The sequence below is a fragment of the Arthrobacter sp. E3 genome (assembly GCF_017353415.1).
Classification (GTDB): domain Bacteria; phylum Actinomycetota; class Actinomycetes; order Actinomycetales; family Micrococcaceae; genus Specibacter.
Window position 1 is genome coordinate 1 of sequence record NZ_JAFMPX010000029.1, and the last position, 46,777, is coordinate 46,777.

The following is a 46,777-nucleotide window of genomic DNA, read 5'->3' on the forward strand; positions in this document are numbered from 1 at the left end:
CGTGGGGGAAACGCCCGGTCCCATTCCGAACCCGGAAGCTAAGACCCACAGCGCCGATGGTACTGCATTCGAGAGGATGTGGGAGAGTAGGACACCGCCGGACAACACCAAAAACAGGTCGAGGCCCCACACCACACGGTGCGGGGCCTCCCTGCATTTAAACGTCGAGGCACAAACCACAATCACACCGATCCCCAAAACGCGACGCGTAACAGCAGTGCGGGCTAGCGAAGAACGATGTCCGTGGCCGTAGCAGGTGATTGACCGGTGGAGATGAATCCTGAGACATTGGCCTGCGGGTGTTTGATGATGTCAGTGACTGAACCCAGATGCCGCGAGAGATCCACCTTGTCTTCCGGTGCAGCGAGTAGGAGTTGGAAACCGAACTCTTGCAGTGCATTGATGCCAGCGCCAGCGTATTCGGAGTTCGCTTGGATGAACGCCTCATCGATCATTACGGTGCCATAGGTGCTGTAACCCTGGGTGTCGATGCCCAATTGGTAGGCCAAGGCGGCTCCCATAATGAACGAGGTAAAGCGTTGGCCTTCGCCACCAGACAGCGTCCCAGGCTCTAGGCCAATTTCAACCTCTCCGTTGGGTCTGTGCTCATTGCAGCTGATAGTGACGTGCTGGCGGACGTCTAGGACAGTGTCTGTCCAGTGCGCCATGCCAGGGTCGCGAAGAGCGGTCACGAGCCGTTCAAGCTGTTGGTAGCTTGAGGCCATCTTTTCCTCAGTAGATTTCGTGTACGCGTTTCCAAGAGCTTCCTTGAGTTCCTTCCTGAACGCACGGGCTTCATCGGGAATGCTTGTCTGAACTTCCAGCCGCAGCCGGCTGCCCTTTTCAAATGGGACATCGGAGAGTATCTGGTTGAGCGGAAGTATACGTTCCTCAATCACCCTGCGTTCTTCTTCCAATAATTGCAGGAGATCCGAGAAGCGTTCGTATGAACGGTTGTTGAAGTACTCGCGGAATTCATCCTGGCGCTGGGGCAGACCGTCGGAGATTATACGTTCATAAAGCTCTTCGTAGTGCGGTGTCGCGTCGGCCCCGGTGCCGTGGCTGGCACTCATGGTAGGTCCGAACTGGCGGCCAAAGGACTTGAAGATCTCGCTCAGGGCCCCCTCTGTCCTAAACTGTTGTTCATTCAGGACTGCACTGCGTTCGCCCAAGTCGACGGCCACACCGCTCAACAACACCTCCATCTCGTCCAAAGTGGTTGGTTCGCCTCCGCTGAGGTACGGTGCGAACGCGGCAACCGCCCAGTCCGGTGCAGTGGCCTTGAGGTCAGCCGTTTTCTTGAGTGCTGTTCGGATGGAAGCCAGGTCTTTGTCAATAGCGGCGGCATCATGGTGCAGCACTGCTACACGACCCACGGCGGCTTCAAGGTCTGCCTTGGCTGTTGCCAGTAATTCACGCAGCTGCGCCAACGTGGCGCTTCCTGCGATTGTTCTTTCCAGCGCAGCGTGAAGGGCCTCCAGCTGGCCAGCCAACTCTGCGGAAGCGAGTTCGGCAAAGTCCCTGTCATCAACGGCTATCCGTTGCAGAGCGGCCAGCCTGCGTGCCGACTGTTCCTTGGCAAGGCTGCGTTGTGTTGCTGTAGCTGCAGATGCTTCATGCTTGGTCGCCAGGGCTTGTGCTTGTTCCTGCAGCTGGGCAATTTTGGCGGCGTTGTTGAATCCGAGCAGGTAGTCACCGGGGTTGATGGTGCGGGTGTCGCGTTCATAAACGGCGGAACTCAGCTTTACGGTTCCCGCCTGTGAGATGGCCTTTGCGTGTTGGTGCAGCTCGGAATCATTGGTCACGCAATGAAAGGCAAAGTCAGCCGCAATTTTCGACTGGAGCCAAGCTCCGGCGTCGGAATCGTGGAAATCTAGTTTGCCAACAAGATCGTCATCGCCGGCCGTTGCATCACGAGGGCGCACGGAGATGTTGATCCAACGCAGTTTCCCGTGCCCATCAAGGGAGTTGATGGCCTGAGTAACCGCGGGAATGTTCTCCCCGGTAATTAGCAAAGTTGTAGCGAGGGATCGCAAAGCCTTTTCCACCGCGGAACGCCATGAGCCCTGCCCACCGGCAATGTCCACCAGTTCCCCGGCAAACGGCATGTCATCCAGGGACAAGCCCGAGGCAGCAGAAATGGCCCGGCGTGCGGCTGCACTGCGTGAGTCGATATTGCTGCCGCGGCGCTCAAACGACTCAATCTCCGCACGAAGCTGTTTCTCCTGGTCGCGGATGTTTACGCTGACGGCAACGGCTTGGTACTCAAGCGCCCGCGCATTCTCCGTCTCTGCCTGTTGAAGCTCGACGCCGGTCGCCGCGTTAGCGCGGGCAGCGGCCAGCCCCGTCTTGCTCCAGTCACACTCGAGCCCTGCTGCTTCCAGTTCACCCTGGACCGAGGCTTCCACGCGCAGGCGCTCAGCAAGCTCCCGCTTCCCGGAACGGATGTCCTTCTCGAGGCCTTCGATGGCCCGTCCGCCATGGTTTGCATGCTGGTCGGAGAGGGCTGAAACGGACTCGGCCAGGGCATCCTTGGACGCGACGGCAGTTTCGATGTGGTGCTGCTTCTCCCGTGCTGCGTCGGCCAGGGCCACGGCCTTTGCCGCAAGTAGGTCAGCTTGGAATTTTTGCCGCAACAACGGCAGTTGAATATTTTTTAGTTCAGCTGTGCGGGACTGGTTTGCCTTGATGTCCTGCAGTTTCTTGTGCAGTTCAGGCACGGGCGCCAACGCGTCGCGCTGGCCGCGGGCATCCTCGAGCTGGCGGTAAATGCCGCTTAGGTGGTTGAAGTCCTCCACGGCTGCTGCCGCAGCAGACAGCGTCGCCGGCTTGTCCAGCACCTCGTAGCGGAAGAAGCGGTTGACGCCCTTGTCCAAGCCCTTGCCGTTTTGCAGGGTCCGCAGGAGGGAGAAGGCTTTGTCATTGTGGATTCCCAGCTTGCGGCGGAATCGTTCGGCAAAGGTCTTGTGGACGTCGAAAGTTTCGGCCCCGGGCAGGGCTGCGTGCAGTGAAGACGAGGAAAAGCGCCGGCTGCCGTGGTTTTCGAGTGCCTGGATGTCCAGTTCGGCATTGTGAATGACATAGTGCTTGCCAACCTGGCCTTCAAGCCCGTTGGCGGGCAGGTCAAAGAGCGCGGCGATGGTAACAACCCGTCCCAGGCCGTCCTCGAACACGAGGGAGGCCGCTGACCAGGTGGCGCTGGGACGTTGGTACACCACGCCGTCGGCCGTCTTGATCTTGCGTCCGCGCATGTAGCTGAAGGTGGTTCGCCGGTCTCTGCGGTTCGAGGCCTCGTTGGCTGATTCGTTCAGGCGCGGGGCAGCATAGAAGATGTGCTGGATGCCGTCGAAAAGTGTTGACTTGCCCACGCCGGGGTGGCCTGTCAGCAGTGTGCCTGCCCTGTCCACGTACATGGAGTGGCGGCCGTGAAAGGTACCCCAGTTGATGATGTGGATCCGGCTCAGGCGGAACTGTCCGGGATTGATTTCTTCACCAAAGGGCAGGGTCGTGGCAATGCTCATCTAGAACGTCTCCTGCATCAGTGTGTCCTCGAACGGTTCGGCGACGGCACTCTTGTCCAAGGCGGCAAGATAGGCCGGAATTTGATCGATTGAGTCAAAGGGAAGGGCCAGGGCCAGGGCGTTACTGACCCTGTACTCGTCGGCTAGCTCCGTGGGCACAATCAGTTTTAACCCTGCCAGCCGGGCTAGGGCGGCATCCGTCTGCTCGTCGAGGCGCTTGTCATCAACGGCGCCGGGCTGCCGGTGCTCGGCTAGGATCTCCCGAGCGCCTGCACGGGAAATCCCCACGTCGGTGCCAGTGCCGGCGTGCCTGTCGAGGAGCACGCGTAGACGCAACGCCAGTAGTGTCTCTTCGCGGCGCAGCGGCTTGCGGGCCACAATCGGCTGCGTGTGCACGGCGTCAATTGAGGCGGGGGTCAAAAGTGCGATCTTGCGCTCCAAATCGACAGTCAACAGCAGGAATATTTCGCTCAGGTACTGCTGGAGCGAGGCGGTGTTGTTGAGGATGGTCGTCCACAGGGCCGGATCCGTGGTGCCGTCAATGTACGGCCCGCGTAGCAAACGCACCAACGCCTGACGCAACGCAAGGGGGAAGGACCCGGTGTCTCCGGCAAAAGGGTCCGTTCACGTCCACCCTGGGAACTCTCGCTGGAGAAACTGATGCCAGCAGGGGTCGGGCTGGTTTCGTTCGGGCTGCTCATGGGGCGGGGTCCTTCGTGAAGGTGAACAACGGGACTTCGGCGGTGCGGGTGGTGCCGTCGATCTGCGTGAAATTCACGGTCTGGGTGCGCAGTGGATCAAAGGAGCTTCCTGAGCTGCGCGCAGCCATGATCAGGCCGCGGATCGAATTCAGGTGCTGCAGTTCGCCCGGCAGGGAGGTGTAGACGTCAGCCAGCGTGGCGCTGCCGTTGCGGCTCTGCCGGGCAAGTTCGACGGCGGCGTGCAGCGTTTCCATGTCGGGTGCCGGTGTAGAGGGGGTGCGGTGGATGTCGGCATCGCTCAGTGCCGGAGGTGCCGCCAGCTTCGGCGGCGGCACATGGTCCTCGGGGTTGAAAATGCCCAGCCCTGCCAGAGTTTCAAAGTTGGGTGAATACAACAGCGGCGGGACCACTGCTGTGCGGGAGCCCAGTGATGCCTTGGCCACTGCCTGTTCGGCCGCGTGGATGGCTTTGCGGAGCAGCACCGATTCCCTGAACTCGGCCGATTGCACATACGCGTGAAGACTCTCCGACAGGCGCCCGTAAATAGTGTGGACATCGGCGGCCTGGCGGCGCATCTCGCGCACCAGTGATGCGAGGTTGCCACGCTCCTCGGAACTGAGCTGATCCGTGAAGTCGCGTTCAAGCACCTCATTGACGGACTGCCGGAATCTGGCCTGCTGCACGGGGTCGTTGAGGAATTCGGTGAATCCCTGGAATGTTTCGCCTTCGACCGTACCGCGCAAGGCTTTGTCCCCGGCCAACACCTGTCCCATGGCCACACCCTTTGTCACGGAGGATTCCATGATCTCCTGGCGAATGGTGTGCAACATGCGCTCCACGCCGTCGCGCATGCGCTTGAAATCTGCAGGCAGGCTTGCGGCCAGGTCCAAAATGCTGCGGGTGGCTGCCAGTGCGGAGTCATCGGACAGCACGGTGGGGGTGCCGCCGTTGCGCAAGGCGGTAATTTCATTTTCCCGTTCGGCAATTTCTGCTTCCAGGGCGGCGATGCGCGTGTCGGGGTCGGGGTCGCTTTGAAACGAGAGGGTCTCAATGCTCGTCAGCAAAGTGCTCAGCCGTGAGCTGTTCAAGTTGGTGCGTTGTCCCGTCAAGGTGTCCAGCAACGCCAGAACGCGTGCCGTGCCGGCCGTGGGCTCATACAAGAATTTGCCGTCCACCATGGGGCGGGCCAAAAACTGGCTGCGCACCCAGGAATCGGCATAGTGCGAGGCTTGCCATGCCTCGTTTAGGCTCAGGTTTTCCCCGCGCAGCTCCTTCATGAAGTCGGCCAGGTCGGCGTGGAAGATTTCCAGCGGCACCCGCTGCCTGGTGGCGGTGAATTCAGCCCGCAGGAACGCCACCGCCCACGATGCTCCCTGGAGTAATTTCCACGCTGGGCTGTGCCGCAACTGCTTTTGCGCGTGCCACTGCGCAACGGCGTTGTCGGTGGAGCGCATGAAGTGGAGCCTTTCGGCGAAAACGGGAACGGGGGTAATTCCATTTTAAGGCATGAGGGAGACCTCGACTGTCGACGCTGCATTTTGCCCATTCCCAGCCAAGGCATGTGGTGAGGGTTACCCACAGGGGTGACTATCCGGCGTCGTGCTTACGGTAAGATAGACAAGTCTGTGCTGGAACCGGGGCCACTCAATGAGTGGACTCAGGCGCCAGACAGGCACCGCAAATGAACCTCCTGTTACGGAAATGCCGTAACCGCCTAGACCAAAGGAGGTGGGTTCACATATGCGTCCTTACGAACTGATGGTAATCATCGACCCCGATGTTGATGAGCGTACCGTTGAGCCGTCGCTGCAGAAGTTCCTGAATGTCATCACCAACGATGGTGGAACCATCGAAAAGGTTGACATCTGGGGCCGTCGCCGCCTGGCTTACGACATCCAGAAGAAGTCTGAAGGTATCTACGCCGTGGTGAACTTCACTGCTGCTCCCGCTACCGCTCAGGAACTTGACCGCGTGCTTGGCCTCAATGAGACCATCCTGCGCACCAAGATCACCCGTCCGGAAGAGCAGAAAGTAGAAGCCGAGTAATTTCGGCCCTAACTTTTTAGTTTTTTCTATGTAGGAAAACACCAAGCAGGAAGCAGGAGCAGATGGCAGGCGAAACCACTATCACGGTCATTGGTAATCTCACCAGTGACCCCGAACTTCGGTTTACACCGAGCGGTTCAGCAGTAGCGAACTTCACCGTTGCGTCGACTCCGCGGACCTTTGACCGCCAGTCCAACGAGTGGAAGGACGGCGAAACGCTGTTCCTTCGCGCGTCGATCTGGCGTGAAGCGGCCGAAAACGTTGCCGAGTCCCTCACAAAGGGAACCCGCGTCATTGTTTCAGGCCGGCTGAAGTCACGGACCTACGACACCAAAGAAGGCGAAAAGCGCACCGTCATGGAGCTTGAGGTCGACGAGATCGGCCCCTCGCTGCGCTATGCCAACGCCAAGGTCAACCGCACCCAACGCTCCGGCGGCCAGGGTGGGAATAACTTTGGCGGTGGCCAAGGCGGCCAGGGCGGAAACTTCGGCGGCGGCAACGCCGGCGGGGGACAAGGCGGCTTCGGCGGCAATCCCGGTGGGGGAAATCCCCAGTGGGGCGGCGGCCAGCAGCAGCAGTCCGCACCGGCAGCCGACCCCTGGGCCACGCCCGGTGGCGGCTCCTCCGGTTGGGGTGCAGGCCCGGATAACTCCGAGCCTCCCTTCTAACGTGTGGTGCAGGCCCTTTCGCGTCGGCTCCGCCGCCACGCAGGGAACCCGCGCACCACACTTGTTTATCAATGTGCGGCAACCGCCGTACGCACACCATCCCGCGGATTAATATCCACGGGCTCCACTAACACTAAGGAGCTCCACGATGGCTAAGGCTGAACTCCGTAAGCCCAAACCAAAGTCCAATCCCTTGAAGGCTGCTGACATCACTGTCATCGACTACAAGGACGTAGCATTGCTGCGCAAATTCATTTCTGACCGTGGAAAGATCCGTGCGCGCCGCGTCACGGGTGTCACCGTTCAGGAGCAGCGCAAAATCGCTCAGGCAATCAAAAATGCCCGCGAAGTTGCATTGCTTCCCTACTCCGGCGCTGGCCGCGGTTAAGGGAGATAAATACACATGGCAAAGCTCATTTTGACCCACGAAGTAAGCGGCCTCGGTGCCGCTGGCGACATCGTTGAGGTGAAGAACGGTTACGCACGTAACTTCCTTCTGCCCCGCGGCTTCGCCCTCACCTGGTCCAAGGGTGGCGAGAAGCAGGTTGAAGCCATCAAGGCTGCACGCCTGGCACACGCCCACGCTTCCATTGAAGCAGCCCAGGAGCAGGCCGCTGCCCTTCAGGGACACACCGTTGTTCTGAAGGTCAAGGCCGGCGCCTCAGGCCGCCTGTTCGGTACCGTCAAGGCCGACGACGTTGCAAAGGCTGTTGCCGCTGCGGGTCTGGGCACTATTGACAAGCGCAAGGTTGAACTGCCCGCCCACATTAAGTTGGTTGGCAAGCACACGGCAAACGTTCGTCTCCACGACGACGTTTCCGCTGTCATCACCTTGAACGTTGTAGCAAGCTAGTCGCCTGCACATAGCGTTTCTTGAAGCCCGGCTCCTTTAATGGGGCCGGGCTTCTTGCTTTAATTCGGGGTAGTGGTGGTCAGGTGCTGGTAGCTCGACGCTATGAGTTGCGCCAGCACATCCATGTCTATATCAGCGAGCGTGTTGACGTATATGCAGGATTCCCCGGATTTGAAGCGACCCAACGTCGCCAACAGTTCCGCAGCGCCGGGTGGGTACATGAGCCCGTATATGGCCAAGTTGGCCTTTCGCGGAGAAAATCCTGCAGCAGGAGCGTCACCTTCACGCCCCGATGTGTACTTGTAATGGTATTCGCCGTAGCCGATGAGGCTCGGTCCCCATATTTGTGGCGGCTGCCCCGTGATGTCTTGCATGAGGGCTACCAGCGCGTGGGCGTCTACTCGTTGGGTCGCTGGGCACGGGATATCCACATGTGCGTATATATCTGTGGATATTGTGAGCTTCTTCCAGCGGGCTGGTGTGGGCAAGGCTGTGCGTAAGCCTTGAACTTTGTTTAAAAAAAGTATTCCTCCACAGGGGGTGGATAGTGTTCATGCAGGTCAGAGCCATGTTTTGCGAACAATCGTCATTTTATCCACATACTTATCCCCATCCTGTGCACAAGCTAGGGCAGTTAATGCACTAGTTATCCACAGTGGGGGTGGACAACGGGGTTGGTGGATGCCCTTTCAGCGTCTAACGTTGCAACTAGGCTCTCCGCAAAGACGACTTTGTCCGTACCAGCTGGCAGGAGCAGTCGCACTAAAAAACACACCGCCACAAGTGGTGAAAGACCCGGTCAGCAGGGCGGAAAGAGGGCACCACACATGTCGGCTACAGTCAGGGAAATCGGGACAACACCCCGTGAACCAGATTTCGCAAGGACACCCCCGCAGGACCTAGTGGCCGAGCAAAGTGTCCTGGGTGGCATGATGCTCTCCAAAGATGCCATTGCGGACGTGGTCGAAGTACTGCGCGGAAGTGATTTCTACCGCCCGTCCCACGAAAGCATCTATGAGGCCATCCTGGACCTCTACGGCCGGGGCGAGCCTGCCGATGCCGTGACAGTTGCAGATGAGCTGACCAAGCGTGGAGAGATCGCCAAGATTGGTGGCGCTGCGTATCTTCACCAACTTATTCAATCTGTGCCCACGGCAGCCAATGCCGGCTTCTACGCTGAAATCGTGGCCGAACGTGCCGTGCTGCGCCGGTTGGTGACGGCTGGAACAAAGATCGTCCAGATGGGCTACTCCCAGGACGGCGAAGTTGAAGAGGTTGTCAACGCGGCCCAGGCGGAAATTTTTGCTGTTGCTGAGCGCCGCACCACAGAGGACTATGTACTCCTGAAGGACGTCATGGAATCCACTGTGGATGAAATCGAGGCTTCCGGGCACAAGGGCGAAGGCATGACGGGCGTGCCTACGGGTTTTTACGAATTTGATGAATTGACCAACGGGCTCCACCCGGGTCAGATGATCGTCATCGCGGCCCGGCCGGCCGTGGGAAAGAGCACCTTTGCCCTTGACTGGGCCCGCTCGGCAGCTATCGACCACAATATGGCCACTGTGGTGTTCTCCTTGGAAATGGGCCGCAACGAACTGGCCATGCGTCTGCTGTCTGCCGAGGCCACGATCAACCTGCAGGACCTGCGCAAGGGAACCGTCAAGGATGACCAGTGGTCAAAGATTGCCACCACCATGGGCAAAATGAACGAAGCGCCGCTCTTCATTGACGATTCCCCCAATATGTCACTCATGGAGATCCGGGCCAAGTGCCGTCGGTTGAAGCAGCAGCACGACCTCAAGCTGGTTATTTTGGACTATCTCCAGCTCATGTCATCCGGCAAGCGCGTTGAATCGCGTCAGCAGGAAGTTTCTGAGTTCTCCCGTGCCTTGAAGCTGCTGGCCAAGGAGCTTCAAGTCCCCGTTGTTGCCCTTTCGCAGCTGAACCGTGGCTCCGAACAACGTACCGACAAAAAGCCCATGATCTCCGACCTTCGCGAGTCCGGCTCCATCGAGCAGGACGCCGACATGGTGATCCTGCTGCATCGCGACGACATATATGACAAGGAATCAGCCCGCGCCGGTGAAGCCGACGTGATCGTGGCCAAGCACCGAAATGGGCCCACTAAAACGATGGTTGTGGCCTTCCAGGGCCACTACTCGCGCTTTGCCAACATGGCCAGCGACGGTGGGGGCAGCTACTAACCCGGCCGCACTGTGGTGATGTTTGACCGGGGTGCGCTGCTGGCCCATTACGCCCCGGTCCCCGGGCCGGAGCGAGGCCATGAATTGCCGCAGTGGCCGATACTGTTAAACCATGCCCAAACCAACAACGCTGACCGACGCCTCCAACGAGAGCCGCCGCGCAACGGCCAGGGCCATCCGAAGTTTGGCGATCCCCGCCTTTGGTGCGCTCATCGCCGAGCCACTTTTCCTCCTGGCTGACTCGGCCATTGTTGGACACTTGGGGGTTTCACAACTGGCCGGAGTGGGGCTGGCTGCCACTGTACTGCAGACCGTGGTGGGACTTATGGTGTTCCTGGCCTACTCCACGACTCCCGCCGTGGCGCGGCTTTTGGGAGCCGGCCGGCACGCTGATGCCCTTGCTGTTGGCAGGGACGGGCTGTGGCTGGCAGCGATGCTGGGCGTGGCGCTCGCCGTTGTCGGAATATTTGTTGGTGGCGGACTTTTCGGGGTCATGGGTGCCAGCGGAGATGTACTGGGGTACGCACAGACGTACTTCATGATCAGCTTGGCCGGCATTCCCGCCATGCTGCTGGTGATGGCAGCCATGGGCGTGTTGCGTGGCCTGCAAGACACGAGGACACCTCTGGTAGTGGCGATAGTCGGGTTTGCAGTCAACATCGTACTGAACCTGGTGTTGGTCTACGGCCTGGGCTTATCCGTGGCTGGAGCCGCACTGGGCACAGTGATTGCCCAGTGGGGAATGGCTGTGGTGTACCTGGTCATTGTGGTGCGGGCAGCCCGACGCTATGACGTTGGTCTGCGCCCCGATTGGGCGGGTGTTCGAACAGTGTCCCGTGTCGGCAGTTGGCTCATGCTGCGGACACTCTCACTCCGCGGCGCGATCCTGGCCACCGTGCTTGTGGTGACCGCACAGGGCGCAACCAATCTGGCAGCCCACCAGCTCGCCATGACCATCTTCACGTTCCTCGCCTTCGCCCTTGATGCCCTCGCCATCGCCGCCCAAGCACTGATTGGTAAAGAACTGGGTGCCGGCAACGTCATGGAAGTGAGGGTCTTGACACGCACCATGACGAGGTGGGGCCTGGTCTTTGGTGTGTTGACGGGACTCGCGCTGTGGGCGGGGTCCGGCGTCGTCGGCTGGATCTTCACCTCGGACACGAGTGTCCACGCGGCGCTGAGCGCGGCATTGCTTGTCCTGGCTGTTGCCCAGCCGCTTGCCGGGTACGTTTTTGTGCTCGACGGCGTCCTCATCGGAGCTGGGGATGCCCGGTATCTCGCATTGGTAGGGATGGCGAATCTGTTGGTCTACCTGCCCCTGCTCTTCTGGATTTCCCAAGTGGACTTCGGTGACACTGTTCCGGGGCTGTTCTGGGTCTGGGCCGCGTTCAGCATCGGGTACATGGGGGCCCGCGGATTGACTTTGGGGCTGCGCGCCCGAACGGGACGATGGATGCAAATCGGCGTTCCGGCCGCCCGCGGCTAGACTTGAAGGGTGAGTGAAACAGCACTGCCTCAGTCAAGCAACACCCGTACGGCCGCGCCCGGCATCCCTGCGCTGTGGCAGCGCGTGTTGTTGCGGGCTGTTGTGACGATGGCTTTTGGCCTCGTGACAGTCTTTTGGGCAGATCCTGGCGTGCTGGGATTGTGCCTTGGCTTTGCGCTCTACTTCCTTGCCTTGGCGGCCACCCAGTACTGGGTGGTGAGTACTCTTGAATTACCGCGTGGACACCGTGGCAGGCTGGTGTTGCTTGGAGCCGCAGGATTCCTGGCCATGAACGGGGTTGTGGTGGCTATTTCCGCCAGCACCGTGATAACGGCCTGGCTTGGCGGCGCAGCCCTTGCTGTGGTGGGTGCCGCCGAACTATTTGCCGCCTTGGACAAACCAGCCGGAAACAGGAAAGCGAAGATCGCTTTGCGAAGTGACTGGATGATCTCCGGCGTTCTTGGACTGGGCACAGGAATCCTCCTTCCGTTCTTCGCCACCGTGGGCCCCCACGCACTCATGGGCGTTGCCGGTGGAGGGGCACTGATGATCGGCGCACTATGGGCGTTGTCCGCACTCACGCTTCGCCATGATGGCAGCAAGACAAAAGCCCAGTAAACTGGCACCGTATGTTCTACTTCGCGTAGAAAGCCAGGGTGTGTGAACACCCAACAAGCAAAGGATCAATTGTGGGCCGTGTAGAGCCGCAGAACCCGGATTCGGGCAATTCCATCAAGTTCCCGCTGAGCTTTTCCGCCGCCCTTGCAGCGGTTGCGGGCCTTGTCACCCTTGTGGTGTCCGCTGGGGGCACGATTCATGGGCTGCGCTGGGACCTTGGAGCCATTGCGTTTGGCATTGCTTTTGTTGTCACCTTGCTGTTGTCATCCCTGATGGTCATGGGCCACAAGGAAAATGAGGACTACCTCAGTGAAGGTTCCGGTGTGAACCGGCGGTCCGCCGACCGCTTGAAGCAGATCAAAACGGACAATGCGGCCCAAGGCGGCCCGGCAGACACCACGCACGACGGCGAAACCCCCTCCCGCTAGATCGGCCGCACCGCGTCGGTCAGCTGCGCAACGCTGCCAAACTGTCCTGGATCCGCGAAAAGACACCGGCATCAACATCAATTCCGTGGCGTTTGAGCACCAGTACGGCTGAACCTGCCACGCCGTCGTCCACGAGAATCGGCGCAATGGCTGTGCTGAGCCCCGCGCCGGGCCCGCTCTTGTTCGTCCTGAGTGCGTCCACCACTGCCTGGGCAACAGTGGGTCCTTTTGTTAGAACGCTGCCGCCAAAAACTAGTGGCCCTGCCGCAAGTTGCGCGGCCCCATCACTTTCCACGCCCTGGCTGACGGCAAGAAGCGTCTGGGCCAGTGCATTGGCCGCACGCTCAATGATGTCCCTGGCAACTACGTCCTCTTGCGCCGCCCCCTCCTGTACCTTGAAAACGAGGGGAGCGAACCGGGAGAGCTCAATGGGACTCTGCTCGTAAACCCTCGAGATCAGCTGCTGTTGAGCACGTAGGCGCCCTTGGGTGCGGGCGTTCGGCTCCCAAGCTATCCCCAGCTCAGCCAGAACCAACTCGGTCAATGCCGTCGCCTGGCCCCGGCCGTCGAGAGCTGCCCCCACAGCCTGAACAACCTCCCTGCCAAGCCAGAACCCAGATCCCTCGTCGCCGAGCAACCAACCAGTCCCGTCAGCGACGGCGGCCAATTGACTGCCGGCGATACGTGCGCCCACAGCTCCCGTTCCGGCTATCAACGCCAAGCCTTCGTCATGACAACTTCCAGAGTAAAACGTCGCCAATAAATCAGATTCAATCATGATGTCACCTGTGAGGCCCAGTGGCTCGAAGCCATCCTGGAACAAATGCAAGGGCAGTTCAAGCGACGCTCCGGCCATCGCCACGAGAACACCTTCGATGGCCGCGGGGCGGCCACCCAAGGCCAGGGTAGAAGCTTGCACCAGTGCGTCCAATGCGGGTCCAAACCCGCGAGAAGCCGGGTTTCCCCCGCCCGCCGTGCCATAGCCGTGGCAGTTGCCCGCGGAGTCAACGAGAACAGCCCTGGTGGACGTTCCGCCGGCGTCAAGAGCAAGAAAATTCCGCATCGTTACCAATCTGTGTCTGAGTGTGACTTGACTTACATCCATCGTGATAATAGTTTTCATTGTGTAGCTATCAAAAAGAAACGGATTTTCACATGTCAGCTTTCACGACTCCTGCATCAGCGGCAACGTCCGCCGGTGTCGTGAACCGTATTCAGGCCAAACTACCTGATATGCCTGCTGCCATGGCCAAAATCGGTGCTTATCTTCTTGAGCACCCACAGGCACCCCTTGAACTCTCCATCATGGAACTGGCGGAGCAAACTAAAACATCCCCGGCCACTGTCACTCGCTTTTGTCGGCTGCTTGGCTATGCCGGCTACGTGCCCTTCCGGGTCAGCATTGCCTCTGACCTTGGGCGCAGCGACGCCCGCGAGTCGTGGAAGGCCGATATTGGACGTGCTTTTGGCCCCGATGACTCGCCACGTGACGTGCTGAGCACACTTGTGAACGCCCATACGCGTTCCCTGGAGGAAACCGCGGCCGTCATGGATTTGGCCTTGATGAACAAAATTGCCCGCCGCATTGCCATGAGTTCACATGTGGACATCTATGGGATTGGTGGGAGTGCTGTCATGGCCAAGGAACTCCAGTCACGTCTTTACCGGATCGGCATCAACGCCCACCACTGGTCAGAGGTCCACGCGGGACTGACGAGTGCTGCCATTCAGGACTCCGGCACGGTGGCCATCGGTATATCCAACACCGGCCGAACTGAAGAAACTTTGCAAATGCTGCGTGAAGCCGGCGAGGCTGGGGCGTTGACGGTGGCACTGAGCAACAACCCAGGCTCCCCTTTGGCTGAAAGTGCCGATGCTTCCATCATCACGTCCGTTCATGAGCAGTTCCTGCAGCCGGACGATCTCTCAGCCAAGCACGTACAGCTACTGGTACTGGACTTGATCTATTTACTGGTTGCTCAGGTAAATTTTGCCAAGACCACCTCGAAACTTGCGGCTTCAGCAATGGCTGTCTCCCCGCACCGGCGCCCCACCAGGGCCGCGCGGCTTGAAGTGAGCAGCCACAGAACACCCCGCAAAACTGGAAAGGGTGAGGATCATTTCTAATTACACGACAGATTTCAGCCTTGAAGTTTCCACCCGATTGGAAGCCATCACGGAGTGGGCCGTTGCGGGCGGCGTTGACGCGGCTGCTTCCGCAATGGCAGATGCCCTGGCTAACGGCGGCGTCATCCAAGCCTTTGGCACCGGCCACTCCGAGGCCTTTGCCATGGAGATTGCAGGCCGTGCCGGAGGGCTGATCCCCACGAGCAAGATCGCCCTGCGTGACTTGGTGCTCCACGGGGAACGAAGTGTTGCTGAATTGGACTCCTTGGAAGGTTCCGTCCTGGAACGCGAAACGGGTGTTGCCGAGGAGCTCTTCAATCTTTCCCTCATTGATCCGCGGGACATCTTCATCATTGCCTCGAATTCAGGGGTCAATGGTTCGATTGTTGGACTGGCATTGGCCGCTAAGGAACATGGACACAAGGTCATTGCCGTGACGAGTCTGCAACACACGAACGCGGTGGAACCCAAACACCCAAGTGGGCTGCGACTTAGCGAGATTGCAGATTTTATTATCGATCACAGGGCGCCCTACGGCGATACGACCCTGGAAGTTTCCGGCGGGGGAGGTGTTGGTGCTGTTTCATCGATCACAGGTGCATATATCGCACAGTTGCTCACTATCGAAACGGTCCAGTGCCTAATCCGTGCGGGGAAGAAGCCGCCCATCTATATTTCGGCAAATATCCCGGGCGGGGACGAACACAACACCGCGCTGGTTGGCCACTACGTCGGCCGACTCAGGCGTGAGGCATGATCTCAGCTACACCCATGCTGGAGTCAGCCCAGTGAAATGCAGTACCCGTACCAAGTTCGTTCAAGGCAGTACCGATTTAGCGCTCGTACCATCAATGGAAGGCAGTAAATAGAATGAGTATTCAGAACCAGCCGCTGCAGCGTCGTGGATTCCTCCGCGGGGCCCTGGCAACCGCCGTACTTTTGCCCTTGGGCGGAGCGCTTGCTTCCTGTGCAGGGGGCGGATCCTCCACCACCTCGGCTGCTGCGGGTGGCGAGGTTGACCCCACGAAGAACCCGTTTGGAGTTGCCAAGACCGGTGCACTTGACGCAGTGATCTTCAAGGGTGGCTACGGAATCGACTATGTTGACTTCGCCGGAGCCATCTTCACCAAGAACTTCCCCGACGTTACGGTGAAGATCAGCCCCTCCACTGACATCTCCCAGGAAATGCAGCCCCGCTTCGTCGGTGGCACGCCTCCGGATCTGATTGACAACTCCGGTGCCAAGTCCATGGGCTTTAGCGGCATTCTCGATCAGCTTGAAGACCTCAAGTCCGTTACAGAGGCCAACAACCTCGAGGGGACCAAGATCGCGGATACGCTGTATGACGGTGTCCTGACCCCGGGCACGTTCGGCGGCAAGGTTGCAGCCATCAACTACGTGCTGACCGTTTACGCAATGTGGTACTCGGCCAGCCTGTTCAAGGACAACGGCTGGACGGTGCCCACCACATGGGACGAAGCACTTGAGCTTGGCGCCAAGGCGAAGGAAAAGGGCAAGTACCTGTTCGTTTGGGGCAAGGAAGCTGCCACGTATTACCAGGAAATGGCCATCGCCTCGGCCATCAAGGAAGGCGGCGACGACGTCCGCCTGGCACTTGAAAACCTGAAGCCCGACGCCTGGTCCAACCCGGCACTTCAGAGCGTCTTCACCGCCATGGAGAAGGTTGTCCAGGCTGGTTACTTCAAGCCCGGTGGATCCGGCACTGTCTTCACTGCAGCGCAGGCACAGTGGAGCAACAACCAGGACGCACTGCTGTACCCGTCAGGTTCTTGGATTGAGAACGAGATGAAGGACCAGACCAAGGCTGGCTTCGAGATGACGGGTGCCGCTGTTCCGGTGGTGTCAGCCAGCCCGAAAATGTCCCAGACGGGCCTGCACTCCGCAGCAGGCGAGCCCTTCATTGTCCCCTCCAAGGGAGTCAATGTGGCAGCAGGCAAGGAATTGCTGCGCACCATGCTCTCCAAGGAAGCAGCCACCAACTTCGCCAAGACGAAGTTGGCTCCGACAGTTGTCAAGGGCACCGTCCCGGCCGACGGCTTCGGTTCCACCGCGCTGGTCTCCCAGACGGCGTTGCTGGAAGGTGCCGGCAAGGAGATCTTCACCTGGAACTTCATTGACCTGTACGGCATGAACGCCGACATGCTTGTCCCGTGGAACTCCTTCCTTGACGGCAAGCTCGACGTCCCCGGCCTCACCAAGGCCCTGCAGGAGATCACCGACAAGGTGGCCAAGGACAGTTCAGTCACGAAGATTGAAGTGAAGTGACACAAGCAACAAACGAAGTGCAGCCGGGCGGTGGCGTTGTCGCCACCGTCCGGCGGCGCCGGAAAAAACTGACATTTGATAAGGTCAGCTTCATGGCAGTCTTCCTGGGACTGCCGTTGGTGATCTATCTGGTCTTCGTGATCTCGCCTTTCGCCCAGGCGGTGTACTACTCGATGACCAGCTGGAGCGGCTTCGACAACAACATGCCGTTCGTAGGTTTTGGAAACTATGTCAAGTTGTTCAATGACGACATCTTCATGATTTCCGTCCGAAACAGTGTCATTTTGGTAGTCTTCCTGCCGGTGATCACCATTGTTTTGAGTCTTGTCCTGGCCACACTCGTGACCATTGGCGGCAGCAGCCGAGGCCAGATCAAGGGACTGAAAGGCGCAGGATTCTACCGGATCGTCTCGTTCTTCCCCTATGTGATCCCGGCAGTCGTCATCGGCATCATTTGGGCCCAGATCTACACTCCCAGCAACGGCTTGCTTAACGGCATCCTGACCGGCATTGGGCTTGACGGGTTTAAGGACTACCCGTGGCTTGGTGACGCGCGCACGGCCATGGTTGCCTCGATGGTGGTGATGGTGTGGGGCTTTGTGGGCTTCTACATGATCCTGTTCATCGCAGCGATCAAGGGCATTCCCGCTGAAACGTTTGAAGCAGCCCGCATTGACGGCGCTGGCCGTTTCCGCACAGCCTTGAGCATTACCATCCCGCTGATTCGTGACAACATCCAGACGGCTTACGTGTACATGGGCATTCTGGCTTTGGACGCATTCGTGTATATGTCCGTCTTGAACTCCACGGGTGGCCCGGAGAACTCGACCTTGGTTATGTCGCAAAAGCTGTTCACCACGGCGTTCTCCAAGAGCCAGTTTGGTCTGGCTTGTGCCATGGGCGTCGTTTTGGCAGTAATTACATTGGGCTTTTCGGCGCTGGTATTCCTGGTGAACCGGATTACCGGCGGCAGTCAGGATGTGGGTGAATAATGTCACTCGATATTTCAAAGAAATCGGCCGCAGAAGGCCACGTTGAACGTAAAGGCGAGGACACCAAGAGCGACAAGGTTGTAGCTGGCGTTTCACACGTCATGCTCACCTTGTGGGCGCTGATGGTGCTCATCCCTCTTGGCTGGACCTTGCTGTCGTCCTTCAAAACGACCACGGAAATCTTTGCGTCCCCGTTCTCACTTCCAGCCGTGTGGAAGTTTGACAACTACATCAGCGCCTGGAATACCGCAGGCATTGGCACGTACTTCTTCAACACGGTCATTGTGGTGGGCTTCGCGCTCGTCATCGTGATGGTGCTGGGAGCCATGTGTGCCTATGTCCTGGCCCGCTACGTGTTCCCGGGCTCGCGCGCCATCTACTATCTGATGCTCGCCGGGCTGACGTTTCCGATCTTCCTGGCAATTGTGCCCTTGTTCTTCATCTTGAAAAACATCGGCCTGCTGAACACGCTGCCGGGCCTGATCCTCGTGTATGTGTCGTTCGCTCTTCCCTTCACCGTGTTCTTCCTGTTCTCCTTCTTCAAAGCACTCCCCAAAGAGATTGCCGAAGCTGCACAGATCGACGGGGCCGGTGAATGGCGCACGTTCTTCCAGGTTATGCTGCCCATGGCCAAGCCGGGGATGGCGTCCGTTGCCATCTTCAACTTCCTTGGCTTGTGGAACCAGTACTTGATTCCCGTGGCCATCAACACCAACCCGAAGAACTACGTGCTGTCGCAGGGCATCGCCGCCTTTGCCGGCCAGCAGGGCTACGCAGTGGACTTCGGTTCACTGTTCGCTGCAGCCATCATTGTGGTTTTGCCTGTTTTGGTCATGTATATCCTGTTCCAACGCCAGCTCCAGGGCTCGGTGTCGGCAGGAACCATGAAGTAGAAACTACATTCCCAGTGCGAATGGGGAGTAGTTGCCAATATTTTACAAAAACATTGGCAACTACTCCCCTTTCGAATTTCCTAGGGGTGGCCCGCGTTACCCAGGGCTGATTGACGACGGCGGTATGCAGCCACGTGGGCACGGTTGCCGCAGTTGCCGGTATCGCAATACCGCCGCGAGCGGTTTTTAGACAGGTCTATGACCATGGCGCTGCAGTCAGGGGCTTCGCAGACTTTCAGGCGGCTCAGTTCCTTGGCTCGGATCACGTCCACTAGTGCCATTGCGGCTTCCACCCCCATGCGCTGCGCGAGAGGCGCAGCGGGGGCCGTGGCATGAAGGTGCCAGTCCCATTGGTCATGCTTGACGAGCTGCGGCAGTGCCTGTGCGCGGGACAGGAGCTTGTTGACCATGGCCGCAGCCGTGTCCTCATCTGCGGTGAAGATGGTGCGCAGTTCTGCACGCATGTCCCGCACGGCTGCAACTTCAGTGGGTGAGTGCTCACGTGAACCGGTAAATTGTTCGCGCACCACAAAGTCGTCAAGCTCCGCCACGGTGGCCATCGAGTCTGGCCCAGAAGTGCTCCCGTCGGCGTCCACTGTGCTCGGTGCGGTATTGATGAGGTTGACGGCAGAAAGCAGGGCCACCTCGGTGTCATGACTAAAGACCATATTGACTCCTGACATTCCTAGGGCGTAATGTCATTAGTCTAACGCTGATCACTGCTGACATACGGAACATCCATGACCACTGCAAAAAACCCGTCCCTCGAATCCGCTGCTGCAACGCGGACGGCGATGGCCTCTCCGGCCCTGCTGCTGGCGTTTGTCTCAGCAGCCGCCTTTGCCCTGTCGGGCCCTTTTGCCAAGTCACTGTTCGACATTGGCTGGTCACCCGGCGCTGCCGTGGCAGTCCGCATTGGCGGCGCCGCCGTCGTGCTGTTGATACCCGTGATCATCACCCTTGTGCGGCGCTGGTCAGACGTCAAGGGGTCGCTGGGTAGAATAGCCATTTACGGGATTGTGCCCATCGCCCTGTGTCAGCTGTTCTATTTCAATGCCGTCCAACACGTCTCCGTGGGTGTGGCGCTGCTGCTGGAATACCTCTCACCGGTGCTGCTGGTGGGCTGGGTGTGGCTGAGCACCCGCCAACGTCCGCGGATACTGACAGTCATCGGGGCCATGAGCGCCATGTCCGGACTGGTGCTGGTGCTGGACCTGGCCGGAAGCCAGAAAGTCAGTGTCGAGGGGATCCTGTGGGGGCTGGCGGCGGCTGTGTGCTCGGCAGTGTACTTTGTGATGTCCGCGCGCTCCGGCGACAACGTCCCACCCATCCTCATGGCGGGTGGCGGCATGGTGGCTGGTGCCGCGATGATCATCGGGCTGGGCGTGACGGGACTGCTGCCGATGGCCTTTGCCTTCGGCAGTCCCGTCTTTGCTGGAGTGCAGGTCCATTGGCTGGTCCCCGTGTTGGGGCTGGTGCTGGTCACCACAGTGCTTGCCTACCTTGTTGGCATCGTTTCCACGCGCGGGCTCGGCTCGAAGGTGGCTTCCTTTGTGGCCTTGTTTGAGGTTCTCTTTGCCGTGATCTGGGCGTGGCTCCTGCTGGGCGAGCTGCCGCGTGCCATCCAGCTGATGGGTGGCGTTGCCATCATGTTCGGTGTGGTCCTTGTTCGGCTGGATGAATTGCGTGGATGGCCTCGACGCGGTCCGTCCTACGCGGTTGAACTTGACGCCGTTGATTTTGACGCGGTGGACCTTGAGCCGGTGGAACCACTACCGGCCGAAACGCCGCAGCCTTAGCGAGTTGGCCACCACTAGCACCGAGCTGGCGGCCATGGCGCCACCTGCGATCATGGGGTTGAGCAGGCCAAGGGCGGCCACGGGAATGCCTATGGCGTTGTAGAAGAAGGCCCAGAACAAGTTCGTCTTGATGGTTCCGAGCGTCTTGCGAGAAAGCGCAATGGCCGTGGCCACCTGACCCAGATCGTTGCCCATGACCGTCAGGTCGGCAGCCTCGATGGCCACGTCCGTGCCTGAACCCATGGCAATTCCGAGGTCGGCCTGAGCCAGTGCCGCTGCGTCATTGACGCCGTCGCCGGCCATGGCTACGGTGGCTCCGTCAGCCTGCAACTGTGCAACAGCAGCAACCTTGCCCTCGGGCAGCACCTCCGCATGGACGTCCTCGGCTGCAATCCCGACGGCTGCAGCCACTTGGAGTGCCACGGCCATGTTGTCGCCCGTGAGCAGGATGGGACGCAGGCCAAGTTCCTTCAGCCTGCTGATGGCAGCCTCGGAGCCCGCCTTGATGGTGTCCTTGAGCGCGATCAGCCCCACAGCCTCACCGTCAACAGCTACCCAGATGGCCGTTGTCCCGCGCTGTTGCTGATCGATGAGGGCGGATTTGGCTTCGGCGGTCAGGACGACATGGTTTTCTTCCAGCCAGCCAGCTCGGCCTGCCAAGACCGCGCGGCCTTCGATGCCAGCGCGTACACCACCACCGGGTGAGGACGTGAAGTCAGTGACTTCGGGCAACGTCCCCGCGTCGGCTGCATGGGCGGCGATGGCATGGGCGATGGGGTGCTCGCTATGGGATTCCACGGCTCCTGCAAGGCGCAGGACGTCCGCGGCTGGCACCTGGGTGAGGGGAACGACGTCGACCACGCTCAGCTTGCCCTCGGTGACGGTGCCTGTCTTGTCCAGCACGATCGTGTCAACGGTGCGGGTGTCCTCCAGGACCTGCGGCCCCTTGATGAGGATGCCAAGCTGGGCGGCCCGGCCGGTGCCTGTCAGCAGGCCGACGGGTGTGGCCAGGCCCAGAGCGCAGGGGCAGGCGATGATCAAAACGGCGACGGCGGCCGTGAACGCCGATTGGAGCTCGGCCGAGCTGATCACTGGCAGGCTAAACAGCAGCCAGAGGCCGAACGTCACGACGGCAATGATGAGCACGACCGGCACAAAGACTGCACTGATCCGATCTGCTAAGCGGGCGATCGGAGCCTTGCCGGCTTGGGCCGTGCTGACGAGTTTGCCCATCTGGGCAAGCGTGGTTTCGCTGCCCACACGGGTGGCACGGATAAGGAGGCGGCCCGAGGTGTTGATTGTGGCGCCGGTGACGGGCTCGCCCACCGAAACGTCCACCGGCACGGATTCGCCCGTGATGAGTGAGGTGTCCACAGCGGAACTGCCGTCGGTGACGACGCCGTCCGTAGGAATCTTTTCGCCAGGGCGGACCACAAAGATCTCATCCACGGCAAGCTCGGCCGCGGGAATCTTGACCTCGATGCCGTTGCGCAGCACCGTGGCCTCCTTGGCGCCCAGTTCCAGCAGTGCCTTGAGGGCATCGCCAGCCTTGGCCTTGGCCTTCGCTTCCAGATAGCGCCCCAGCAGCAGGAATGTCACCACCACTGCTGAAACTTCAAAGTACAGCGGCGCGTGGCCCTCCATGGCGCTACCGTGGGCTGTCAACATCGGATCCATGGCCAGGGTGACGGCTGAGAACAAGAACGCAGCGCTGACGCCGATGGAGACAAGCGTGTCCATCGTGGAGGAAAAGTGGCGGGCGTTGATGGCGGCCGCACGGTGGAACGGCCAAGCTGCCCACGTGACAACGGGCAGGGTCAAGATGCCCACAACCCAGCCCCAATGTGGGAACTGTAGGGCGGTGAACATGGAGAACAGGAAGACCGGGATGGTCAGGATGGCGGCTGTGACGAGCAGGGGAAGCAGCGTGGCAGCAGTGCCGCCGTGTGCCTTGTGCTCCTGCGCTGCGCTTTCGGGGTTGGCATCCGCACCGGAGCCTTCCCGGGTGGCACCCGGGTGGGGGTTGGTTGCGGGCCGGCTACCGGCGTCGTGCTTCAACGTGGCGCTGTAGCCGGTGGCCTTGACGGTGTCGAGGATCTGCTGGTTGCTGATGCCGGCCGGGACTGTGACCACGGCTGATTCCAGCGGGAGGTTCACGGATGCGCTGACGCCGTCGAGCTTGCCCAATTTGCGTTCCACCCGGGCCACGCAGGAGGCGCAGGTCATGCCCTCAATGTCGATTTCGACTGTGCGCGGGCCCGGTGTGGCGGTTTGGGACAGAATATCTGCGGCACTCACGGCGATCCTTAGTGTGGGTTAGGCGTTGTTGGCGACGACGAGGTAGCCGGCTTCAGCGACGGCTTCGCTGATTTCGGCCGGATCAAGCGTCAGGGTGGACGTGATGGTGACCTCGGAAATGCCGCCGGAGTTCAGGTCCACGGAGACGTTTTCCACGCCCTTGAGCTCGGTTAGTTCTTCAGTGACGGAGCTGACGCAATGTCCGCAGGTCATGCCGGAAACGTTGACGGTGGTGGTTTTGCTCATGGTGCTAACTCCTTAGTAGGCGGGAAATGGCGGCGGTGGCTTCTGTGACCTTGTCCGAGACGATTTGCGGATTGCCGGTCTCCAGGGATTCGTTGGCGGCCCCAACCACGCAATGGGAAATGTGATCCTTGAGCAGACCGATGCTGACAGCGTGCAGGGCCTTGTTGACGGCTGCCATCTGGGTGAGGATGTCAATGCAGTACTTGTCTTCCTCGATCATTCGGGCAATGCCGCGCACCTGACCTTCGGCGCGCTTGAGGCGGCGCAGGTATCCCTGCTTTTCTTCCGAGTAACCCCGGGACTGTTCGTCGCTGTCCATGACTTAACCATATACCCCCATGGGGTATCCGCAAAGTGTGGTTGGGTCACAGTGGAGGTGGGCCAGTGAATGAATGTTACCGACGGGTTGCCCCTTGCTGCCCCGAGCCTGCCGTGTTCGAATTCATAGCATGACAAACACTGAAGCGAAGCCAAAAGGAAGCCAAGTGACCCTGCTTGCAGTGGGCACCAAAAAGGGATTGTGGTTGGGGACCAGCACCGACCGCAGCAATTTCACGTTTACCGGACCGCACTTCCTCATGCATGAGATTCCCAGCATTGGCCTGGACACCAGGGGTGGCCGCACCCGTATTCTGGTAGGCCTGCGCAGTGAACACTGGGGTCCCACGGTGGCGCACTCCGACGACCTTGGTGCCACGTGGAAGGAGCCTGAAAAAGGTGCCATCACGTTCCCGGAGGACACCGGCGCAGCCCTGGAGAGGGTGTGGCAGATACAACCGGATAGTGAGGGGTGCCCGGGCGTTGTTTGGGCGGGCTGTGAGCCCATTTCGCTGTGGAAGTCCACCGACGGAGGCGAACACTTTGAACTTAACCGTGGCCTGTGGAATCATCCGCACCGCACTGAATGGGGTGCCGGATTCGGCGGTGCCGCGGCTCACACGGTGCTGCCCAACCCTACGGATCCCAGCACCATCCACGTCGCCATAAGCACCGGCGGGGTCTATCGCAGCACCGATGCAGGGAGTCCTGGGAGGCACGGAATAAAGGGATCAGCGCCTATTTCATGCCGGATCCACTGCCGGAATTTGGCCAGTGCGTGCACAAAGTTGCTCGGGATCCCAATAGCCCCGATGTCCTGTACGCACAAAATCACCACGGTGTTTATCGCACGGACGACGCCGGCGCCAACTGGATATCCATCGCCGAGGGCCTACCTACGGACTTTGGATTCACCGTACTGACCCATCCGAGCCGCTCCGGTACAGCCTGGGTTGTGCCGATCATGGCTGACGGTGAGAGGATTCCCCCGCAGGGGCAGCTGGCCGTTCACCGCACGGACGACGCCGGGAAGTCCTGGACACGGTTGGCCGACGGTTTGGCGGAACCTGACTACAACGTGGTGCTCAGGGACGCCGCAGCCGTGGACACGGCAGAACCGGCAGGGCTGTACTTCGGCACCCGAGGCGGCTCCGTCTATGCCAGCGCCGATGAGGGCGGGCATTTTGCCGAAGTCCTCAGCCACCTGCCGGACGTACTTTGCGTCCGGGCTGCCGCCGTCGAACTTTAAGCCGTTGAACATGGGGGAGGGTGGCGTGGTTGGTGAAGTGACTGTGCTGGTGCCGCGCCTGCTGCAGCCTTTGGTGGATGGAAGGGAAGAATTGCGCCTCGACGTGGGAGTCGGTGCATCGGTAGAGGAACTGTTGGACGCCATTGGCTCCGAGTTTCCCGTTTTTGAGCGCAGGCTGCGTGATGAAACCGGAAATCTGCGCAGGTACGTGAACATCTACCTCGACGGAGAGGACGTTCGTCGGCTGGCCGGGCTGCAAACGAACGCAGCCGCTGGCCAGGAACTGATGGTCGTCCAATCCGTGGCAGGGGGTTGAGCGTGTCAAAACGCTGCCGTCCCGCAGTAGGAGAAAATGTGACCTTAACATCCTTAGGGGGACACTCACAGCATTCTGGTGGAGAATGGAAAGGATGACTCCCCCCAAAAACACTCCCAGCACCGCGCCAGCAGCATCCGTCGAGACCACCACGAGGACCCGGCCCGCCCGCCGTGTGTCACAGGTCATGCCCGCCACCGAGGGCTGGGATCAGGCGAAGAACCCAGCAGGCCGCCCGCTACTGCAGTTCAAGTCGCCGCGTGTCTCCCAGCCGCCGGTGCACCTGGCCGACTTGACGCTGCCCGAGCGGGAGGCGAAGTTTAAGGAGATGGGTCTGCCCGCATTCCGTGCGAAGCAGCTCTCAGTGCACTACTTCCAGCACTACACCACCGATCCCGAGCAGATGAGCGACCTCCCCAAGGACCGCCGCGCCGAGATCACCGAGACGATGTTTCCGAAGCTGTTGACGGAGATCAAGCGCCTCACCACCGACAATGGCGATACCGTGAAGTTCCTGTGGCGCCTGTTCGACGGCTCGCTCGTCGAATCCGTCCTCATGCGTTACCCCGGCCGCATCACCCTGTGCGTGTCCAGCCAGTGCGGCTGTGGCATGAACTGCCCGTTCTGTGCCACTGGACAGGCCGGTTTGACCCGCAATATGTCCACCGCGGAGATCCTTGACCAGATTGTCCAGGCCAACCGCGTCATCGCCGAGGGCGGGCTGGGGAATCTGCGTCGCGACGGCGGGCATGACGCAGAGCGTGTCACCAACATTGTGTTCATGGGGATGGGCGAGCCGCTGGCGAACTACAAGCGTGTCATGAATGCCGTGCACCGCATGGTTGCCGACGGGCCAGAAGGTCTGGGCATGTCCGCCCGCGGCATCACTGTCTCCACCGTGGGCCTGGCCCCGGCCATTAACAAACTGGCGCAGGAAGGCCTGGCCATTACGTTCGCGCTGTCGCTGCACGCTCCGGACGATGAACTGCGCGACGAGCTCATCCCCGTCAACGACAAATGGAAGGTGGATGAGGTTCTGGACGCCGCCTACAACTATTACAAGGTCACCGGCCGGCGAGTATCCATCGAGTACGCGCTGATCAAGGACATGAACGACCACCCGTGGCGTGCCGAACTCCTCGCAAAGAAGCTCAACCAGCGCGGCCGCGGCTGGGTCCACGTAAACCCGATTCCGTTGAACCCTACCCCCGGCTCGATCTGGACATGCTCGGAGCCGCACGTCATGCAGGAATTCATCGACACGCTGATTGAAAACGGCGTGCCCACCACTCTCCGCGACACCCGCGGCAAGGAAATTGATGGCGCGTGCGGCCAGCTCGCCGCTGCTGAGTAGCGCACCCCAGCCGACGGGGTCCCATCCCCGAGGAAGGGGCCAAGTGGCGAGAAAGGCGTTTCGTTGCTGTCATGTGGCAAGTTGTCCCCGTCCGCAGTGAGGAAGGGGTGAATTTGCCCCGGTCTCACTTCACCTTGCGCGCAGTGACATAGGCGGTGGTGGAACCGGGCTCGATCTCGGTGCGTCCCGCGTCCTGGATGACGGGGCCAGCAGACTTCCGTAAACCTTTGCGGAACTCCTTCGCCGGCAGTTCCAGAATGCCCACGGGGAAACCGTCCGCCGCCCACGCCTCCACTACCGCAGGCTTGGACTCCAGCACCCAGGCGAAAAGCGCGTGCGCGGCCTGTGCGGCGGCCTTACCCGTAGACATGTCCAGGGAGGCGTTGAGCGCAATGTTCAACGGCTGTGGGGGCAGTGGATCACCGGTGGGCAGCGTGGTGCCTGAAACCTGCAGCTTGGCCAGCAGCTTCGGCAATTCCGCGGCGGGCATGGGAGGCAGGCCGATGGCGCTCGCCTGGCCAACGGTGGACAGCACATGTTCCGGAAACGCAGCCAGGACCCTGGCGAACATCTTCGCGTCGGCACGCCGGACCGACTTGGCAAAAGCGCCTGTCGCCCACTGCTGCCAATCAGGGTTGTCGGGGTCGCGCATGAACGCCTGGACGGATGCCAGCGCGGCGGCCGCAATGCCGTGTTGTTCGCTGGCCGGTTCCTCTCTGTCGACAAGCAAAATGATGGGCTGGACCAATTCGTGCAAACTGCGTTCGGTGTATTCACTCACCCATACAGCGTAGGGGCATTGGCGTGTGGGAAGCTGGAGTTTGGCCCTTGCCGGCCGCACACGATGTACAAAAAGTTGTCACCAAGGAGCGCCCATGCCCAAACCACTCACCGTTGCCGCCCGTGCGAATGTGCAGCCGTTTGCCGTCATGGACATCTTGGCGCGCGTGGCCGAGCTTCGCGCGGATGGCCGTGACGTTGTTTCGCTGTGTGCGGGGGAGCCTGGTGGAGGGGCGCCCAGCGGTGTTTCAGCCCGGGCCGCAGAGCTTCACGCCTCAGGCACGGCGCTGACCTACACCCCGGCACTGGGCCTGGCTGATCTGCGCCAAGCCATCGCAGGGCACTACAAACGCTGGTACGGAATTGACGTGCCTGCGCGCAATGTTGCCGTCACCACCGGTTCGTCCGGCGCCTTCATGCTTGTTTTCCTGGCAGCGTTCAACCCTGGCGACAAAGTGGCCCTGGCCCGTCCAGGCTATCCGGCCTATAAAAACATCCTGAAGGCTTTGGGTATTGACGTCATTGAGCTCGACGCCGGGGCAGACTCCCGATTCCAGCCCACCCCCGAGATGCTGGCGGCCGCAGTTGCCAAACACGGTCCGTTGGCGGGCCTCGTGCTGGCCTCGCCTGCCAACCCCACCGGCACCATGGTCTCCCGGGACGAATTGGCCGTGCTAACAGATTGGTGCACAGAGCAGGGGGTGCGCCTGGTGAGCGATGAAATTTACCACGGCGTCACGTACCCGGACACCGGTGCGGCCGATCCCCGCGGTGTGTGCGCCTGGGAGCTTGACCGCTCTGGCGTGGTCATCTCCAGCTTCTCCAAATACTGGGGCATGACCGGTTGGCGGCTCGGCTGGGCGATCGTGCCCGACGACCTGATCCAAGCAGTCGACGCCCTGGCCGGAAATGTGGCCCTGTGCCCGCCCGCACCGGCACAAATTGCGGCGGTGGCGGCCTTCAGCGAGGAGTCCTACGCTCAGGCCGACGCGGCCGTAGCCGAGTTTTCCCGCACCCGCGACTACGTCTTGGACAAAGTGGCCGATCTGGGCTGGGTGGATGCCGCCCCGGCCGACGGCGCGTTCTACTTCTACGCCGACCTGGGCCCTGCGCTCGCAGGTTACAAGGACTCGGTGGAGTATTGCTCCGACCTGCTTGAAACTGAGGGCGTGGCGCTGGTGCCAGGCACTGATTTTGACGGCGTGGGTGGGGGCGCGGCAGTTCGGCTGAGCTTCGCCGCCGGGTACGACGCCGTCCACGAGGCACTGGAGCGGATCGAAAGGTTCCAGCGGGCTTAGGCGGGTAACGGCTGGTTTAGGTGGGTTCAACCACCGGCGGCACCCCAGCTGCGCTTGAAGCGCAGTTGGGGTGCCGCCGTCGTACTTTGTTTGGAGACTACTTCTTCAGGTGGTCTACCAGAGACTCGGCGATGCCAATGTACTTGCCCGGTGTGAGTGCCAGCAGGCGAGCCTCGGCGTCGTCGGACAAACCAAGGCCGGAGACGAACTCCTGCATGCGGGCGGCGTCCACGCGGTGTCCGCGGGTCAGGTCCTTCAGTCGCTCATACGGGTCTGCCATGCCCGGAACCCCGGCAATGGCTTCGGCACGCATGACCATTTGGATGGCTTCGGCGAGGACTTCCCAGTTGTGGTCGAGGTCATCGGCAAGCACGGCCTCGGCCGTGTCCAAACGGTCTAGGCCGCCCAGTACGTTGTTGATGGCCAGCAGGGAGTGGCCAAAGGCGACCCCGATGTTGCGCTGGCTGGAGGAGTCGGTGAGGTCGCGCTGCCAACGGCTGGTGACCAACGTGGCGCCGAGGGTGTCCAGCAGGGCGTTGGAAATCTCCAGGTTTGCCTCTGCGTTTTCAAAGCGGATCGGGTTGACCTTGTGCGGCATGGTGGAGGACCCGGTGGCGCCCGGAACTGGGACTTGGGCGAAGTAGCCGATGGAAATGTAGCTCCACACATCCGTGCACAGGTTGTGCAGAATGCGGTTGAAACGGGCCATGTCAGCGTAGAGCTCGGCCTGCCAGTCGTGGGACTCAATCTGCGTTGTCAGCGGGTTCCAGCTCAGGCCGAGGGACTCCACGAAGCCCTTGGCAACGGCCTGCCAATCTGCGGCGGGGACGGAGGCGTAGTGTGCCGCGTAGGTGCCGGTGGCGCCGTTGATCTTGCCCAGGAATTCAGTCTTGGCCACGCGGTCCAACTGACGGTTAAGGCGGTGGGCCGTGACGGCCAGCTCCTTGCCCAGTGTGGTGGGGGTGGCAGGCTGGCCGTGGGTGCGGGAGAGCATCGGGACAGCGCGGTTTTCTTCGGCCATGGCCGCAATCTTTTCCACGAGCATGCGGGCCGCCGGCAGCCACACATCCTCCACTGCGCCCTTGATGCCGACAGCGTAGGAGAGGTTGTTGATGTCTTCACTGGTGCAGCCAAAGTGGACCAGCGGCTTCAAGCGGTCCAAGCCAAGCGCGGCAAGGCGGTTGCCGATGAAGTATTCCACAGCCTTCACATCGTGCACCGTGACTTTTTCAATGTCCGCCAGTTCCTGCACGGAAGCGGCATCAAATTCGCTCACAATGGCGCGCAGCCCGGCCTGCTGGTCGGCCGTCAACGGCTCGGTGCCGGGCAGGGTGTTGTTGCTTGTCAGGTGGATGAACCACTCAACTTCCACGCCAACGCGGTCACGGTTCAATGCAGCCTCGGAGAGGTAGTCCACCAACGGTGCAACGGCACCGGAATAGCGGCCGTCGAGGGGTCCCAAGGCAATGCGCTCGGAGGAAGCGGCCAACGACAGGCGGCCGGAAGGGATGCGGGATGCGGGGTGTGTGGATTCAGACATGGGCCAATTCTTTCATGAACCGCCAATTCCTCCACAGCGGAGGTGTGCAGGCTGTGCTTCCACAAAATGATGGCTGGCTGTGGCAGTGAACAGCAGGGATTCCTAGGCTTGTATCGAGAACTCAAAAAGGAGGCTTCGATGAGGAACCCATGGTGGCCGGAACCGGGGCTGGGTGGGGTTGGAGAGTTCGGAGGGGTTGCGGGGCTGGGTAGGGATGCGGTGCGGAGCATCCCATCTGCCGAAGCGGTGGCCGTCGTGGCGCAGCGGATGTCAGGCATTGCACAGGAGATGGAGGTCCTTCGAAGACAGATGGCGGGGCTTGAGGCAACGGACTGGCATTCCGCTGCCGCCACGGCGTTTCGCCAGTCCCTGTCCGCCTGCAGCATGGCACTGGCGGGTGCTGTTCGGAAGGTTGAATCCGCGGCTGCGTCAGTCGGAAGTTACGGCACCTTCTTGCAGTCCTCACCGGCGTCGTCCGTTCAAGGTGAACCATGTGCGGCGCCGAACGCTCAGTGGCCGCAGGGAGCCGGGTCCGGGACGCAATTCGGGCCACGATTTAGCCAAGGGTTCGGACCGGACTGGGGCGCAGGGTTTTAGTCGGGTGCGGTGGTGAGGAACAGGGTTGAGGAACCGGGTTGTGGAACAGGGTTGGGAACTGCTTTGAAAAGCGGGGATGGGGTGCAGAGCACATGGGGCACGATGCAGGTACTGAAACCTCCTTTTCCATTGAAGGAGGTGTAGGATCCATCAGCTACACCTTGGCAGAGATAACGGATGCGGGGGCTCGGCTGGCCCGGTTAGCCCAGCAGATGGATCCGCTGGTTGACCGGCTGCAATCGGAGTGGCTGTGGTTGACTGATGCAGCCCAAGGCGCGCCGGTCTTTCCGTACGGGCCATTGGAAGACATTCAAAATGCGCTGTGGTCCTGCAAAGCTGCGCTGGCAGACACCGCCGGACTGGCAGGGAGAGCCCGACAGGCCAGCGCGAATTATGCTCTCGCGGAAGCGCAGGCCATCAACATGGCAGCATTGGCAAGCAAGTTGGCGGCCTTGGCGGAGGGGCGCAATACCAGAAACCTGGCTCTCTTCGCTCCCTGGACTCTGGCGGTGAAGGCCGGCCGGATGGTGGAGGGTACCAAGCAGCAAGGGTTGCGTGACACCGAGGAGCAACTGCTCAACAATGGTGGAGCCACTGTTGCTGGTGCTCTGGGGACCGTAGCAAGCCTTGCGTACCTGATGTCCCAACTGAGTCGAGCTGATGCAACAACGTCAGGAACGCAGCCCGCCTACGTCCTGCGAAAATTCTTTGATGCAGCAGGTTTGACGCGAGCCGGACAGGTGTCTGTTCGTCGGGTTCCTGCCCAGGAATGGGATGTCAATGCAAAGCAATGGCCTCCTGGCCATGCGATGGCGGATCCGCGGGCCGGGGAGCCGTGGGAAGTTGAAGCCAGTATTCATGGCATGCTTGCTGGCAGCCACGACGCCTACGGGTATCCACCCGGCTCCATTGGGGTGGTCCGGGTGGTGCGTGCGGACGGGCAGATCGCATGGGTGGTGCATTTACCGGGAACAGAAGACTGGTCCACAGTGGACAGTACGGTTCCGTTCGACATGGAAGGCAATATGGAGGCCCTGACTGCCAAGTGGAAGGAACACTTCACGCAGAAGCAGGTGCTGGTGCAGGAACTCATCAAGTCAGCTCTTGAATCCGCGGGCGCACTGCCGGGTGAAGAGGTCGTCTTAACGGGGCACAGCGGAGGGGGGATTCATGCTGCCGCCGCGTCGGCAGACCCGGCCTTTCTGGAGCAGGTCAATGTCAAAATGATTGTCATTGCGGGTTCTCCGGCGAAGAATACAGGTGTTTCCGGCACAATTTCCGTAGTCAATTTAGAAAATGACAATGACATTGTCACTGCGGTGGACTACGGGCCTCCACCCGCCTCCCCGAACTGGGTGAGCGTTACTTCACACCGTCCACCGACTGTCAGTGGGGGAAGTTTGGGCACCGTCGTTGAGCAGGCACACTCCTTGGAGAACTACATGAAGGACGCAGCCAGCCTTGACTCAAGCGATGCCTCTGCCGTGCAGGTGCCTTTGGAGACTTTGCGAAACATTCTTGGAGCCGGCGTAGGAGTTGGCGCAGTGGTGAAGGGAACCAAGTTTGTCTATCAAGGCAAGGACTCCCCGGACCGGCCCAAGAAGACCAAACCAGCGGCCCCGCGCCCCGCGCCAGCAACGGGAGAGGACTACGCGCCGGGTTGGCGCTGACCGGTGCCTACCGGCGAGACTTCGACTTGCCCAGATTGCTGGTAAACATGGAGACAACGCTGATGATGAGAGCAGCGAAGATGGCCGTCCAGAAGAAATCGTCAATCGTGAACTGGATGGGGGTGAAGGTGCTTACCCATGCCGTCAACCACAACATAGCCGCATTCACAACGATCGTAAAAAGACCCAGAGTCAGGATGGTCACAGGCAGCGACAAAAACTTCACGATGGGTTTGACGAAAGCATTGACCACACCAAAAATAAGACCAATGAACAGATACGCCAGCATCGTGTTGATGATGTTCGCAGTCCCTTCTGGACCGGCCCCGTTATTGCTCACAATCGACGAAGAGGCAATGTGCATGCCGGGAAGAATCCAGGTGGCCAGCCAAAGGGCCAAGGCGTTTATTATTACTCGAACTACGAATCGGCGCATATGCTCATCGTTCCACAGTCTGGCGATAAAGAGCCTTCCCGGCTGGCGTAGGCTTAAGCTTGAGATATGACCGAGACAAACAGCACGGCACAATCCAGTGTGCACCCGCGGCCCGTGGTGGGCCTGCTGCCCAAATATGCGGCAGGTAAACCTCCAGAGGCCGTGCCTGGGCTGGAAAGCTTCAAACTATCGTCCAATGAAAACCCGTTGGGACCGGTGCCGGCCGTTCTGGAAGTGCTGCACTCGGCAAGCGGAGTCAACCGCTATCCAGATACGAGCTGCACACTGCTGCGCAACGCCTTGGCCGCGTTCTTCGACGTGCCCGCGGAAGACGTCGTCACGGGTGCCGGCAGCCTGGGCGCGCTGAACCAGATCCTGGCTGCGTTTGCTGGTCAAAACACTGACGGCGCCCAAGACGAGGTCGTTTACGCTTGGCGCTCCTTTGAGGCTTACCCCATCTGTGTGGGGCTGGCCGGGGCAAAAAGCATTCAGGTCCCCGTGCGAGCCGATGGCAGCCATGACTTGGATGCGATGGCGGAAGCCGTTACGAAGAACACCAAGGTTGTGCTGCTGTGCACGCCAAACAATCCCACCGGCCCGGCACTGTCTGCCCAGGATACTGAGGACTTCATTCGCAGAATCCCAACAAATGTGGTTGTCGTAGTTGATGAGGCGTACGCGGAGTTTGTTCGGGACGAGCGCGCAGTTGACGGCCTTGCCCTCTACCGCAAATACCCCAATGTCTTGGTGCTCCGAACATTCTCCAAGGCTCATGGCATGGCCGGACTTCGGGTGGGCTATTCCATTTCCCAGCCGGGCATCACCCAATACCTCCGAGCCGCGGCAACACCTTTTGCGGTCTCGAGCATTGCGGAGCAGGCTGCCGTAGCGTCGGTGGAGAACTACGCACAAGTTGTTCAGAGAGTGCAGAGCCTGGTGGATGAGCGCGACCGTGTCACTGCGGGACTCGCGGCTCTTGGCTGGTCCGTCCCTGACGCGCAGGGAAACTTCGTCTGGCTGGAACTCGGTGTCAACACCCAAGAGTTTGCGGCATTGGCCCAGAGCCATGCCCTGTCAGTACGGGCCTTTGGCGACGAGGGGGTCCGGGTGAGCATCGGCGAAACCGAAGCGAACACCCGGTTCCTTGAAATCTGTGCCACTTATACAAAAGCGCCACGACGTTCCTAGCGGTTAACAAGGCATGTTTTGCCTGTCTGTACCGATACAGTTGTAAATCGAAAACGAATATATATACACCATCAGGAATGCATTCCAGAGAAGGTATATATCGACACCAACGAGTCGGGACAGGGCTATTTGCCTCTGGAATTCGGCAGACGAGGAGACAGTATGGGCTCCGCCCAAGAAGCTGCTGCAGGGATAGTCCGCACGGACCCCGACGCCACAGATCCGTATGCATCTACGCGCCCTCATGCAGGGGAGTCTGCTGGTGTTTTGCGCAGCAGGGCTGTGGGGCCGCTGGAGGCCGTGCAGCTGCTTGATGAGCATGGAAATACCCACCACGACGCAACCTTCAGCCCCTATGTTGAGGCTTTGGACGCGGATGCCCTGCGCGGTTTTTACCGGGACATGGCCACCGTGCGCCGCTTTGACACCGAAGCAACTGCCCTCCAACGACAGGGTGAGCTGGCCCTGTGGGTCCCGGTTGTTGGTCAAGAAGCAGCCCAGATCGGTTCGGGGCGGGCCATGAACAAGGCCGATTATGCGTTCCCCACTTACCGTGAGCACGGTGTGGCACTAACACGTGGCTTGGACTTGGCTGACTTGTTGAAGCTCTTCCGCGGTGAATCCAATGGCGGATGGGACCCTCGAGAGTGCAATTTCCACCTTTACACGCTCGTGTTGGCAGCTCAAGTACCGCACGCCGTCGGCTATGCAATGGGAATCTCCCGCGATCTTGCGGCAGATCCCACCACCGAGCCAGCCGCTGTCACGGCATATTTTGGTGATGGTTCCAGCAGTGAGGGCGACGTCCACGAATCGATGGTCTTCGCCGCCTCCTACGACGCTCCCGTCGTGTTCTTCTGCCAAAACAACAACTGGGCCATCTCGGTTCCCTTTGAAGTTCAATCCAAGATCCCGTTGGTGAACCGTGCCGGTGGGTACGGCATCCCAGGGATCCGTGTTGACGGAAACGACGTTCTGGCCGTCTACGCAGTGTCCAAGTGGGCGCTTGAACATGCCCGCAACGGTCAAGGCCCTGTCTTCATTGAGGCCTCCACGTATCGTCTCGGTGCCCACACCACGGCGGATGATCCCACCAAGTACAGGATGAGCGCCGAAGAGGAATCCTGGAAGGCGAAGGAACCGCTGCTGCGCCTGGAGGCATACCTGCGCTCCGAGGGCCTCGCCGATGACGCCTTTTTTGAGCAAGTGAAGAACGACGGCGACGAGCTGGCTGCGCATGTCCGCAAAGCAACGCTGGCGTTGGGTGGGGCTGACATTCGACAAAAATTCGCCACCGTCTACGCCCAAGCACATCCCCTGGTCGCTGAAGAGTTGGCCTGGTTTGAAAACTATGAGGCTTCCTTTGGTGATGCCCAATCCCAGCCTTCCACCACGCAGGGCGGTGCAGCATGAGCACAATGACCATTGCCAAGGCCATCAACGAAGGCCTGAGAGCCACCTTGCGGAACGACCCCAAGAGTTTTTTGATGGGCGAGGACATAGGCTCACTTGGTGGCGTGTACCGCGTCACTGAGGGACTTAAGGCGGAATTCGGCGCTCACCGTGTCATGGATACGCCGCTGGCCGAGTCCGGCATCATCGGAACCGCCATCGGCATGGCCCTGCGCGGGCACCGTCCCATCTGTGAGATCCAGTTCGACGGCTTCGTGTTCCCAGCCTTCAACCAAATTACGACGCAGCTGGCAAAGATCCACACGCGCTCAGACGGCCAGCTTAGCGCGCCTGTGGTCATTCGCATTCCGTACGGTGGCGGTATCGGCTCCATTGAGCATCATTCCGAGTCGCCCGAAGCGCTGTTTGCGCACACGCCCGGCCTGCGCATCATCACCCCTTCCAACGCAAACGATGCCTACTGGATGATCCAGCAGGCCGTCGAGTGCAAGGATCCGGTAATCTTCTTTGAGCCCAAGCGCCGCTACTGGCTCAAGGGCGAGGTTGACACCGAAAATGCCCCGGGTGATCCTTTTAAGGCCCATGTGGTTCGCGAAGGCACGGACGCCACTTTAGTGGTCTATGGCCCGCTTGTGCCGGTAGCCCTGGCCGCAGCCAATGCGGCCGCCGAGGACGGGCACAGTGTTGAAGTCATTGACTTGCGCTCCATCTCCCCGATCGACTTCGATGCGCTAGAGACGTCCGTGAACAAGACTGGCCGGCTCGTTGTGGCCCATGAAGCCCCCACCTTTGGTGGCATCGGTGGCGAAATTGCTTCCCGTATCAGTGAACGCTGCTTTTATTCGCTCGAAGCCCCGGCAATCCGTGTGGGCGGGTTCCACATGCCCTACCCGGTGGCACGCGTTGAAGAACACTACCTGCCGGACATCGACCGCATGTTGGAGGCGTTGGATCGCGCCTTCGCATACTAGGAAGGCCGCACCATGTCGAACCTTTTCCTGTTCAAATTGCCTGATGTTGGCGAAGGCCTGACAGAGGCTGAAATCGTCTCCTGGAAGGTCAAGCTCGGAGACATCGTCGCCATCAACGACGTGATCGTGGAGATCGAAACAGCCAAGTCGATCGTCGAATTGCCTTCTCCGCACGCTGGGATGGTGGCCCAGTTGATGGTGGCCGAGGGTGAAACGGTGGAAGTTGGCACGGCCATCATCGCCATCGGCTCCGAAGTTGCGGCGGTGGACGCCCCCGTGACTCCTGCTGCTGCTCCAGTCGCCGCGGCTGATTCTGCCGACACTGACGTCATGAAGCCGCTGGTGGGCTCCGGTCCCAAGGCCGACGCCGTCAAACGCCGCCCGCGTCTTGGTGCGTCGTCCGCCGTGCACGTCCAAGCAGCACCTGCGGCAGCCCAGAGCGCAGTTTTGGTCGCTGCGCCGGCCAAGCCAAACCACGTGCTGGCCAAGCCTCCGGTGCGGAAGGCTGCCAAAAACCTGGGCATCGACTTGAATGATGTTTCGGCGACTGGTTTGCGCGGTGAAGTGACCAAGAAGGACCTGCTCAGCTACCAGGACCAACGGACAGCCGAGCAAGACGGGGCCGGTACATTTTGGGCACCAGCCAAGGGAAGCGGCCTAGCAGATGACCCGCGTGTGGAGCGCATCAAAGTCAAGGGCGTGCGCAAGGCAACTGCCAAGGCCATGGTGGAAAGTGCGTTCTCTGCCCCTCATGTGAGCATCTTCGTGGACGTTGACGCGTCCCGCACCATGGAATTCGTCAAACGCCTGAAAGTTTCCCGAGATTTCGAGAGCATCAAGGTCTCACCCCTGCTGATTCTGGCCAAGGCCGTGATTTGGGCGGCGGCACGCAACCCATCCGTCAATGCGACGTGGACAGGGGACGAGATCATCATCAAGCACTTCATGAACTTGGGCATTGCAGCAGCAACCCCGAGGGGGCTCATGGTGCCGAACATCAAGGATGCACAAAACCTGTCCTTGAAGGAGTTGGCCATTGCGCTGAATTCCTTGGCCGCCACAGCCCGCGCCGGTAAGACACAGCCTTCTGACATGCAGGGCGGCTCATTGACAGTGACCAATATCGGAGCCCTTGGCATCGACACCGGCACACCCATCATCAACCCCGGTGAGGTTGCGATCGTGGCCTTCGGCACGATCAAGCAAAAGCCGTGGGTCCTTGATGGTGAAGTCATCCCGCGCTGGATCACCACCCTGGGCGGTTCTTTTGACCACCGTGTGGTGGACGGTGACCTGTCTGCACGGTTCATGGCTGATGTGGCGGCGATCATGGAAGAGCCTGCGCTCCTACTCGACTGAACGGATTAACTGAGCCGATGGATCGATCTGAGTGTGGGACCTCCCAGCCCACTCATAAAAAACAGCCAGCTTGCGTCCCGGGGCATCCCAGTTCCAGGACACATGCTGGAACCATGAGGGAAGCCGAGTTCATGGCGGGCGGGCGCAGCCGCTCATCTGTTGGTACGTGGTTTCACTGGCAAGGCCGGGCCGCGGTGGCGCTGTTGATGGTGGCAGTGCTGCTGGTGGTTGCCTTCTCCGCCGTCGCCTATGCGGCCGTGCCGCCCAAGGGTGCTGTGACCGACGTTCACGTCGATATGATCGGCGATTCCCTCAGTACGGGGTTCAAAACTCCAGGGGTCACTTGGCCGGACCAGGAGCAGACGCTCATCGCCGACACGGGGTTGAAAGCGGATATTACCAACGCCTCGGAGAACGGTGCCGGCTATGTCCAGTCAGGGGAGGCTGGCGACGTGTTCTTGGATCTGGCTAACCGGGTCGTCAACTCGCAGTCGCAGGTGGTGGTCCTCTTTGGCTCCGACAACGACACCGGACAATCGGGACTTGCCGAGGCCGTACAAACGGTCTTGGATCGGGTCAAGGTGCTGGCTCCGCAGGCCAGAGTGATCATGGTGGGCCCCACGTCCGAATCAAATGACGCTGATGGGCAGCTGACTTCGATCATTTCGGCTCTTTCACAGTCAGCGGCCACCTACAGGGTGCACTTCGTGGACCCTGTAGCCCTTGGCTGGTTCCAGGGCGCGGATAACCAGTATCTGAGCAGCGACATGGAGCATCCCAATGCCGCAGGTGAAGCATACTTGGCTCAACACATGGAACCTGTTCTGGCGCCAGCAATAGCGAATGCCATGCATCACGACGGGTTGTGGGACGGTGCGTTCAGCAAGGCACGCCCTTAGCGGCACCTAAAGTTCACCCAAGGCACTTGCCAGCACGGGTGCCAGCCGCTTAACTCCTTCGCGCAGAGCCTCCGGCGGCACCGCACTGAAAGCCAAGCGCAGTTTGTTGCTGGGACCGTCGTCTGCAGAGAAAGCGGCACCCGGGACGAACACCACACCAGCATCGATCCCTTTGTACAGCAGTGGGTAGGTGTCGATTCCCTCAGGCAAGGTGAGCCAGACAAAGAACCCACCTTCGGGACGGGTCCAGCTGACTCCTTCAGGCATGAATTCATCAAGTGCGCCAAGCAGGGCGGCACACCGCTGGGCGTACAGTTCCCGGTAGGTGGCGATTTGTCCCTGCCAATCATATTTGTTCAGGTATTCGCTGACGAGAAGCTGATTGAATGTGGGTGGGCAAAGTGTGACCGCCTCACTGGCCAGGTAGTAACGCTGCTTGAGATGGGCTGGCACCAGCGCCCAGCCAATGCGCAGTCCGGGAGCAAAGATCTTCGAAAACGAGCCCAAATACAGCACGTCCTCGGGGTTTGCGGCGCGCAATGGCTGCGGCAGGACGCCGTCGAACTTCAACAGGCCGTAGGGGTTGTCCTCCAGCACCAAGATATTCGCTTCACGACATATGTCGACAATTTCCTGCCGACGTTCAGGAGCCAGCATCACCCCGGATGGATTGTTGAAATTGGGAATCGTGTACAGCAACTTGATGGTTTTGCCTTCGCCTTGCACGCGGGCGATGGTGCTGCGGAGCTCGTCCGGAATCAGACCGTGTTCATCTCCGGCAACAGGCTGGATGTCCACCTCATAAGCTTCAAAGGTGTTGAGGGCACCGACGTAGGTGGGGTTTTCCAGCAGGATCACATCGCCAGGATTGCAAAAGACCTTGGCGGCGACGTCCTGCGCGGACTGCGAGCCGGCTGTAATCACCACGTTGTCCGGGTCCGCGCCAACGATGCCCTCGGCTGCCATCACCTGGCAAATTTGGGTGCGCAGTTCCAAGGTGCCCTGACCTCCGCCATACTGCAGTGCTTCCAAACCATGCTCGGAAATGATGGCGGACGCTGTGGCTGCCAGCCGGTCCAACGGCAGCGATTGCAAGTAAGGATTGCCACCAGCCAGTGACACGAGACCCGGCTGCATGGAAATTTCAAACACATCACGCACAGCCGACTGCTTGATGTTGGCTGCACGGGAGGACAGCAGGGACTCGTGCCGGTGAGCAGATTGAACCGGCGCAGCTCCTTGCTGTGCCCTGACCAAGGCGTCGACGGTTTCTTCGGACAATGATTCGGCGGCTGCATTGGCGCCAGAGCTTGGAGTGTTCACGTGCTCAGGATATAACCATTGTTGCTAAATAGGCATCAAAAGTTTTTCCAAGGTGACTGCTATTTCAGACTCAGTGCCTCACTCAACGTTTTTCCATTGATGGTGATGGCCACGGGTGCGCCCGCTGCTTGCTGGGCCGTGAGGGAAAGCTGCTGTTCAACGCGTGGGATGTCGCATTCCCCGCCCATGGTGAGGGTGCCGGTCAGATGTGCGGTGACGGTGCCCCCGGAGCGGTCAATTGAATCCACCGTGAGCCGGGATTGCCACAGTGTGTTGACAAGCCCGGACTGGCCGATTTCTTCGGAGTGGTTCTCCAACAGGGTCCGCAACGCCCCCTCCACGGGGTCCGTAAAGCTGACTGCCGGGCTGGTCACGGCAACGGCGCTGTCACCGCAGCCCACCGTGGGACCCGAGGTCCCGCCGTCGGCCATGGCAATGTAAAACAACGTGACCGACGCGTTTTTGGGAAGCACGGTCGGTTCCATTGAATCCGTTGGAACGTTCGACGCCGGAGCCAGGGTTCCGCTGGTTGCCGAGGCCGGCGTCGTGGTTGCCGAGGCCGCGGTGGTGGCGGGGGCAGGCGCCGTGGCCGATGGCGTCGGATTGCCCGTGCAGCCAGCCAAAATCAAGGCCCCAGTTGCCAGCACTGCGGTGATTGACCACTTTCCCATGCTGCGCATGGCGACCTCCCGGTGAACTTCGGGGGACAAGCAATGTCCCATGGAACCAAGTTAGGCGCGGCGGGCCGACAGAACCAGAGGTTGAGGAAAAAAGGGGACTCAACCGCAATGTTGTCGCGGTCAGGTCACAGTGCTCGTGCGCACACAGACGCTAGCTTCCGGACAAAGGTAGGCCGAGTGCGGTGGAAACCGAGTGATGTGTCACGTGTCCGCTGGCAACGTTCAGGCCCGCTGCCAAGGCAGGATCGGAGGCCAATGCCTTGGCCACCCCGAGATTCGCCAGCGCCAAGGTGTAGCGCAGGGTCACGTTGGTCAGTGCGTAGGTGGAGGTGTTGGGGACCGCCCCGGGCATGTTAGCCACACAGTAGAAGATTGAATTGTGGACTTTGAAGGTGGGGTCTTCGTGGGTGGTCGGGTGGGTGTCTTCAAAGCAGCCGCCCTGGTCCACGGCAATATCCACCAAGACCGAGCCATGCTTCATGCGGGAGACCAGGTCATTGCTGATCAGTTTCGGAGCCTTCGCGCCGGGAATAAGCACAGAGCCGATGACAAGGTCTGCCTGCAGCACTGCTTTTTCGATTTCCAAGGTATTAGAAGCGAGGGTCTTCAGGCGGCCCTGATATTGGGCATCCAATTCCTGCAGGCGTGGGATGTCGATGTCAAGGATGGTCACGTCTGCGCCGGAACCGATGGCCATGGCGGCAGCGTTGGAGCCTGAAACGCCGGCTCCGAGGATCACCACGTTCGCTGGCCGAACTCCTGGCACCCCGCCCAAAAGGATGCCGCGGCCACCGGCTGGAGCGGTCAGGCATTGGGCGCCGACCTGCACGGAAAGGCGGCCGGCAACCTCGGACATGGGCGCAAGCAATGGGAGTGAGTGTCCAATTTGGACAGTTTCGTAGGCGATGGCTGTGACCCCGCTGTCCATGAGGGCGTGCGTGAGTTGGGGGTCGGCAGCCAAGTGCAGAAAGGTGAACAGCACCAAGCCGCGGTGGAAGTAGGAGTACTCGCTGGGAATCGGCTCCTTGACCTTGACTACCAGAGCGGAGCGGGCCCACAGGTCGCTGGCGTCCGACACCAGCTCAGCTCCTGCGGCGGCGTATTCGGCGTCGCTGATGCCGGAGCCGACGCCGGCATTGTTTTGCACCAGCACGGTGTGGCCGTGCTTGACGAGCTCATGAACGCCGGAGGTGGTCAGGGCCACGCGAAATTCGTTGTTCTTGATTTCCTGCGGAACACCAATGATCATGTTCTTCGTCCTTAATCCCCCGGAAATCCCCGGAATTGAGCCAAGCGCCATCCATGGGCTGAGACTAGCAGAAAGGCGCGTGACGCACCCGGCTACGTGCCGGGGGACCTCTCTTCGGCGGTTTGAGTCGCGGTGTTGTGAGTTGCGTCCTTCTGTGCCAAGAGCCAAGCTGTGACGTCTTGACGGCGAATACGTCGGTGGGAACCGCGGTACTGGACGGCAATCTCGCCACGATCGGTGAGGTTGCGCAGGAAGGTGTGGGAGATCCCCGCCATTTCGGCCGCTTGTGAGGTCGTGAGGAGTTCCGCCACACTTGCCACGCTGACAGCATCCCCGTTGGAAAGGCGGCGCAACAAGTCGAGCACCGCAGCCCGTGCGCCGTCGTCGAGGCGGTGCGCAGTCCCGTCGACAAACACTGTCACGTCGTCGCTGCTGGCTAGAGTGCGAGCCAGTGCTGCCTGCTCGGTGGTGTTCAGAGGGGAACTGAGTCTGGGGGAATCAATCGTCATGGAACACATGGTAGCCCGGCTGTAGGGTATGACCCATGGCACAAAGAATCCGTACCGCACTATTGGGGTTTGGTCTGGCGGGAAGTGTGTTTCATGCCCCCTCCCTGGCGTCGCTGAAAGAGTTCAGCCTTGATGTGATTGTGACGTCGGATCCACGGCGGCAGGCGGCGGCTCAGGCTGCACATCCGCAGGCAATGATCGTGGGACGTGAGGAATGGGACCGGGGTGCACACGGTGAGGATATTGATTTGGTAATAGTCGCGACCCCACCAGCCACGCATGTCCCCTTGGCGACCGCAGCGCTCGAGGCGGCTTGTGCAGTGGTCGTGGACAAGCCGTTTGCGCTCACAAGTGCCGATGGGGAGGCGCTAATCGCCTTGGCTAAGGAGCATGGCCAACTTCTCACCACCTACCAGAACCGGCGCTGGGATGGGGAGTATCTGACGTTGCAAAAGCTGCTCGCACAGGGTGAGCTGGGGGAGGTGCGGCGTTTTGAGTCCCGGCTTGAGCGCTGGCAGCCTGACATCACGAAGGAGTGGAAGGCGCAGGCTACGGCGGCCGACGGCGGTGGCATCCTTTTCGATCTGGGCACCCACCTGATCGACCAGGCGCTGCAACTCTTTGGCCCAGTAGTGAGGGTCTATGGTGAGCTTGCCGCCCGGCGGTTGGCAGAGTTGGCCGACGACGACGTTTTCGTGGCGCTTGAGCACGCCAACGGTGTCATCTCGCATCTGTGGATGAATCTCAATGTTGCCCAGATGGGTCCACGAATGCGTGTTCTTGGCGTGAAGGCCGCCTATGTGAAGGAAAGCGCAGACGTTCAGGAGAGCCAAATTAAGTCCGGTATCTGCCCTGGGAACCCTGCCTATGGAGTTGAGCCGGAAGCGGACTGGGGCACTGTGGGCCGGACCGGAGAACTAGTGTCCGTGCCTACGGAACCGGGTAATTTTGCGCTGTTCTACGAGTTGTTGGCGGCGGCGATGATTGAGGGAGGCCCAGTGCCGGTGGATCCGGAGGACTCCGTGGCAGGGCTTCGCATCATCGAGCAAGTCCGGGCCAGCGAACAGCTTCGTAACGCGCAGACTCAGTGAACAGCCGTGCGTAAACTGGGGCGAACGCATGGTGCAGCTGGGATTAATCGGGGAGACTGAAGCTACAGTGAACGACAAAGAATCGGGCCTCCAAGGCCAACAGCCAGCCAGTTTGGCGTTGGCAGAACCCGAAGTGAATGTACGCCACCGGTGGACAGCCTCCATTGTGTTGGTCAATGTAGGCATCAACGCCGCATTTTTTGGTCCCATCCAGGTTTTATTGGGCCAGCAGGCTGCCGATTTTAGCCAAGCCGACAAAGAGGGCATTCTGGCGCTCGTCACGGGTGCCGGTGCCGCAGTCTCCTTGGTCGCCAACCCGCTGTTTGGCACCTTCAGCGACAGGACGACCTCACGTTTTGGACGCAGGGTGCCTTGGGTCTTCATTGGGGCGTTGCTTGGAACCATCGGGCTGGTGGGCCTGGCTGGCGCGCCGTCCGTTGCTGCCATGACGTTGTTGTGGTGCTTGGTGCAGCTTGGTTGCAACGGTGCGCTCTCCGCTACCACCGCTGCCATTCCCGACCAGGTGCCCGTGCGGCAGCGCGGTACCATCGGCGGTTTGTCCTCAATGGGCACTGTGGCCGGAATCCTTGTGGGTGCCGCGATTGCCGCCGTCGTCGCCGGTAATTTCAGGCTGGGTTTCATCATTTGTGCAGCCAGCCTCATAGTCGGCATGGTGCCGTATTTGTTTTTCGCCAATGACCACGTGCTTGATGCCAAATACAAGCCAGCATTTACCTGGCCGAATTTCGTCAAAGGCTTTTGGATTTCGCCACGGAAGTATCCTGACTTTGCCTGGGCTTGGGTAACAAGGTTCTTGGTCAATGTGGGAAACCACCTGGTGACCTTGTACCTGCTGTTCTTCCTCACGGACGCGGTGGGCTTCAAGAACCCCGAATTCGGTGTTTTGATCCTGACGGGGATCTATGCCGTCTTGACTCTGATCACCGCTGTGATTGGCGGGAAATGGACGGACAAGGTTGGCAAGCGAAAACCGTTTGTCATTGCGTCATCGGCCATCATTGCCCTTGCCGCGTTGATTCTGGCGTTCTTCCCCACTTGGACTGGGGCGCTTGTGGGGGCTGCAGTCCTGGGTGTTGGCTATGGCGTGTATCTGGCCGTTGATTTTGCCTTGCTCACACAGGTGCTGCCGTCATCGGCGAGTCGAGGCAAGGACATGGGCGTCATTAACGTGGCGAACTCGCTACCGCAGGTCATCGCGCCGATCATTGCCTGGCCGCTCGTCACCATCCTCGGGGGCTACGTCACGCTCTACGTGGTTGCGGCAATTATTGGCCTGCTTGGCGCGGTATTCGTGGTAAAGATCAAGAGTGTGGACTAGGTCTCTATGGATTTCGGAAGTTCAGTGACCAGGTTTCACAGACCTCTGGGACAGGTTCGGCATCCCCAAAACCCGTAAGGCTGCCGCCGACGCAAACTGACGATGATCTTATGGGCGACTATTGCCTTTTTGCTACTTGGTAGTGACCGTCGGCGAAGACGGTGATGAAACGTGTGCCCGGGAAGCGCTGCTCCGCCTCGGCTGCGGTGGTAGTAGAGACAACGCCCGCACGGCTGGAAACGTCCATTAACACGTACTCGGGGGCAGGGTTCTTGTTCCCAACCCAGTACACTTCAGTGCGGTCGACCAGGTAGCTCATCAAGGAGATATCAGTTTCCACCGTCACACCGTCCGGCACTGCTGCCAAGGCGTTTTGAGAGGAAGCTGCGGTGGTGAGTGGGAAATTCTTGGATGGGTCGGAAAGCTTGCCAAAGGCATACTGGCTAGTCAAAACTAGTGCAATCAACAATACCGCTGTGCCTGCGAGGCGTCTTAAGCGGACGGAATTGAGTACCTTCCGACGTGAAAGAGCATCGATGGCTGCGCAAAAAATCACTGGCATGAGTACCGCGCTGTACTGCCATTCCTGTCCCCAGTAAACGGGCAGATCGGACAAGAAGCGCCACGCAAGAGTTGGAAGCACAATCAAGGTTAGCGGGGAGAAGAGACATAGCCCAGCAGTGATGGCTACCAAGAGCAAGACCGTTGCGACCTTGTCCTGTTGGAGCAGGGAACCAGGGTCGCTGAGCAATCCACGGATGTTGAGCTGACTTTGGTAGGCCCAGTGATCGCCAGGATTCATCGAGGGCAGAATGACTTTCGTGGTGAGGACAAACCAGCCGACACCCCACACGGAGAGCCAGAGTCCTGCCGAACTACGTGCCCGCCAGGCCATGACAAGTCCGATGACAAATACAGTCAGCCCCAGATCTTCCTTGACGAAAACCAGCAACGCGGCCCATAACCAGACAGAACGCCAGCGCTCCTCCAGCAACGCAACCAAGGCAAGCGCCAGCAGAGGTACGGCAAAAGCAACTTCGTGAAACTGGGAATCTACGGCTGACTGCAAGCCCCAGCTGAGGGCATAGCCGAGGCCCAGGCACACGCCAGTGATTGTTCCCAATCGCTTTATTGCGAAGTTGCAGACGGCGACGACAGAAAGCGCCAACAAGATGTTTTGAACAACCAATAGCGTGTAGGCGCTGGGAAATAGCCGATAAAACGGTGCGAGTATGACCAGAAGCGGGTGAAAGTGGTCACCGAGGAGATTATAACCATCCCCCTTGAGGCTCACTATGGGCGGGCGGAAGTTCGCATAGTCCTTGGCAAGCTGAGTGAAGATGCCCAGGTCCCAGGAGCGAATGGTGTAACTGTGCCATTGCAGCCATGAGAACACTGAATACGTAATGAAGGCCAGCCCACCCATAAACCCGGATAGTGCCAGGGGGGTGGTGATCGCGTGCCTGAAATTGTTCCATCCACTGGAAGCGGCCCGAGTGGGGGCAGCTGGGGGCCTAGTGCTTTGAACTGTGGTCACAGGGAAAGTCTAGGGCGCGAACAGGTCGTTTCCGGCATTGTTAAATGTGCTGCCATCGCTGGCTGTCTCGTTGCGGATATGTCATGGAGCCCATAGCGGTCGATGATGCTGAGCGACTTTGCCCGTGGTTATTTTTTGTGGTGTTTGGTGTAGTTGATGAGGATGTGTTCTAGTGGGCTGGTGATGGTGGGTTGCGGTCCCAGGTTGGTGGTTGGGATGGTGGTTTGGAGGGTGTTGAGGGCCGTGTTGAGTGCGTTGTTGAGGCGTTTTTTGAGCCATTTGGGGTAGGCCGGTGGTCGGGGTTCGTGGTGTTGGGGTCGGTGGTATTTTCCGGAGGGGCTGAGCCAGGCGGTGGTGCCGTTGGTGGTGGTGCCGTTGGTGGTGGGGAGGGGTTTCCAGCCGCGGAGGCGGATCTTGGTTCGTTCCGGGTCGTGTTCGCGGCGGTAGTGGCCGTGTCTGGTTTTGTCGTCTTTGAAGTGTTTGAGCAGGTGA

44 protein-coding genes, 1 rRNA gene and 2 pseudogenes are annotated in these 46,777 nt (G+C 60.1%); 29 read left to right on the forward strand and 18 right to left on the reverse strand.

Translation table 11 applies throughout. The features are described 5' to 3' along the window. Window positions 1-103: ribosomal RNA gene (gene rrf / locus JMA46_RS12355) — 5S ribosomal RNA — on the forward strand; the annotation flags it as partial. Window positions 104-224: 121 nt separating this feature from the next. On the opposite strand, the gene JMA46_RS12360 is transcribed toward rrf, so the two are convergent. The 3 genes from JMA46_RS12360 to JMA46_RS12370 form a co-directional block, all read right to left on the reverse strand. Further along, a complete protein-coding gene (locus JMA46_RS12360; protein WP_207345651.1) occupies window positions 225-3,521 on the reverse strand; it encodes an ATP-binding protein in 3,297 nt (1,098 codons plus the stop codon). Next, window positions 3,522-4,088, reverse strand: coding sequence for a DUF4194 domain-containing protein (locus JMA46_RS12365; protein ID WP_348770153.1), 567 nt, complete (start codon window positions 4,086-4,088; stop codon window positions 3,522-3,524). Between the two features lie 130 nt (window positions 4,089-4,218). Then, complete coding sequence (locus JMA46_RS12370; RefSeq protein ID WP_207345653.1) at window positions 4,219-5,676, reverse strand: DUF3375 domain-containing protein; 1,458 nt, start codon at window positions 5,674-5,676, stop codon at window positions 4,219-4,221. Window positions 5,677-5,962: 286 nt separating this feature from the next. Between JMA46_RS12370 and rpsF the strand changes: the two genes are divergently transcribed. From rpsF to rplI, 4 genes are all read left to right on the forward strand, one after another. Further along, entirely contained in the window at window positions 5,963-6,268 is a 306-nt protein-coding gene (gene rpsF, locus JMA46_RS12375) for a 30S ribosomal protein S6 (protein ID WP_207345654.1), read from the forward strand. A 62-nt stretch (window positions 6,269-6,330) separates the two neighbouring features. Continuing rightward, window positions 6,331-6,936, forward strand: a complete 606-nt coding sequence (locus JMA46_RS12380) for a single-stranded DNA-binding protein (RefSeq protein ID WP_207345655.1) — start codon at window positions 6,331-6,333, stop codon at window positions 6,934-6,936. Window positions 6,937-7,084: 148 nt separating this feature from the next. Further along, the gene (gene rpsR, locus JMA46_RS12385) at window positions 7,085-7,324 is read left to right on the forward strand and encodes a 30S ribosomal protein S18 (protein ID WP_003800144.1); all 240 of its coding nucleotides are present in this window, start codon (window positions 7,085-7,087) and stop codon (window positions 7,322-7,324) included. A gap of 15 nt (window positions 7,325-7,339) precedes the next feature. Beyond that, complete coding sequence (gene rplI, locus JMA46_RS12390) at window positions 7,340-7,789, forward strand: 50S ribosomal protein L9 (RefSeq protein WP_207345656.1); 450 nt, start codon at window positions 7,340-7,342, stop codon at window positions 7,787-7,789. A 59-nt stretch (window positions 7,790-7,848) separates the two neighbouring features. Here rplI and JMA46_RS12395 read toward each other — a convergent pair whose 3' ends face one another. Beyond that, on the reverse strand, window positions 7,849-8,220 hold the full coding sequence (locus JMA46_RS12395; RefSeq protein WP_348770154.1) for a DUF1801 domain-containing protein: 372 nt from the start codon (window positions 8,218-8,220) through the stop codon (window positions 7,849-7,851). Window positions 8,221-8,616: 396 nt separating this feature from the next. Between JMA46_RS12395 and dnaB the strand changes: the two genes are divergently transcribed. From dnaB to JMA46_RS12415, 4 genes are all read left to right on the forward strand, one after another. After that, the gene (dnaB, locus tag JMA46_RS12400) at window positions 8,617-9,996 is read left to right on the forward strand and encodes a replicative DNA helicase (RefSeq protein ID WP_207345658.1); all 1,380 of its coding nucleotides are present in this window, start codon (window positions 8,617-8,619) and stop codon (window positions 9,994-9,996) included. 112 nt (window positions 9,997-10,108) lie between these two features. Continuing rightward, the gene (locus JMA46_RS12405; protein WP_207345659.1) at window positions 10,109-11,482 is read left to right on the forward strand and encodes an MATE family efflux transporter; all 1,374 of its coding nucleotides are present in this window, start codon (window positions 10,109-10,111) and stop codon (window positions 11,480-11,482) included. Between the two features lie 9 nt (window positions 11,483-11,491). Further along, window positions 11,492-12,100, forward strand: coding sequence for a hypothetical protein (locus JMA46_RS12410; RefSeq protein ID WP_207345660.1), 609 nt, complete (start codon window positions 11,492-11,494; stop codon window positions 12,098-12,100). A 71-nt stretch (window positions 12,101-12,171) separates the two neighbouring features. Then, window positions 12,172-12,528, forward strand: coding sequence for a hypothetical protein (locus JMA46_RS12415; RefSeq protein ID WP_207345661.1), 357 nt, complete (start codon window positions 12,172-12,174; stop codon window positions 12,526-12,528). 19 nt (window positions 12,529-12,547) lie between these two features. Here JMA46_RS12415 and JMA46_RS12420 read toward each other — a convergent pair whose 3' ends face one another. Further along, the gene (locus JMA46_RS12420; protein WP_207345662.1) at window positions 12,548-13,591 is read right to left on the reverse strand and encodes a BadF/BadG/BcrA/BcrD ATPase family protein; all 1,044 of its coding nucleotides are present in this window, start codon (window positions 13,589-13,591) and stop codon (window positions 12,548-12,550) included. A gap of 92 nt (window positions 13,592-13,683) precedes the next feature. Between JMA46_RS12420 and JMA46_RS12425 the strand changes: the two genes are divergently transcribed. From JMA46_RS12425 to JMA46_RS12445, 5 genes are all read left to right on the forward strand, one after another. Further along, window positions 13,684-14,655, forward strand: a complete 972-nt coding sequence (locus tag JMA46_RS12425) for a MurR/RpiR family transcriptional regulator (protein ID WP_207345663.1) — start codon at window positions 13,684-13,686, stop codon at window positions 14,653-14,655. After that, entirely contained in the window at window positions 14,639-15,412 is a 774-nt protein-coding gene (locus JMA46_RS12430; RefSeq protein WP_207345664.1) for a sugar isomerase domain-containing protein, read from the forward strand. Before JMA46_RS12425 ends, JMA46_RS12430 begins: the two co-directional genes overlap by 17 nt. 113 nt (window positions 15,413-15,525) lie before the next feature. Then, window positions 15,526-16,941, forward strand: a complete 1,416-nt coding sequence (gene ngcE / locus JMA46_RS12435; RefSeq protein WP_207345665.1) for an N-acetylglucosamine/diacetylchitobiose ABC transporter substrate-binding protein — start codon at window positions 15,526-15,528, stop codon at window positions 16,939-16,941. Beyond that, window positions 16,938-17,933 carry a sugar ABC transporter permease gene (locus JMA46_RS12440; RefSeq protein WP_348770155.1) on the forward strand — a complete coding sequence of 332 codons (996 nt, stop codon included), beginning with the start codon at window positions 16,938-16,940 and terminating at the stop codon, window positions 17,931-17,933. The genes ngcE and JMA46_RS12440 overlap by 4 nt, the downstream gene beginning before the upstream one ends. 101 nt (window positions 17,934-18,034) lie before the next feature. Further along, window positions 18,035-18,826 (forward strand): carbohydrate ABC transporter permease, encoded by a 792-nt coding sequence (locus tag JMA46_RS12445; protein ID WP_247647276.1) that lies wholly within the window; start codon window positions 18,035-18,037, stop codon window positions 18,824-18,826. 80 nt (window positions 18,827-18,906) lie between these two features. Here JMA46_RS12445 and JMA46_RS12450 read toward each other — a convergent pair whose 3' ends face one another. Next, window positions 18,907-19,494, reverse strand: a complete 588-nt coding sequence (locus JMA46_RS12450) for a CGNR zinc finger domain-containing protein (RefSeq protein ID WP_207345667.1) — start codon at window positions 19,492-19,494, stop codon at window positions 18,907-18,909. A 72-nt stretch (window positions 19,495-19,566) separates the two neighbouring features. Between JMA46_RS12450 and JMA46_RS12455 the strand changes: the two genes are divergently transcribed. Then, on the forward strand, window positions 19,567-20,625 hold the full coding sequence (locus tag JMA46_RS12455; RefSeq protein ID WP_247647274.1) for a DMT family transporter: 1,059 nt from the start codon (window positions 19,567-19,569) through the stop codon (window positions 20,623-20,625). Here JMA46_RS12455 and JMA46_RS12460 read toward each other — a convergent pair. Genes JMA46_RS12460 through JMA46_RS12470 form a run of 3 tightly spaced genes read right to left on the reverse strand, consistent with a single transcriptional unit; the run spans window position 20,599 to window position 23,488 of the window. Further along, entirely contained in the window at window positions 20,599-22,923 is a 2,325-nt protein-coding gene (locus JMA46_RS12460; RefSeq protein WP_348770156.1) for a heavy metal translocating P-type ATPase, read from the reverse strand. The two genes, JMA46_RS12455 and JMA46_RS12460, sit on opposite strands and share 27 nt — an antisense overlap. 18 nt (window positions 22,924-22,941) lie before the next feature. Next, complete coding sequence (locus JMA46_RS12465) at window positions 22,942-23,169, reverse strand: cation transporter (RefSeq protein ID WP_207345668.1); 228 nt, start codon at window positions 23,167-23,169, stop codon at window positions 22,942-22,944. A gap of 4 nt (window positions 23,170-23,173) precedes the next feature. After that, a complete protein-coding gene (locus JMA46_RS12470; RefSeq protein WP_207345669.1) occupies window positions 23,174-23,488 on the reverse strand; it encodes a metal-sensitive transcriptional regulator in 315 nt (104 codons plus the stop codon). A 130-nt stretch (window positions 23,489-23,618) separates the two neighbouring features. Between JMA46_RS12470 and JMA46_RS12475 the strand changes: the two are divergent. From JMA46_RS12475 to rlmN, 3 genes and pseudogenes are all read left to right on the forward strand, one after another. Continuing rightward, window positions 23,619-24,736 (forward strand): annotated as a pseudogene (locus JMA46_RS12475) (exo-alpha-sialidase). 25 nt (window positions 24,737-24,761) lie between these two features. After that, a complete protein-coding gene (locus tag JMA46_RS12480; protein WP_348770157.1) occupies window positions 24,762-25,052 on the forward strand; it encodes a MoaD/ThiS family protein in 291 nt (96 codons plus the stop codon). A gap of 187 nt (window positions 25,053-25,239) precedes the next feature. Beyond that, a complete protein-coding gene (gene rlmN / locus JMA46_RS12485; protein ID WP_247647278.1) occupies window positions 25,240-26,406 on the forward strand; it encodes a 23S rRNA (adenine(2503)-C(2))-methyltransferase RlmN in 1,167 nt (388 codons plus the stop codon). A 124-nt stretch (window positions 26,407-26,530) separates the two neighbouring features. Here the strand turns inward: rlmN and JMA46_RS17640 are convergent, their stop codons facing one another. Beyond that, entirely contained in the window at window positions 26,531-27,187 is a 657-nt protein-coding gene (locus JMA46_RS17640; protein ID WP_207345672.1) for a peptidyl-tRNA hydrolase, read from the reverse strand. A gap of 94 nt (window positions 27,188-27,281) precedes the next feature. Here JMA46_RS17640 and JMA46_RS12495 point away from each other — a divergent pair, with 94 nt between their 5' ends. After that, window positions 27,282-28,484 carry an aminotransferase class I/II-fold pyridoxal phosphate-dependent enzyme gene (locus tag JMA46_RS12495; RefSeq protein ID WP_207345673.1) on the forward strand — a complete coding sequence of 401 codons (1,203 nt, stop codon included), beginning with the start codon at window positions 27,282-27,284 and terminating at the stop codon, window positions 28,482-28,484. A gap of 97 nt (window positions 28,485-28,581) precedes the next feature. On the opposite strand, the gene purB is transcribed toward JMA46_RS12495, so the two are convergent. After that, the gene (purB, locus tag JMA46_RS12500) at window positions 28,582-30,024 is read right to left on the reverse strand and encodes an adenylosuccinate lyase (RefSeq protein WP_207345674.1); all 1,443 of its coding nucleotides are present in this window, start codon (window positions 30,022-30,024) and stop codon (window positions 28,582-28,584) included. A gap of 138 nt (window positions 30,025-30,162) precedes the next feature. Here purB and JMA46_RS12505 point away from each other — a divergent pair, with 138 nt between their 5' ends. Together JMA46_RS12505 and JMA46_RS12510 are read left to right on the forward strand one after the other, a co-directional pair. After that, complete coding sequence (locus tag JMA46_RS12505) at window positions 30,163-30,621, forward strand: hypothetical protein (protein ID WP_207345675.1); 459 nt, start codon at window positions 30,163-30,165, stop codon at window positions 30,619-30,621. Between the two features lie 92 nt (window positions 30,622-30,713). Beyond that, on the forward strand, window positions 30,714-32,291 hold the full coding sequence (locus tag JMA46_RS12510) for a hypothetical protein (RefSeq protein WP_207345676.1): 1,578 nt from the start codon (window positions 30,714-30,716) through the stop codon (window positions 32,289-32,291). 7 nt (window positions 32,292-32,298) lie between these two features. Here the strand turns inward: JMA46_RS12510 and JMA46_RS12515 are convergent, their stop codons facing one another. Beyond that, complete coding sequence (locus JMA46_RS12515) at window positions 32,299-32,727, reverse strand: phage holin family protein (protein ID WP_207345677.1); 429 nt, start codon at window positions 32,725-32,727, stop codon at window positions 32,299-32,301. 66 nt (window positions 32,728-32,793) lie between these two features. Here JMA46_RS12515 and JMA46_RS12520 point away from each other — a divergent pair, with 66 nt between their 5' ends. From JMA46_RS12520 to JMA46_RS12540, 5 genes are all read left to right on the forward strand, one after another. After that, window positions 32,794-33,915 carry a histidinol-phosphate transaminase gene (locus JMA46_RS12520; RefSeq protein WP_207345678.1) on the forward strand — a complete coding sequence of 374 codons (1,122 nt, stop codon included), beginning with the start codon at window positions 32,794-32,796 and terminating at the stop codon, window positions 33,913-33,915. A 162-nt stretch (window positions 33,916-34,077) separates the two neighbouring features. After that, on the forward strand, window positions 34,078-35,328 hold the full coding sequence (gene pdhA, locus JMA46_RS12525; RefSeq protein WP_207345679.1) for a pyruvate dehydrogenase (acetyl-transferring) E1 component subunit alpha: 1,251 nt from the start codon (window positions 34,078-34,080) through the stop codon (window positions 35,326-35,328). Then, a complete protein-coding gene (locus JMA46_RS12530; RefSeq protein ID WP_207345680.1) occupies window positions 35,325-36,299 on the forward strand; it encodes an alpha-ketoacid dehydrogenase subunit beta in 975 nt (324 codons plus the stop codon). The genes pdhA and JMA46_RS12530 overlap by 4 nt, the downstream gene beginning before the upstream one ends. A 12-nt stretch (window positions 36,300-36,311) precedes the next feature. Beyond that, window positions 36,312-37,658: a dihydrolipoamide acetyltransferase family protein gene (locus JMA46_RS12535; RefSeq protein WP_207345681.1), complete on the forward strand. Its 1,347-nt coding sequence runs from the start codon at window positions 36,312-36,314 to the stop codon at window positions 37,656-37,658. A gap of 113 nt (window positions 37,659-37,771) precedes the next feature. Beyond that, entirely contained in the window at window positions 37,772-38,557 is a 786-nt protein-coding gene (locus JMA46_RS12540; protein ID WP_207345682.1) for an SGNH/GDSL hydrolase family protein, read from the forward strand. 6 nt (window positions 38,558-38,563) lie between these two features. Here JMA46_RS12540 and JMA46_RS12545 read toward each other — a convergent pair whose 3' ends face one another. Together JMA46_RS12545 and JMA46_RS12550 are read right to left on the reverse strand one after the other, a co-directional pair. Continuing rightward, window positions 38,564-39,880 carry an aminotransferase class I/II-fold pyridoxal phosphate-dependent enzyme gene (locus JMA46_RS12545; RefSeq protein WP_207345683.1) on the reverse strand — a complete coding sequence of 439 codons (1,317 nt, stop codon included), beginning with the start codon at window positions 39,878-39,880 and terminating at the stop codon, window positions 38,564-38,566. A gap of 59 nt (window positions 39,881-39,939) precedes the next feature. Then, a complete protein-coding gene (locus tag JMA46_RS12550) occupies window positions 39,940-40,353 on the reverse strand; it encodes a GerMN domain-containing protein (protein WP_207345684.1) in 414 nt (137 codons plus the stop codon). Here JMA46_RS12550 and JMA46_RS12555 point away from each other — a divergent pair. Continuing rightward, window positions 40,328-40,576 (forward strand): hypothetical protein, encoded by a 249-nt coding sequence (locus JMA46_RS12555; RefSeq protein WP_207345685.1) that lies wholly within the window; start codon window positions 40,328-40,330, stop codon window positions 40,574-40,576. The genes JMA46_RS12550 and JMA46_RS12555 overlap by 26 nt on opposite strands. A gap of 135 nt (window positions 40,577-40,711) precedes the next feature. On the opposite strand, the gene ald is transcribed toward JMA46_RS12555, so the two are convergent. Together ald and JMA46_RS12565 are read right to left on the reverse strand one after the other, a co-directional pair. Next, the gene (ald, locus tag JMA46_RS12560; RefSeq protein WP_207345686.1) at window positions 40,712-41,809 is read right to left on the reverse strand and encodes an alanine dehydrogenase; all 1,098 of its coding nucleotides are present in this window, start codon (window positions 41,807-41,809) and stop codon (window positions 40,712-40,714) included. A 92-nt stretch (window positions 41,810-41,901) separates the two neighbouring features. After that, complete coding sequence (locus tag JMA46_RS12565) at window positions 41,902-42,318, reverse strand: helix-turn-helix domain-containing protein (protein ID WP_207345687.1); 417 nt, start codon at window positions 42,316-42,318, stop codon at window positions 41,902-41,904. A gap of 35 nt (window positions 42,319-42,353) precedes the next feature. Here JMA46_RS12565 and JMA46_RS12570 point away from each other — a divergent pair, with 35 nt between their 5' ends. Then, the gene (locus JMA46_RS12570) at window positions 42,354-43,409 is read left to right on the forward strand and encodes a Gfo/Idh/MocA family oxidoreductase (protein ID WP_207345688.1); all 1,056 of its coding nucleotides are present in this window, start codon (window positions 42,354-42,356) and stop codon (window positions 43,407-43,409) included. 67 nt (window positions 43,410-43,476) lie between these two features. Continuing rightward, complete coding sequence (locus JMA46_RS12575; RefSeq protein WP_348770158.1) at window positions 43,477-44,748, forward strand: MFS transporter; 1,272 nt, start codon at window positions 43,477-43,479, stop codon at window positions 44,746-44,748. A gap of 118 nt (window positions 44,749-44,866) precedes the next feature. Here the strand turns inward: JMA46_RS12575 and JMA46_RS12580 are convergent, their stop codons facing one another. Together JMA46_RS12580 and JMA46_RS12585 are read right to left on the reverse strand one after the other, a co-directional pair. Further along, window positions 44,867-46,174, reverse strand: coding sequence for a DUF2079 domain-containing protein (locus tag JMA46_RS12580; protein ID WP_207345690.1), 1,308 nt, complete (start codon window positions 46,172-46,174; stop codon window positions 44,867-44,869). 239 nt (window positions 46,175-46,413) lie between these two features. Then, a pseudogene (locus JMA46_RS12585) lies at window positions 46,414-46,777 on the reverse strand (hypothetical protein); the annotation flags it as partial.

Bases quoted from the DNA above. Each gene is read 5' to 3' on its own strand.
- purB (WP_207345674.1), bottom strand. From the start codon at position 30,024: ATGTCTGAATCCACACACCCCGCATCCCGCATCCCTTCCGGCCGCCTG.
- JMA46_RS12580 (WP_207345690.1), bottom strand. From the start codon at position 46,174: ATGGGTGGGCTGGCCTTCATTACGTATTCAGTGTTCTCATGGCTGCAA.
- JMA46_RS12495 (WP_207345673.1), top strand. From the start codon at position 27,282: ATGCCCAAACCACTCACCGTTGCCGCCCGTGCGAATGTGCAGCCGTTT.
- JMA46_RS12470 (WP_207345669.1), bottom strand. From the start codon at position 23,488: ATGGACAGCGACGAACAGTCCCGGGGTTACTCGGAAGAAAAGCAGGGA.
- JMA46_RS12510 (WP_207345676.1), top strand. From the start codon at position 30,714: ATGGGGCACGATGCAGGTACTGAAACCTCCTTTTCCATTGAAGGAGGT.
- JMA46_RS12405 (WP_207345659.1), top strand. From the start codon at position 10,109: ATGCCCAAACCAACAACGCTGACCGACGCCTCCAACGAGAGCCGCCGC.
- rpsR (WP_003800144.1), top strand. From the start codon at position 7,085: ATGGCTAAGGCTGAACTCCGTAAGCCCAAACCAAAGTCCAATCCCTTG.
- JMA46_RS12540 (WP_207345682.1), top strand. From the start codon at position 37,772: ATGAGGGAAGCCGAGTTCATGGCGGGCGGGCGCAGCCGCTCATCTGTT.
- JMA46_RS12360 (WP_207345651.1), bottom strand. From the start codon at position 3,521: ATGAGCATTGCCACGACCCTGCCCTTTGGTGAAGAAATCAATCCCGGA.
- JMA46_RS12520 (WP_207345678.1), top strand. From the start codon at position 32,794: ATGACCGAGACAAACAGCACGGCACAATCCAGTGTGCACCCGCGGCCC.
- JMA46_RS12380 (WP_207345655.1), top strand. From the start codon at position 6,331: ATGGCAGGCGAAACCACTATCACGGTCATTGGTAATCTCACCAGTGAC.
- ald (WP_207345686.1), bottom strand. From the start codon at position 41,809: ATGATCATTGGTGTTCCGCAGGAAATCAAGAACAACGAATTTCGCGTG.
- JMA46_RS12570 (WP_207345688.1), top strand. From the start codon at position 42,354: ATGGCACAAAGAATCCGTACCGCACTATTGGGGTTTGGTCTGGCGGGA.
- JMA46_RS12515 (WP_207345677.1), bottom strand. From the start codon at position 32,727: ATGCGCCGATTCGTAGTTCGAGTAATAATAAACGCCTTGGCCCTTTGG.
- JMA46_RS12455 (WP_247647274.1), top strand. From the start codon at position 19,567: ATGACCACTGCAAAAAACCCGTCCCTCGAATCCGCTGCTGCAACGCGG.
- JMA46_RS12530 (WP_207345680.1), top strand. From the start codon at position 35,325: ATGAGCACAATGACCATTGCCAAGGCCATCAACGAAGGCCTGAGAGCC.
- rpsF (WP_207345654.1), top strand. From the start codon at position 5,963: ATGCGTCCTTACGAACTGATGGTAATCATCGACCCCGATGTTGATGAG.
- JMA46_RS12505 (WP_207345675.1), top strand. From the start codon at position 30,163: ATGAGGAACCCATGGTGGCCGGAACCGGGGCTGGGTGGGGTTGGAGAG.
- JMA46_RS12565 (WP_207345687.1), bottom strand. From the start codon at position 42,318: ATGACGATTGATTCCCCCAGACTCAGTTCCCCTCTGAACACCACCGAG.
- JMA46_RS12425 (WP_207345663.1), top strand. From the start codon at position 13,684: ATGTCAGCTTTCACGACTCCTGCATCAGCGGCAACGTCCGCCGGTGTC.
- JMA46_RS12465 (WP_207345668.1), bottom strand. From the start codon at position 23,169: ATGAGCAAAACCACCACCGTCAACGTTTCCGGCATGACCTGCGGACAT.
- dnaB (WP_207345658.1), top strand. From the start codon at position 8,617: ATGTCGGCTACAGTCAGGGAAATCGGGACAACACCCCGTGAACCAGAT.
- rlmN (WP_247647278.1), top strand. From the start codon at position 25,240: ATGCCCGCCACCGAGGGCTGGGATCAGGCGAAGAACCCAGCAGGCCGC.
- ngcE (WP_207345665.1), top strand. From the start codon at position 15,526: ATGAGTATTCAGAACCAGCCGCTGCAGCGTCGTGGATTCCTCCGCGGG.
- JMA46_RS12370 (WP_207345653.1), bottom strand. From the start codon at position 5,676: ATGCGCTCCACCGACAACGCCGTTGCGCAGTGGCACGCGCAAAAGCAG.
- JMA46_RS12420 (WP_207345662.1), bottom strand. From the start codon at position 13,591: ATGCGGAATTTTCTTGCTCTTGACGCCGGCGGAACGTCCACCAGGGCT.
- JMA46_RS12445 (WP_247647276.1), top strand. From the start codon at position 18,035: ATGCTCACCTTGTGGGCGCTGATGGTGCTCATCCCTCTTGGCTGGACC.
- JMA46_RS12450 (WP_207345667.1), bottom strand. From the start codon at position 19,494: ATGGTCTTTAGTCATGACACCGAGGTGGCCCTGCTTTCTGCCGTCAAC.
- JMA46_RS12535 (WP_207345681.1), top strand. From the start codon at position 36,312: ATGTCGAACCTTTTCCTGTTCAAATTGCCTGATGTTGGCGAAGGCCTG.
- pdhA (WP_207345679.1), top strand. From the start codon at position 34,078: ATGGGCTCCGCCCAAGAAGCTGCTGCAGGGATAGTCCGCACGGACCCC.
- rplI (WP_207345656.1), top strand. From the start codon at position 7,340: ATGGCAAAGCTCATTTTGACCCACGAAGTAAGCGGCCTCGGTGCCGCT.